Source organism: Bdellovibrionales bacterium, assembly GCA_019750295.1.
GTDB lineage: Bacteria > Bdellovibrionota > Bdellovibrionia > Bdellovibrionales > JAGQZY01 > JAIEOS01.
This window is the reverse complement of sequence record JAIEOS010000002.1, coordinates 1-56,224: the sequence shown is the minus strand read 5'-3', so window position 1 is coordinate 56,224 and position 56,224 is coordinate 1. Positions and strand designations below refer to the sequence as shown.

The 56,224-nt window shown below is 46.8% G+C and carries 60 protein-coding genes and 1 tRNA gene (1 of these 61 cut by a window edge); 15 read left to right on the top strand and 46 right to left on the bottom strand.

Annotation, left to right across the window (positions count from 1 at the left end; all coding sequences use genetic code 11):
* Nucleotides 1-62: the 5' portion of a hypothetical protein gene (locus K2Q26_00315; protein ID MBY0313935.1), read on the bottom strand. It extends 241 nt beyond the left edge of the window; 62 of the gene's 303 nt are visible here — the first part of the coding sequence; it begins with the start codon at nucleotides 60-62; its stop codon lies beyond the left edge, outside the window.
* 213 nt (nucleotides 63-275) lie between these two features.
* On the opposite strand from K2Q26_00315, the gene K2Q26_00310 reads away from it, so the two are divergent.
* Both K2Q26_00310 and K2Q26_00305 read left to right on the top strand, forming a co-directional pair.
* Nucleotides 276-1,520, top strand: a complete 1,245-nt coding sequence (locus K2Q26_00310; GenBank protein MBY0313934.1) for a TonB-dependent receptor plug domain-containing protein — start codon at nucleotides 276-278, stop codon at nucleotides 1,518-1,520.
* Complete coding sequence (locus K2Q26_00305; protein MBY0313933.1) at nucleotides 1,510-2,373, top strand: TonB-dependent receptor; 864 nt, start codon at nucleotides 1,510-1,512, stop codon at nucleotides 2,371-2,373. The genes K2Q26_00310 and K2Q26_00305 overlap by 11 nt, the downstream gene beginning before the upstream one ends.
* Here K2Q26_00305 and K2Q26_00300 read toward each other — a convergent pair.
* The 5 genes from K2Q26_00300 to nrdR are packed head-to-tail and all read right to left on the bottom strand — an operon-like array spanning nucleotide 2,370 to nucleotide 5,068.
* Complete coding sequence (locus tag K2Q26_00300; GenBank protein ID MBY0313932.1) at nucleotides 2,370-2,951, bottom strand: hypothetical protein; 582 nt, start codon at nucleotides 2,949-2,951, stop codon at nucleotides 2,370-2,372. The genes K2Q26_00305 and K2Q26_00300 overlap by 4 nt on opposite strands.
* 2 nt (nucleotides 2,952-2,953) lie before the next feature.
* Nucleotides 2,954-3,799, bottom strand: a complete 846-nt coding sequence (locus K2Q26_00295) for a kinase/pyrophosphorylase (protein ID MBY0313931.1) — start codon at nucleotides 3,797-3,799, stop codon at nucleotides 2,954-2,956.
* Nucleotides 3,789-4,193, bottom strand: coding sequence for a hypothetical protein (locus tag K2Q26_00290; GenBank protein ID MBY0313930.1), 405 nt, complete (start codon nucleotides 4,191-4,193; stop codon nucleotides 3,789-3,791). The genes K2Q26_00295 and K2Q26_00290 overlap by 11 nt, the downstream gene beginning before the upstream one ends.
* A complete protein-coding gene (gene nusB / locus K2Q26_00285) occupies nucleotides 4,190-4,612 on the bottom strand; it encodes a transcription antitermination factor NusB (protein MBY0313929.1) in 423 nt (140 codons plus the stop codon). The genes K2Q26_00290 and nusB overlap by 4 nt, the downstream gene beginning before the upstream one ends.
* Before the next feature lie 9 nt (nucleotides 4,613-4,621).
* A complete protein-coding gene (gene nrdR / locus K2Q26_00280) occupies nucleotides 4,622-5,068 on the bottom strand; it encodes a transcriptional regulator NrdR (protein MBY0313928.1) in 447 nt (148 codons plus the stop codon).
* Between the two features lie 69 nt (nucleotides 5,069-5,137).
* Between nrdR and K2Q26_00275 the strand changes: the two genes are divergently transcribed.
* Together K2Q26_00275 and K2Q26_00270 are read left to right on the top strand one after the other, a co-directional pair.
* Complete coding sequence (locus K2Q26_00275; GenBank protein MBY0313927.1) at nucleotides 5,138-5,773, top strand: hypothetical protein; 636 nt, start codon at nucleotides 5,138-5,140, stop codon at nucleotides 5,771-5,773.
* A complete protein-coding gene (locus tag K2Q26_00270) occupies nucleotides 5,757-6,977 on the top strand; it encodes a methyltransferase domain-containing protein (GenBank protein MBY0313926.1) in 1,221 nt (406 codons plus the stop codon). Before K2Q26_00275 ends, K2Q26_00270 begins: the two co-directional genes overlap by 17 nt.
* On the opposite strand, the gene K2Q26_00265 is transcribed toward K2Q26_00270, so the two are convergent.
* Nucleotides 6,974-7,921, bottom strand: coding sequence for a hypothetical protein (locus K2Q26_00265; protein ID MBY0313925.1), 948 nt, complete (start codon nucleotides 7,919-7,921; stop codon nucleotides 6,974-6,976). The genes K2Q26_00270 and K2Q26_00265 overlap by 4 nt on opposite strands.
* A gap of 8 nt (nucleotides 7,922-7,929) precedes the next feature.
* The gene (locus K2Q26_00260) at nucleotides 7,930-8,793 is read right to left on the bottom strand and encodes a LysR family transcriptional regulator (protein MBY0313924.1); all 864 of its coding nucleotides are present in this window, start codon (nucleotides 8,791-8,793) and stop codon (nucleotides 7,930-7,932) included.
* A gap of 190 nt (nucleotides 8,794-8,983) precedes the next feature.
* On the opposite strand from K2Q26_00260, the gene K2Q26_00255 reads away from it, so the two are divergent.
* Both K2Q26_00255 and K2Q26_00250 read left to right on the top strand, forming a co-directional pair.
* The gene (locus K2Q26_00255) at nucleotides 8,984-10,705 is read left to right on the top strand and encodes a S8 family serine peptidase (GenBank protein ID MBY0313923.1); all 1,722 of its coding nucleotides are present in this window, start codon (nucleotides 8,984-8,986) and stop codon (nucleotides 10,703-10,705) included.
* Between the two features lie 37 nt (nucleotides 10,706-10,742).
* Nucleotides 10,743-11,465, top strand: coding sequence for a hypothetical protein (locus tag K2Q26_00250; GenBank protein ID MBY0313922.1), 723 nt, complete (start codon nucleotides 10,743-10,745; stop codon nucleotides 11,463-11,465).
* Between the two features lie 220 nt (nucleotides 11,466-11,685).
* On the opposite strand, the gene K2Q26_00245 is transcribed toward K2Q26_00250, so the two are convergent.
* From K2Q26_00245 to tmk, 16 genes are all read right to left on the bottom strand, one after another.
* Nucleotides 11,686-12,156, bottom strand: coding sequence for a flagellar basal body-associated FliL family protein (locus K2Q26_00245; GenBank protein ID MBY0313921.1), 471 nt, complete (start codon nucleotides 12,154-12,156; stop codon nucleotides 11,686-11,688).
* Nucleotides 12,157-12,286: 130 nt separating this feature from the next.
* Nucleotides 12,287-13,048 carry a rhomboid family intramembrane serine protease gene (locus tag K2Q26_00240; protein ID MBY0313920.1) on the bottom strand — a complete coding sequence of 254 codons (762 nt, stop codon included), beginning with the start codon at nucleotides 13,046-13,048 and terminating at the stop codon, nucleotides 12,287-12,289.
* A gap of 15 nt (nucleotides 13,049-13,063) precedes the next feature.
* A complete protein-coding gene (gene mce, locus K2Q26_00235; GenBank protein MBY0313919.1) occupies nucleotides 13,064-13,489 on the bottom strand; it encodes a methylmalonyl-CoA epimerase in 426 nt (141 codons plus the stop codon).
* The gene (locus K2Q26_00230; GenBank protein ID MBY0313918.1) at nucleotides 13,486-13,992 is read right to left on the bottom strand and encodes an HIT domain-containing protein; all 507 of its coding nucleotides are present in this window, start codon (nucleotides 13,990-13,992) and stop codon (nucleotides 13,486-13,488) included. Before K2Q26_00230 ends, mce begins: the two co-directional genes overlap by 4 nt.
* A gap of 169 nt (nucleotides 13,993-14,161) precedes the next feature.
* Entirely contained in the window at nucleotides 14,162-14,635 is a 474-nt protein-coding gene (locus K2Q26_00225) for a hypothetical protein (GenBank protein MBY0313917.1), read from the bottom strand.
* A gap of 400 nt (nucleotides 14,636-15,035) precedes the next feature.
* On the bottom strand, nucleotides 15,036-16,790 hold the full coding sequence (locus K2Q26_00220; GenBank protein MBY0313916.1) for a 30S ribosomal protein S1: 1,755 nt from the start codon (nucleotides 16,788-16,790) through the stop codon (nucleotides 15,036-15,038).
* 478 nt (nucleotides 16,791-17,268) lie between these two features.
* Nucleotides 17,269-18,084: a hypothetical protein gene (locus K2Q26_00215; protein ID MBY0313915.1), complete on the bottom strand. Its 816-nt coding sequence runs from the start codon at nucleotides 18,082-18,084 to the stop codon at nucleotides 17,269-17,271.
* A gap of 229 nt (nucleotides 18,085-18,313) precedes the next feature.
* Complete coding sequence (gene cmk / locus K2Q26_00210) at nucleotides 18,314-19,006, bottom strand: (d)CMP kinase (GenBank protein ID MBY0313914.1); 693 nt, start codon at nucleotides 19,004-19,006, stop codon at nucleotides 18,314-18,316.
* Nucleotides 19,003-20,121, bottom strand: coding sequence for a histidinol-phosphate transaminase (hisC, locus tag K2Q26_00205; GenBank protein ID MBY0313913.1), 1,119 nt, complete (start codon nucleotides 20,119-20,121; stop codon nucleotides 19,003-19,005). The genes cmk and hisC overlap by 4 nt, the downstream gene beginning before the upstream one ends.
* Nucleotides 20,118-21,323, bottom strand: coding sequence for a threonine ammonia-lyase (gene ilvA, locus K2Q26_00200; GenBank protein ID MBY0313912.1), 1,206 nt, complete (start codon nucleotides 21,321-21,323; stop codon nucleotides 20,118-20,120). The genes hisC and ilvA overlap by 4 nt, the downstream gene beginning before the upstream one ends.
* An 18-nt stretch (nucleotides 21,324-21,341) precedes the next feature.
* Nucleotides 21,342-22,085, bottom strand: a complete 744-nt coding sequence (gene tpiA / locus K2Q26_00195) for a triose-phosphate isomerase (protein ID MBY0313911.1) — start codon at nucleotides 22,083-22,085, stop codon at nucleotides 21,342-21,344.
* A complete protein-coding gene (locus K2Q26_00190) occupies nucleotides 22,082-23,275 on the bottom strand; it encodes a phosphoglycerate kinase (GenBank protein ID MBY0313910.1) in 1,194 nt (397 codons plus the stop codon). The genes tpiA and K2Q26_00190 overlap by 4 nt, the downstream gene beginning before the upstream one ends.
* Nucleotides 23,275-24,291, bottom strand: a complete 1,017-nt coding sequence (gene gap, locus K2Q26_00185; GenBank protein ID MBY0313909.1) for a type I glyceraldehyde-3-phosphate dehydrogenase — start codon at nucleotides 24,289-24,291, stop codon at nucleotides 23,275-23,277. Before gap ends, K2Q26_00190 begins: the two co-directional genes overlap by 1 nt.
* Nucleotides 24,292-24,497: 206 nt before the next feature.
* Nucleotides 24,498-25,340, bottom strand: coding sequence for a TatD family hydrolase (locus tag K2Q26_00180; protein MBY0313908.1), 843 nt, complete (start codon nucleotides 25,338-25,340; stop codon nucleotides 24,498-24,500).
* A gap of 1 nt (nucleotide 25,341) precedes the next feature.
* Nucleotides 25,342-26,268 carry an AAA family ATPase gene (locus tag K2Q26_00175; GenBank protein ID MBY0313907.1) on the bottom strand — a complete coding sequence of 309 codons (927 nt, stop codon included), beginning with the start codon at nucleotides 26,266-26,268 and terminating at the stop codon, nucleotides 25,342-25,344.
* Nucleotides 26,256-26,888, bottom strand: a complete 633-nt coding sequence (gene tmk, locus K2Q26_00170; protein ID MBY0313906.1) for a dTMP kinase — start codon at nucleotides 26,886-26,888, stop codon at nucleotides 26,256-26,258. The genes K2Q26_00175 and tmk overlap by 13 nt, the downstream gene beginning before the upstream one ends.
* A gap of 81 nt (nucleotides 26,889-26,969) precedes the next feature.
* Between tmk and K2Q26_00165 the strand changes: the two genes are divergently transcribed.
* The 3 genes from K2Q26_00165 to K2Q26_00155 all read left to right on the top strand — a co-directional run bounded on the left by K2Q26_00165 (nucleotide 26,970) and on the right by K2Q26_00155 (nucleotide 29,179).
* A complete protein-coding gene (locus K2Q26_00165; protein ID MBY0313905.1) occupies nucleotides 26,970-27,917 on the top strand; it encodes a response regulator in 948 nt (315 codons plus the stop codon).
* An 80-nt stretch (nucleotides 27,918-27,997) separates the two neighbouring features.
* Nucleotides 27,998-28,369 carry a preprotein translocase subunit SecG gene (gene secG / locus K2Q26_00160; GenBank protein MBY0313904.1) on the top strand — a complete coding sequence of 124 codons (372 nt, stop codon included), beginning with the start codon at nucleotides 27,998-28,000 and terminating at the stop codon, nucleotides 28,367-28,369.
* 6 nt (nucleotides 28,370-28,375) lie between these two features.
* The gene (locus K2Q26_00155; protein MBY0313903.1) at nucleotides 28,376-29,179 is read left to right on the top strand and encodes a hypothetical protein; all 804 of its coding nucleotides are present in this window, start codon (nucleotides 28,376-28,378) and stop codon (nucleotides 29,177-29,179) included.
* 9 nt (nucleotides 29,180-29,188) lie between these two features.
* On the opposite strand, the gene K2Q26_00150 is transcribed toward K2Q26_00155, so the two are convergent.
* Nucleotides 29,189-30,262 (bottom strand): hypothetical protein, encoded by a 1,074-nt coding sequence (locus K2Q26_00150; protein ID MBY0313902.1) that lies wholly within the window; start codon nucleotides 30,260-30,262, stop codon nucleotides 29,189-29,191.
* Nucleotides 30,263-30,333: 71 nt separating this feature from the next.
* On the opposite strand from K2Q26_00150, the gene K2Q26_00145 reads away from it, so the two are divergent.
* From K2Q26_00145 to K2Q26_00135, 3 genes are all read left to right on the top strand, one after another.
* Nucleotides 30,334-31,131, top strand: a complete 798-nt coding sequence (locus tag K2Q26_00145) for a hypothetical protein (GenBank protein MBY0313901.1) — start codon at nucleotides 30,334-30,336, stop codon at nucleotides 31,129-31,131.
* Nucleotides 31,128-32,231, top strand: coding sequence for a radical SAM protein (locus K2Q26_00140; protein MBY0313900.1), 1,104 nt, complete (start codon nucleotides 31,128-31,130; stop codon nucleotides 32,229-32,231). The genes K2Q26_00145 and K2Q26_00140 overlap by 4 nt, the downstream gene beginning before the upstream one ends.
* 180 nt (nucleotides 32,232-32,411) lie before the next feature.
* Complete coding sequence (locus K2Q26_00135) at nucleotides 32,412-33,329, top strand: hypothetical protein (protein MBY0313899.1); 918 nt, start codon at nucleotides 32,412-32,414, stop codon at nucleotides 33,327-33,329.
* 26 nt (nucleotides 33,330-33,355) lie between these two features.
* On the opposite strand, the gene K2Q26_00130 is transcribed toward K2Q26_00135, so the two are convergent.
* From K2Q26_00130 to rpmB, 15 genes are all read right to left on the bottom strand, one after another.
* Nucleotides 33,356-34,498 carry a fatty acid desaturase gene (locus K2Q26_00130; protein MBY0313898.1) on the bottom strand — a complete coding sequence of 381 codons (1,143 nt, stop codon included), beginning with the start codon at nucleotides 34,496-34,498 and terminating at the stop codon, nucleotides 33,356-33,358.
* Nucleotides 34,499-34,646: 148 nt separating this feature from the next.
* On the bottom strand, nucleotides 34,647-36,464 hold the full coding sequence (locus tag K2Q26_00125; GenBank protein ID MBY0313897.1) for a ferrous iron transporter B: 1,818 nt from the start codon (nucleotides 36,462-36,464) through the stop codon (nucleotides 34,647-34,649).
* Nucleotides 36,461-36,709: a ferrous iron transport protein A gene (locus K2Q26_00120; GenBank protein ID MBY0313896.1), complete on the bottom strand. Its 249-nt coding sequence runs from the start codon at nucleotides 36,707-36,709 to the stop codon at nucleotides 36,461-36,463. The genes K2Q26_00125 and K2Q26_00120 overlap by 4 nt, the downstream gene beginning before the upstream one ends.
* A gap of 165 nt (nucleotides 36,710-36,874) precedes the next feature.
* A complete protein-coding gene (locus tag K2Q26_00115) occupies nucleotides 36,875-37,714 on the bottom strand; it encodes a DUF429 domain-containing protein (protein MBY0313895.1) in 840 nt (279 codons plus the stop codon).
* Nucleotides 37,711-38,685 carry a galactokinase gene (locus K2Q26_00110; GenBank protein MBY0313894.1) on the bottom strand — a complete coding sequence of 325 codons (975 nt, stop codon included), beginning with the start codon at nucleotides 38,683-38,685 and terminating at the stop codon, nucleotides 37,711-37,713. The genes K2Q26_00115 and K2Q26_00110 overlap by 4 nt, the downstream gene beginning before the upstream one ends.
* Before the next feature lie 8 nt (nucleotides 38,686-38,693).
* On the bottom strand, nucleotides 38,694-40,190 hold the full coding sequence (locus K2Q26_00105) for a GldG family protein (protein MBY0313893.1): 1,497 nt from the start codon (nucleotides 40,188-40,190) through the stop codon (nucleotides 38,694-38,696).
* A complete protein-coding gene (locus K2Q26_00100; protein ID MBY0313892.1) occupies nucleotides 40,190-40,954 on the bottom strand; it encodes an ABC transporter permease subunit in 765 nt (254 codons plus the stop codon). The genes K2Q26_00105 and K2Q26_00100 overlap by 1 nt, the downstream gene beginning before the upstream one ends.
* Complete coding sequence (locus tag K2Q26_00095) at nucleotides 40,951-41,883, bottom strand: ABC transporter ATP-binding protein (protein MBY0313891.1); 933 nt, start codon at nucleotides 41,881-41,883, stop codon at nucleotides 40,951-40,953. The genes K2Q26_00100 and K2Q26_00095 overlap by 4 nt, the downstream gene beginning before the upstream one ends.
* Before the next feature lie 76 nt (nucleotides 41,884-41,959).
* The gene (locus K2Q26_00090) at nucleotides 41,960-43,186 is read right to left on the bottom strand and encodes a hypothetical protein (protein MBY0313890.1); all 1,227 of its coding nucleotides are present in this window, start codon (nucleotides 43,184-43,186) and stop codon (nucleotides 41,960-41,962) included.
* A gap of 187 nt (nucleotides 43,187-43,373) precedes the next feature.
* Complete coding sequence (locus K2Q26_00085; protein ID MBY0313889.1) at nucleotides 43,374-44,510, bottom strand: N-6 DNA methylase; 1,137 nt, start codon at nucleotides 44,508-44,510, stop codon at nucleotides 43,374-43,376.
* An 8-nt stretch (nucleotides 44,511-44,518) separates the two neighbouring features.
* The gene (locus tag K2Q26_00080) at nucleotides 44,519-46,255 is read right to left on the bottom strand and encodes an electron transfer flavoprotein-ubiquinone oxidoreductase (protein MBY0313888.1); all 1,737 of its coding nucleotides are present in this window, start codon (nucleotides 46,253-46,255) and stop codon (nucleotides 44,519-44,521) included.
* Between the two features lie 81 nt (nucleotides 46,256-46,336).
* Complete coding sequence (locus K2Q26_00075) at nucleotides 46,337-46,636, bottom strand: hypothetical protein (protein MBY0313887.1); 300 nt, start codon at nucleotides 46,634-46,636, stop codon at nucleotides 46,337-46,339.
* 57 nt (nucleotides 46,637-46,693) lie between these two features.
* Nucleotides 46,694-47,554, bottom strand: coding sequence for a carbon-nitrogen hydrolase family protein (locus tag K2Q26_00070; GenBank protein MBY0313886.1), 861 nt, complete (start codon nucleotides 47,552-47,554; stop codon nucleotides 46,694-46,696).
* A 5-nt stretch (nucleotides 47,555-47,559) separates the two neighbouring features.
* Nucleotides 47,560-47,832 (bottom strand): KOW motif-containing protein, encoded by a 273-nt coding sequence (locus K2Q26_00065; GenBank protein MBY0313885.1) that lies wholly within the window; start codon nucleotides 47,830-47,832, stop codon nucleotides 47,560-47,562.
* A gap of 16 nt (nucleotides 47,833-47,848) precedes the next feature.
* Nucleotides 47,849-48,304 carry a 50S ribosomal protein L28 gene (gene rpmB, locus K2Q26_00060; GenBank protein MBY0313884.1) on the bottom strand — a complete coding sequence of 152 codons (456 nt, stop codon included), beginning with the start codon at nucleotides 48,302-48,304 and terminating at the stop codon, nucleotides 47,849-47,851.
* Nucleotides 48,305-48,530: 226 nt separating this feature from the next.
* Between rpmB and rpsR the strand changes: the two genes are divergently transcribed.
* Together rpsR and K2Q26_00050 are read left to right on the top strand one after the other, a co-directional pair.
* Nucleotides 48,531-48,905 carry a 30S ribosomal protein S18 gene (gene rpsR / locus K2Q26_00055; protein MBY0313883.1) on the top strand — a complete coding sequence of 125 codons (375 nt, stop codon included), beginning with the start codon at nucleotides 48,531-48,533 and terminating at the stop codon, nucleotides 48,903-48,905.
* A 214-nt stretch (nucleotides 48,906-49,119) separates the two neighbouring features.
* Entirely contained in the window at nucleotides 49,120-49,326 is a 207-nt protein-coding gene (locus K2Q26_00050) for a hypothetical protein (protein ID MBY0313882.1), read from the top strand.
* 18 nt (nucleotides 49,327-49,344) lie between these two features.
* Here K2Q26_00050 and K2Q26_00045 read toward each other — a convergent pair whose 3' ends face one another.
* The 6 genes from K2Q26_00045 to K2Q26_00020 form a co-directional block, all read right to left on the bottom strand.
* Nucleotides 49,345-50,721: a TolC family protein gene (locus tag K2Q26_00045; GenBank protein MBY0313881.1), complete on the bottom strand. Its 1,377-nt coding sequence runs from the start codon at nucleotides 50,719-50,721 to the stop codon at nucleotides 49,345-49,347.
* Nucleotides 50,718-51,800 (bottom strand): HlyD family efflux transporter periplasmic adaptor subunit, encoded by a 1,083-nt coding sequence (locus tag K2Q26_00040; protein ID MBY0313880.1) that lies wholly within the window; start codon nucleotides 51,798-51,800, stop codon nucleotides 50,718-50,720. The genes K2Q26_00045 and K2Q26_00040 overlap by 4 nt, the downstream gene beginning before the upstream one ends.
* A complete protein-coding gene (locus K2Q26_00035; GenBank protein MBY0313879.1) occupies nucleotides 51,797-53,464 on the bottom strand; it encodes an ATP-binding cassette domain-containing protein in 1,668 nt (555 codons plus the stop codon). The genes K2Q26_00040 and K2Q26_00035 overlap by 4 nt, the downstream gene beginning before the upstream one ends.
* A 153-nt stretch (nucleotides 53,465-53,617) precedes the next feature.
* Nucleotides 53,618-53,980: a CoA-binding protein gene (locus tag K2Q26_00030; protein ID MBY0313878.1), complete on the bottom strand. Its 363-nt coding sequence runs from the start codon at nucleotides 53,978-53,980 to the stop codon at nucleotides 53,618-53,620.
* 15 nt (nucleotides 53,981-53,995) lie between these two features.
* The gene (locus tag K2Q26_00025; protein MBY0313877.1) at nucleotides 53,996-54,610 is read right to left on the bottom strand and encodes a hypothetical protein; all 615 of its coding nucleotides are present in this window, start codon (nucleotides 54,608-54,610) and stop codon (nucleotides 53,996-53,998) included.
* Nucleotides 54,610-55,971: a hypothetical protein gene (locus K2Q26_00020; GenBank protein MBY0313876.1), complete on the bottom strand. Its 1,362-nt coding sequence runs from the start codon at nucleotides 55,969-55,971 to the stop codon at nucleotides 54,610-54,612. Before K2Q26_00020 ends, K2Q26_00025 begins: the two co-directional genes overlap by 1 nt.
* Nucleotides 55,972-56,147: 176 nt before the next feature.
* Between K2Q26_00020 and K2Q26_00015 the strand changes: the two genes are divergently transcribed.
* A tRNA-Pro gene (locus tag K2Q26_00015) sits at nucleotides 56,148-56,224 on the top strand.

Sequence of the window (56,224 nt, the reverse complement as noted above, 5' to 3'; positions counted from 1 at the left end):
CAGGATAGGCTCTGAAACTGTCGCTTACAGCTTTCGCAGTGGGCTTGAAAAAAGATCCACAAAGAGTTCCGTCCTCGAAGGCTCGAGGAATTGAAGCTGCTGAAATCATTAATGTTTTCGTAGCTTCCCTGATAGTAGGAAAAAGGCTCCTCAGCCCCGGACGGGGCACTCGCGAAGAGGGCTATGAAAAAAAGAAGTGGGGCGACTATCACGATTGACAATATAGACGAGAAAATTCTATTATTGCAACAGTTTTGCATTAACAAAAAGGGCCAATGAGCTTTCTCGTCACTTTAATTGTCTCAGGTTTGCTATCACACGCCCATGATCACGACCATGATCATTCCCAGCCCTTACATACAATTCTTGTGACCCCCGAAAATTTTTTTGATTCTCATCGGCATGACACCACCGATCGCGTCGAAGTGCTCAACAAAGCCCATATTGATCAGTCCAACGCGACCACGCTCAACGAAGCGGTGGATCGGATGCAGGGTGTGGACAGCCAAGACTACTGCGCCAACTGTGGCGCCAAACGAATCAGTATCAACGGACTCCGGGGAGATCACACATCGGTTTTGATTGACGGAATTCCTCTGTACTCCGCCGTGACGTCGGTTTATGGCTTCGACGCCATTCCTATGCAGTCCGTGGGCGAGATTGAAGTCATGCGCGGAACCGGGAGCGCGCTCCTCAATCCCGAGGCCATCGGCGGCACCATCAACATCATTACGTTAAGCCCCACCGAATCCGGAGCGAAAGCCACCGCCTCTTACGGAACTTACAATAGTCGTATCTTTGAGCTTCTGAATAATTATGTTTCGGAGTCGAAGAAATACAAACTTTCCGTGGGCGGAGAGTTGAGTCGGCAGAATCCATGGGACGTCGACAACAACGGAATGTCGGAAAGCCCCTGGAGAAATCGCTATTCTTTATTTTTAAAACAAAGCGTGAACGTGTCCGATACACTTCAGTGGGCCACCCGATTGAGTTTCGCGGATTTAGAAATTATAGGGGGCAACATGGCGCGCTTCCGTCTCCAATCACCCATTTCTCTCCAAGCCAGTGAAAATGATTTCGTTGATGGCGATGTCCGAAAACCTTATATCGGGGAGATCTCTAAGATCAGCGAACGAGTGCAAGTCCAAAGAACCGAACTGACTTCGAAGATGATCAAAATCCTAGACTCCACCTCCACACTCGAGTGGAACTTGGGAGGCGCCAATTACAATCAGGATTCGATTTACCTCCATGCCTTTGATTACAAAACCAAAGACCTAACACTTTATACTGATCTTCGATGGAGAACCCAACTGACCACGAACCAGACGTTGCTCCTCGGGACTTCGGCTCGTCAAGAAACGCTACGATCCCAATCCGTCGTTATGTACGACACCAATAATATCCCGAAAGACGATTTTGATTATACGGCCTATTCAATTTTTGCTCAGCATGAGTGGTCTCTCCCTTACAACTGGGAGCTTTCCAGCGCCCTTCGATTCGAAAAAAATGAAGAGTGAATGGAAATTTTTGAACACTCTCGAGCGAAGCGTTCTCTCGCCACGTCTCTTCGCCAAGTGGCAACCTACCGATCACTTTATGCAACAGCTCGCCTACGGCTATGGCTACCGAATGCCTCTCACATCCATCGAATCGGCTCACGGCGCCTACGATGGCTTCCTCGTTAATATTACCGAACTCGAAAAGTCCCACTCCTTTTTGTACTCCGTGAGTTACAATACCGAGTCCTATTACCTCACCCCGAGTGTCCACTTCACCCGACTAAAAAATATGTCCTATCCTCTCCAGCCGGCGATGGCTCATTCCGGGCCCCTTCAGTTTGTGAATGATCCGCAAAGCCACAATATTGTCATTTACGACATCCTTGGAGGTGTTAAACCCTTTCCGAACTGGCTATTGGAAGCCGGCTTTGAATATTACACGTATCCTGATGACTACAAAAGTAAGCTCCCTACGGCTGCCATCGAAAGACGCGTGAATCTTCGCTCAGAATTAGAGTGGGACAACTATACGTTTGTCGTCTCGGGGATGTGGGTCGGCGCCCGCGATCTTAGCAAATACTATATGTACCCAGATCATTACAATATCAGCCAAGGCCTCCTTGGAGTGGCCGACCAGAAGCTTCAACGCTCACCCCACTACTGGTTGTGGAACACGAGCCTCGGTAAAAAAGTGAGATCCTTCGAAGTGACCGCGGGCGTGGAAAACATTTTTAATTACACGCAAACCAAAAAAGGAGACAGTCCTGCCATGTGGCATTCTCACGATGGACACACTCACCTCGACAACCGGCATGTTTGGGGACCTAATCGTGGCCGCGAATTTTATTTAAGACTCACCTATAACTTTTAGATTTTAGAGACCGCGAAGGAAGAGAATATCCGGCGCAGTTTTTTACTTAAAATATCTTTTTCGGTGTCACGCTGGACTCCGCCAAAAATCGTAAACTGTCTGGAGTGATTCTTCACCATCCATGTGACGCAAGAGGCACTCTTCGTCGCCTCCTTCAGTAGGGGAATATCGGCAACTTCGATAAACCACATCCCATCTGCGGCGATGGCCTCCCGAGCTTTAAGACCGTTCTTTTGATGTTGGCTCAGAAGACGGCGAAGCCGGGCATTGGTATCGACCACCTTCGATTGAGAAATAATTAAAAAATATTGAAGCTTGGTTGGATCCAAAGACGACATGTAGCGAATCGTAAACAAAGAGCTGGCGTCGGCCTTTTCAAAAATAATCGCTCCTCCTTTTTCCACCTCGAAACTAAAACCATACTCTTTACTTCGGATCACGCTGTCGGACTTCAGCTCCTTGATCTCGAAATTTTCGTCCTGGAGCGACGACGAGGGAGGTAAATCGATCACCGACTTTTCGGCAAGGGCCGCAGAGCATAGAATAAAAAAGGTAAGAATAATGAGGAATAACTTCATATTTAAAACATTGTTGGATCGAATTTAATCCCCATCCGAGTGCAAATGATTTTCGTGATTTCCGTGGCGGTCTCTTCCAAAGCGCGCTCAGTCACATTAAAAACGGGCCAGCGTTTATTCTTTGCGAAAAGCTCCCTCGCCCAATCGATCTCTTCGTAAATCTTATCGAGGCGGGCGTACTCTCCGCCCGGATCTTGACCTATGCGCTCCAGACGATTTCTGCGAATGCGATGAAGCGAATCGGGCTCGATGATCAAGCCCACGATCTTTCGTTGATCGATTTTAAAAAGTTCCTCGGGAAGGGGCGTGTTGGGCACCAAGGGAATATTGGCGACCCTCCAGCCTCTGTGACTTAGAAAAAGACTCAGTGGAGTTTTACTGGTTCGACTAATGCCGACAAGCACGATGTCGGCCTTATCGAGATCACTTAAAACTTTGCCGTCATCATGTTTCACCGTAAACTCGATGGCCTCCACGCGCTTGTAATACTTCTCGTCCACAGAGTGAAGAATCCCCGCACGTCGGGCGTTATCGGTGACATGGAGGAAATCGTCCAACTCGTTAAGAATAGGGCCCAACAAATCCACCTGAGGCACACCCAAGGAGCCCGTCTTTTCCTGAAGATACTTTCGAAGCTGTCGGCTCACGATCGTGTGGATGATGATGGCTTTTTTCTCGAAGGCCTCTTCGATGGCCGAATCAATTTGCGGTTGAGTGCGGATATTTTTGTGTCGAACGATGTTCAGATCGTGGTCGGTGTAGTGCACGAGTGCCGCACGGGTCATGGTCATGGCGGTCTCGCCCGTCCCGTCAGAAATGACATAGATAAAAACTTTTTTATCGCTCATTGAATCCTTCGATCACATGCACTTGCGAAATATGGGACTCTTGCTTCTGCCATTCTTGAAGAAACTGATCTTTTGCAAACGTCTGCGGTAAAAACACAACTAAGTCGGGTCGACCCACCTGGATCCATTTCTGGTAAAGACACTTCGTCCACTCTTCGAGCGTTTTTTTATTCACCAACAAGGTCATCTTATGGGGAAAATGCTTTGGACTTGCATACAAGATGCACTCTTCCACTAAATTTTCCGTGGTGAACCGGGAGATTTCATACTGCGACTGCCAGTCGAGACGCTGAAACCAACGGTCGTCGCGATTCAAGTCCACCGCCCAAACTTCCCCAGGGAGATTGATAAGAAAATCTTTCATCTCGGTCATGGAGCCAACAGTAGACATCATTCAGGTGTGGGTTTTTCTTTATGAAAAATCTGGTCTAGAATACCGTTTATAAATGCCGGCGAATCTTGTGAGCTGTATTTTTTGGCAATCTCCAAAGACTCATTAATAATCACCTTCGGAGGGACCGGATCTAAATTCTCAAAGAGCATTTCGCAAACGGCAATTCGTAAAATATTAAGATCGATCAAGGATAAACGCTTGAGACTCCAATGGACACTGTACTTTTGGATGATGCCATCGATGGATTCCTTGTGGTGAAAAACCGCTTTGACTAAGGCTTCGCTGTAATCAAGCTGCTGATCATCTAACGTAAAATGATTTTTGAAAATCTTTAATAACTCTTGCTCATCCGCATTGGGCATGAATTCTTTTTGAAAAATAATCTGTAAAGCGAGCTCGCGCCCAGTTCTGCGGGTCATATGGTTATCCTAAAAGTTCTTTTCGAGATTGGAAACAAATTCTTCGATATCATTAAACGACTGATGAACACTGGCAAAACGAATCGAAGCCACTTTATCAATCGCTTTCAACTCGTTCATAACATAAATACCGATTTCACGAGAGCTCAAATCATCGACCTGGCGCTTAGAAACCCAACGGACCGTTTTATCAACAATTTGCTGAATTTGTGGAGCCGTCACCGGGCGCTTAAAGCAAGCGGCCCGCAAACCATTGGTAATTTTGGATGCATTAAACACTTCCCGGCTCCCACTCTTCTTGATCACCATGGGCAAAGAGAGAATCAGGTTCTCGGCGGTGGAAAAACGAAAACTACAGGCTTCGCATTCTCTCCGGCGTTTAATGCTCGTATTATCTTTGGTCGCGCGAGTTTCGATCACTTTGGTATTTAAAGAATTGCAGCTCGGGCATTTCATAATATAGGATATTTATTAAAGACTTAGGGATATGGTCAAGGGAATGATGCAAGAGGAGAAAAGTTGTTTTTGCTGATTCAATTACTGACATGTTGGACGTTAGTTTTTGGTGCGATCGAATCTGAGGATGAACGCTATAACGAGGCTGACGGCCCTCCTAGCACGGGCTGGGAGCAAGCGACGAAGTTTTTCACTCGAGATCGAAAATCCGTGTCGACCCAGGTGGGAGACAACGATATAGACACCGGCGGCAATCGCCTCATATTTATTGACAACGTCACCTTCGTCAACAACTCGTCTAATGATAAACACGGGAACGAGGGCCAATGGGGTCTGAGCGCTGGGCTAGAATGGGACCGCGAGTATGTGGCCCAGGGGTTTTATATCGACTATTCTCGCTTCGACAGCACAAAGAACGAAAAAGACGACCAAAAGTTTACCGTCCTTACCGGACTGATTTTCCCTCGGCTTGAGACCCAATTCCCCCTCTATCTGCGGGGCGCCTTGGGCCTAGGTTATTTTACAGGGGACTTTGCCAACGACACCCTCACAGTGGATTACAATCTCTACACTGGGTTTCGGGTGTTCACCCATTCCGGAATGTTATTCAATATCGAAATGGGCTCTAAAAATTACACGCGCATCTTCCAATCGAGCTATCTCAATAGTTTTGTGTTAAACTCCGGCCTTGCGTTCGTCTTCTGAAACCCGATATTTCAAGCATCTGTTTGATCGCTGTGCCGAGGCGCTGGCCTCTATTTTTAACGAGAATAAGCATGCCGATAAGGTCATTGAGTATTATTTCCGAAACAACAAAAAATGGGGTAAGCGCGACCGGCATTTTTTTGCAGAAACCATCTACGAGTGTGTCCGCTGGTGGAACCAGTTGGCCTTTCTAGCGCTGGGAAAGACGGAACCGCAGTCTCTTGAGGACATTCATCGCATCATTGCCGCCTTCTTCTTAAAAACGGAAAAGGACCTCCCAGAGTGGTACGAGAAGTACGACCGTGAAATACAAAATCGCCTCGCAATCCCTCTCGCCCGCCACCTTCAGTTTGCAGTTCCCGAATGGCTTTATCTCCGCGGCAAAGAGGAACTCGGTGAAGTCCAATGGCATGAGGCTCTCAACCATCTCAACACTCCGGCGAAAGTCGTGTTGCGGGTGAATACTTTAAAAATTTCACGTCGAGATTTTTTACGTGAGTGTGCCCGCGAGGAATTCCACGTTGACGAAAAACCTTTGCCTCAAGCTCCAGATGCCGTCGTCATGACTCAGCGGAAAAATATTTTTGCCTCACAGCTGTTTCAAAAGGGGCTTTGCGAAGTTCAAGACAGCTCCAGTCAGCAGGTGGCCCCCTTCCTCTCACCTCAACCAGGAGATCGAGTGATCGATGCTTGTGCGGGCGCGGGTGGAAAATCTCTGCATATTGCCGCCCTCATGGAAAATAAAGGGAAAATTATCTCGTTAGATATACACGAATGGAAACTCCAAGAATTACAAAAACGAGCCCGCCGCGACGGTGTTCACTGCATAGAAACTCGGGCGATCACATCCAGTAAGGTTATCAAACGCCTCAAACAAACAGCCGACTCCGTCCTGATGGATGTGCCCTGCTCAGGACTCGGTGTCCTCAAGAGAAATCCAGATACAAAATGGAAAATGTCGCCGCAACGGCTTGAAGATCTCCATCGATTGCAAAAAGAAATCATTCACGACTACAGCCAGATGGTAAAGCCCGGCGGCTATTTTGTGTATTCAACATGTAGTATTTTTCCGTCGGAGAATTCGGGAATTGTCCAAGATTTCCTCAAGAGCCAGCCACAGTGGAATCTCGTCGAGGATCGCAGCCTTCTCCCGTCCGACGACGGAGATGGTTTTTATATGGCTCGCTTACAACACAGAATTTAATGTAAAATGGCGTCGATTTCGTCTTTTTTGGCAACGTCGTGATCTGTGCTCGTCAAGATCGCATCATAATGACCGCGTGCGGATCCACCATAGCAGTTAGAATGAGTGCCGTGGATTCGAAACGCCACTTCTTTTTTAGTGTTCTGATAACTTGCTAAACTAAAATCTCCGCAGCGAAATGTATGACTTTCCCCTTCGGAATTTAAGCCCTGCACCGTCGAAATATGCAGGTCTTTCGAACGCTTCACTAATACAACAAAAGGGATTTCAACGATCTGGGAGGGAGTTTTGGACTGGTTCTTAAAGAGACTTTTCACGAGCGCCACGCAGTTTTTTCCGTCCCGCAAAAGATAAGAGGTGACGACTGAATTGATCTTGTGGTGCTTTTGATTTTCCCAGGCCAACCCTTTGATTTTATGAGGGCATGCTTTCTCTTTATATTCGGACCACCCCTGCAAACGCACCTCATCACAGTTTTTAAGATTCAATTTTATCGAATCAGTGATTTCTTTATCGTTGGCAATCTCTGGAAGATTATGCGGCTGCTGTTCGAGCAACTCCTTGGTGAGTTGCATGCACTTGGTGACCTGCCCGCTCTTCATATAAACATGAGCTAAATTATTCTGCGCTTTTAAATAAATTTTTAATTCTGGCGTCGATTTCTTTTCGCTGACCGAGGGCGATGCCAGAGAGGCATAGCATTCTGAGTCTTTCATAAAATCTTCAAGCTCTGCCGAGGCTTCGGTAAATTTATTGTCTTTGTACAATTGGTCAAAAATCTTCATATGACTTTCGAGCTCAGCGCGGGTGCAAGTCATCGCCTTCTTGTGACTCTCACTCTGTAAATGAGCCTCCCGGGCGTGACGACGCTCGGCCGATGGAGGGAGTATTCGATCGGCAGCGAACGAGTTCGAGATGAGACAACTAAGAACAACTGACAACATTAAAAATCCTAGCGGCTGGCCACTTGCTGAGAAAGCGCTCTAAAAAAAGCTTCATTCATTCGCTGAGCGTTTTCATCGAGTTTATTCTTTTTGTAATAGTAAAAAATATTTGTCGAGTAGGAGAAATCCAGAACCGGAACGGAATTCAGGCGGCCTGTGCGGACGTGTTTACGAATACTGTGAGCCGGTAAAAATCCCCAGCCTAAACCCGACTCTAAAACGCGCTTTAAAGTACCGACGTTGACCGTTTCGAAGACGGGAGTCAACTCCAGGCCCGCCTTTGACATGGCTTTATTCAGTTCCTTTTGAAAGTTCGGATATCTCTCCATGAGGCTGACATAAGGCTTAAGAGCAAGATCTTGCACCTCAATATCTTCTGGAAGTTGGGAATCTTTAGCTGAACCGATCAACCACATTTCATCCTGCATCAGAAATTTCTTTTCCGAACTTTTAGGTTCAATTCCATACTCCACTTGAGCATCCGGGAGAATGATGATGTCCAACTCTCCGTCCTCAAAGGCCTGAATCAGCGAAGGCCCATCGGTGTAAGTCATGTGCACGATCAGTTTAGAATTGTGCTTGAGGAAGAGCCCAATAATCGGGCTCACAATGTACAAACCTAAAGAATTTAAAGTGCCGATTTTAAAAGTGCCTTCAACTTCGACATTCATGGTTTGAATAGCGACCTGGGCCTGTTGGCTTAAAGAAAGTATTCGTCGCGCATATTCGTAAAGAATTTGCCCCTGGGAGGTGGCTTTGGCCTGCCGCGATCCACGCACTAGGAGCTCGACACTTAATTCCTCCTCGAGATTTCGAATCTGCTGACTCACCGCCGGCTGCGTGAGATAGAGCTTTTCCGCAGCGGCCGTCATACTTCCCTCGCTGATCACTGTGCAGAATGTGGTTAAATGTTGAAAGTTCACGCTAGCCTCCTGAGCTTTAAGAATTATTTATTATAAGATTTTGTTATGGTTTATGTAATAATTTTTTCATTGCTGTTGCGCCACCCCTTCGCTACTTTGGGCCCAGCTCTTGGGGGAGCTTTAAATTTTGGGGGGGAGAATGAAACTCATTCGTTCATTCATTATCGTTGGGGTATCGTTCAGCTTAATTCACTGCAGCAAAAAGTCGTCCCCATGGGAGACGATGCCAGCTCCGCAAAAAGAGTCGGATCTGGGTTATATCGTCACCGCCACTGAGAGCGAGATGACAAAGCTTCAAAGCCAAATCCCAGGTGCGAAAGTCCGTCGACTCAGTGTGAATATCTTCGAGGTGTCCAAGGTGGATCCCCGCACGCTCACGTCTTTTCTCACCAATAAAAGCATCACCAAGAACCAATTGATCGAGGGCACTCTTCACAAATTGGACATGCCTTCTTTTAAGGCCAAGGAGACTTCGCAGGATGCGTCCTTAGCCATCGAAACTTGCCAAGCGAGCGAGGTCGCTCCCGACATGGAGTTGGATATAAATATCAATCCCGACACGTTGACCGTAGAGCTGGGCCAAGAGGTTAAAATCACAGCGACCGCGACGGCCCATGAATCGGTGGGCGGTGACGTGCGAATTCTTTGGGATGTTGTCGCGGTCCCTAGCTTTTCCAGCTTTAAAATCGAAAAGGGCATCGCTGCGGAACAGACCTTCACTCCCGACAGTGTAGGCATGTACCGATTTGCGGTGATCGCGCAGGACAAAAATCTTTCGTGCAGTCTGGCGGTCGTTCCCGTCTTCGTGACAGCCAATCCGGCCGTCTCTCAAGACTTGCAATTGGCGCAAATCCCCACGGCGGATAAATTTGTACAGCTCACTTCCATTGAAGCGCCTCAAGCTTGGAATATGGCTCAAGGCGAAGGCATCGTGGTGGCAGTGATCGATACCGGTCTCAACTACAATCACCCTGGCATTCGCGAAAATATCGCCTTCAACACCAAAGATTTGAACTCTGATGATTCAGACAACGACGGCAATACTTTTAAGAACGATTTTATGGGTTGGGATTTTGTCAATGGTGACAACCTTCCTTTTGATGATGAAGGCCATGGTAGCCACGTTTCCGGATTGGTCGCCTCTCCGATTATGGGTGTAGCTCCGAAAGCGAAGATCTTACCGATCAAAGCTCTTAATGCCGGTGGGTCCTCCGATTTAGGAAGCATCGTTGCGGCGGTTCGTTACGCCGTGGACGCTGGAGCTCATGTGATCAATATGTCTTTGAGTTTCGAAGACGTAAATCAACAGGGCGAGCCTGCACAAATGAGAGAAGCGATCGAGTACGCTCGATCTAAGAATGTGGTGGTCCTTGCGGCTTCTGGAAATGGGAACGCTAAAAACGGAATCGGTTACGATATCGAAGAGATTCCGAATTACCCGGCTTCGTTCCAAATGGACAACGTGATCTCCGTCGCTGCGACGGCCAAAGGGAAAATCACCGGATACTCCAACTTTAATTCGAAGCGGGTGCATCTCGCAGCTCCGGGCGGCAGCTTTGTTCCTGGTCAAGCCATGGAAGAGCAAGAATTATTGTTCTCTTTAGCTACCCTGAACCCCGCCGACCGACCCTTCGCTCCCTCCATGGGAACTTCAATGGCGACTCCGGTGGCCGCTGGATTAGTGGCCCTTATGTTGAGCGCCAATCCGACTTTGAATCCCGTTGAAGTGCGAGACATCATGATGAACACCGGAGATCGTATCGAAACGCTGGTCGGTAAAACAGTGAGCGGAAATCAAATCAATGCAAAAAAAGCCCTCCTCAAGGCCCTAGACCTTAAGCTAGCTCAAGTATCGAAGTGATTCCCAACCGGAAAGAATCGGCTAGACTAAAAAAGTTATGAAAATAAAATACATAGCTTTTTTAGTCGGCCTTATTTTTTCCTTCAACGCTCACGCCAAATTATTCAGTAACTCGTACGTGAGCTTCCAGCTTCCTCCCAACTGGAGTTGCAAAGTGGCAGGAACCGAATGGGTCTGCCGCAGCTCCGTCGGAGAAGATGCCAAGCAAGCGATCATTGTTCTTACGGCCAAAGAAGTGGGACCGAATGACAATTTCGCGTACTACAATCAATATTTAAAGTCGTCTAAAACTCCAAAAAACCGCGACGGTACCGTTGCCACTCAGTCTAAAATTATGCACTTAAAAACCGTACAGATTGCCAACCACCCCTGGGTCGACGGATTGCATTTGGGAAGCTTACTCCCCAACTTCTATTCTCGTTATTTAGTAACGATCAAAGATAAAATTGCGGTGCTTGTCACATTTAACGCTAAAAAAGAATTCTACACCAAATACAGCAAACACTTCTTTGACGCGATCAACAGCTTGCGAGTGACAGCCACCTCGGGCACCGCCGGTAAAAACATCAAAAGCGCCAATGAATCCCTGGGTAATCTCGACATCGACGCCCACATGGAAGACGGCGACTGGGGAGACGAAGACCCCAACGCCATGGGCCTCGCCAACCAAAAGAAAACCTCCAACGTCTGGCTCTACGGCGTCTTCCTCATCCTCGTAGGCACCGCCGTCTTCTTCCTCATGTTCAAAAAGAAAAAATAGAACTCCACCAAAAAGCGAACAAACAAAAAAAGGCAGGCCCCACCTGCCTTTTTTTATTTTTGAACGAGTTTCTAATGAAGTGAACCAGGTTTCTCTTCTTAAAATTTAAAAAGCAAAAATTTTCCGGATGGAAAAAAGCGAGTTCCGCTTCCCGCGGCCTGTTTGAGCTTTTTTTCGTCCGGAAAATTTTTGCTTTTTAAATTTTAAGAAGAGCCGCAGCCTATTGCAGCATGAAGCGAGTGAAGTAGATGTCTTTTATAAACCCATAATCCAACTGCTTATTGATCGAAAGAGAGATATCGTCCTTCAAAAACAATTTCCCCTGAATCGAAGCGATATCTTGATACTTCTTTTCAGAAAGAATTCTGACCACGGTGTCGCGGACCATCGCGGACTTGCCAACGACCTCTTCGTAACTGCGCTCATCGAGCATCTCTAAATTGACCTCGAGTTGGACGATCTTTTCTTCATCCTGATTGGAAAGGTTTACGGTAAAAGGTTCGAGAGAATAAACTATAGGCTTATCTGCGAAGACTTTTTCTTTTTTAAGAAAATCCTCAAGAGTGACATGAACTTTATTTTCTTCGACCTTGGGGCGCGGAGAATCCATAATCGCCAGAAACGCTAAGGTACCGCCGCCGGCCAGACAAAGAAAGTTTACTACTGCGAGTATAATTAATGACAGTTTCATACAAGACTTTTATCGGTTGTGGATGAAAGTCCTGTAGCTCGAACGTATAAAGAATTGCGATTTTAGTTAACTTGGATTTGGGATCTCAAACTGAGACAGCCGATGGGGAACTGTCGACGAAACTGACGTTTTAGTTCCAATACTTGGGATCCTCGTTTTTATCACGATTCACCACCAGCTTGAGATTACGTCGCGCCACACTCTGTTTCCGCCACTTCCCCTGCTGATAGCGAGTCCAAAACCAAAGGAAAATAAAACCGGTGATTAGTCCACCGATGTGAGCGAGGTTCGCCACAGGACTTCCCGTTCCCGATCCCAGGAGCCCAAAGATCTCAACCACCCCGATGATCATCACAAAGTATTTGGCCTTGATCGGAAAGGCCCCAAAAAAATAAATCATACGATCACCAAACAGAATGCCGTAAGCCAAAAGTAGACCAAATATGGCTCCGGAGGCTCCGACCACAGGAACCGAGTAGCCCATGGGGATCGCACCTTTACTTAAACCGACAATCACCATTCCTGCTAAATAGATAAAACCTGCGCCAATCCCGCACACCATGTAATAAATAAAGAAGAATCGACTTCCCCAACGCTGCTCAAGCTCCGAACCAAAGAACCACAGGCTCAGCATATTAAAAAGAATGTGCATCGGGTTCTCAACCGCATGAAGAAAAATATACGTGATCGGTTGCCACATAAAAAACTTTTCGATGGTGAGCTGTGGAATCAATCCCAAATAATTTGTAATCAATGGAGGTTGATCCATCACCGAAACCAAAATAATTCGCTCAAGAAATATCTGAAGAAGTACCCAAATACCAATATTGGCAAAAATGAGTTTTTTTACAAATGGCGAGGGTGAGGTGAGTTGAAATTGTGGGCTTTGCATAGATATTACCCTAACCTACTTTGCGGGCTCGCTCAACTCGATCAAGACTCCGCCGGTCGACTTCGGGTGCACAAAGACCACTCGGCAGTTATGAGCTCCAGGTCGAGGCACGTCGTTGATCAGCTGAATATTATGTTCCTTGAGGCGTTGAACCACAGCCTCGATATTGCGAACTCGAATGCAGAGCTGTTGCAGGCCGGTCCCTTTTTTCTCGATGAACTTTTTAATCGTGCTGTCGTCGCTTAAGGGCTCGATCAATTCGATGGCACAGTCGTTCGACAGCGGAAAGAAAGCCACATTGACCTTCTCGCTCGCGACGGTTTCTCGACCGCTTTCGGTGAGACCCAGGGCCTTAAAAAACGCGCCACCTTCATCGAGGGAGTTGACGGCGATTCCAACATGATCAATGGCAAAATCTTGGGAGGGAGTGAATGTACTCATTTCAATTCCTTTTCTAATTTTAGAAACGCCGCTTTCAATCGCGAGTACGTTTGCTCAGGAGTTTCCACGGTCAATTTTGTTTCGGCGATGAGGGGAAAGAAATTGGTGTCCCCGAACCAGCGCGGGATAATATGATAATGAAGGTGCTCCGGGATCCCGGCTCCCGCCGCCGCCCCTAAATTAAGGCCTACGTTTAATCCTTCGCAATGATACTCCGCTTTTAAAAGGCGTACGCTTTCACGCACTAGGAGATTTAATTCTTGAAACTCTTGATCTTCGAGATTGGGCAATTCACCTTCGTGGCGTAGAGGTAGCACCAAAAGATGCCCGCTATTGTAAGGATACTTATTGAGGATCACCATAGCGTTTCGGGATCTCAGAAGCACGTGCCTCTCGTCGCGATCCTGAGTGATCGCAGCTTCGCAAAAAACGCAGCCCTTCGTTTTAATCATGCGGCGAACGTAGCGCATACGCTCGGGGCGAACCACGATGTCCCGCTCGATCGGCCAGATATCACTCAAGAGTAAGTCCCTTTTTGCTTTACGAGAGGGCACTTTTTTAGCTTTTGATGATCTTTTTGGAGCTGTTTTTTGCGCTTTTTTCATGAGGGAAATTCTACCCTCACCTGACCGCCCCAGAAAGGGGCGGCGTCCTAGGTTGCATCAGTTGATTCTATTTACAATCTTCCAGATCGTGAACCAGGTGATTGCGAAGCTCTCCGTCCACGTCGTAGGCTTTAATCTCAAATTTCCCAGTGCCTTTAGCGAGATCAATGTTCAAAAACCACTGTGAGGAGCGAGCGTCCCACACATCCGGGGCGCGATAACGATATCCCACAAGGGACGTCCCATCGTTCTCAAACGTCTGGTGTGTACAAGCCTTAAACACAGCCAACTTACACTGAGCCGGAGCCGGATTTTCAAAGATCATATGATCAAATGCACCACTCTTATCGCCAGTGCTAAAAAGATAAACCCCATCGCGCATCACAGCAGTATGATGCCCCGTCGCCACACAAACCTCAGCCCCCTTCGCCGTCTTACAAGAATAAGACGGTCCACCTTCAAACAAAGAATTACTACAATCCGTCTTCGCCAACGCAACCGCAGTCCCAAAAACCAAAGATAAAAAAACAAAAACCTTCATACACTCTCCTTTAATAATTTATAATCGAGCACAAGCGACTCACATAACAAATCAAACACCAGAACAAAAGCATTCCCCCAAAAAAGAAACCCTTTGCACAAATTTCACCACCCCCAAAAGAAAAATCTAGCGCCCCGAAATCCTTTTTTATTTTTACTCTCAATTTTAATATTGAATTCAAAGACGCTTCCCGAACGTCCCGTACGAGCAGTGCGTATCCGGGTTGCGCTCACGCAGTGACGCAATCCGAAGACGCTCTGCACCCGCTGAGGGTCAGGAAGGGAAGCGTCTTTGAATTCAATATTAAAATTGAGAGTAAAAATAAAAAAGCCCGGGACACAACCCGAGCTTCCTAAAAGGTCCCTCACATTTCGCGAAGGACAACAGTTTGTAACAGGAACTATTCTTCAGTTCCGCGAAGACCTTTAAGTTGGTCACCAAAAACATCACCGAGTGAAGACTTCGAAGAAGAACGGTTCATATACTCACCGGTATCTCCTTTTTCTTCACGAAGCTTTGCAAGGCGAACACTTAAGCCCACTTTACGAGCGTCTTGATCGATGCTGATCACTTCAGCCTTAACAGCATCACCGACGTTCACCACGTCAGCTGGACTGTTAATACGCTGAGACGACAATTCACTGATGTGGATCAAACCTTCAACGTCTGGCATAAGCTCAACGAAAGCACCGAAATCTGCGATACGTACGACTTTAACTTCGTGCATAGAGCCGATTTGGAAACGCTTTTCAACATCTTGCCAAGGATCGGCTTCGAGTTGTTTAAGACCGAGTGAGAATCTTTCGTTCTCAACGTCAACGCCAAGAACAACGGCGCGAACTTTTTGTCCTTTGGCGAACATCTCCGAAGGATGATTCACACGCTTCGTCCATGAGAAGTCAGAAACGTGAATGAGTCCGTCGATGCCTTCTTCAACGCCAACAAACACACCGAAGTCAGTGATAGATTTAACTTCACCTTCGATGATGGTTCCCGGTTGATAAGTTTCTTTAAGTTCAATCCAAGGATTGGCTTCGAGTTGTTTAAGACCGAGAGAGATGCGGCGGTTTTCTTGATCGATATCAAGAACCATCGCGCGAACATCTTGGCCCACAGTAAGAATTTGAGAAGGATGTTTTACTTTTTTCGTCCAGCTCATTTCGCTCACGTGGATAAGGCCTTCAACGCCTTCGTCGATTTCTACGAATGCACCGTAGTCTACGAGGCTAGTAACTTTACCAGCAACTTGGCTGCCTTTAGAGTATTTCTCTGCAGTATCGAGCCATGGATCTCTCTGAAGCTGTTTAAGACCAAGAGAAACGCGGCCTTTTTCGCTGTCATACTTAAGAACCATGACGTCGATTTCATCACCCACATTGAGAACTTCAGATGGGTGCTTAATGCGTCCCCAGCTCATATCCGTAATGTGGAGTAATCCGTCCATTCCACCAAGATCTAAGAATGCACCGTACTCAGTGATATTCTTAACAAGACCTTTTACTGTAGATCCTTCTTTCATCTGATCCATAGTTTGAGTTTTGAGGCTCTCGCGCTCTTCTTCGAGGAGGGCACGGCGGGAAAGAACAATGTTTCCACGTTTTTTGTTAAACTTGATCACTTTAAATTTATATTTCTTGCCGATGTAAACATCCATATTGCGCACAGGACGTAAATCAATTTGGCTACCAGGTAAGAAAGCTTTAACGCCGATATCAACACTCAAGCCGCCTTTAACTTTGGCGATAACAGTACCCTCGATCAATTCTTGGTTTTCTGCGGCGCGAGTGATGTCGTTCCACGCTTTATACATATCTGCTTTATCTTTAGAAAGTACGATCATGCCGTTTTCGTTTTCGATGCGATCGATGAAAACTTCGACTTGATCACCAGCTTGTACGGAGGGCTTACCGTCAACATAACGGAATTCATTAATGGGGATGAGTCCCTCAGATTTGTAGTTAATATCAACAAGAACGTAGTCAGACTGAACTTCTACAACTTTACCTTGAACGATATCACCGACTTTGTAGTCTTTTTCTTTGAGAGATTGTTCGAACATTTGCGAAAACTCTGTGGCGGAGTCGCGCTTAATGGGTTCACCCATTCCAGAAAATAGATCTTCGATCTTTTTCTGTTCCATTTGTTTTTTAGTCATACTTTTTGTGGCTTGCATATATATAAAAATACCTCCTGGGTGGAAACAAAGACGCCAATCTCTGTTCCCTAGATTTCACAAAAAGGCCTGTCATGGACGTCCCTGAATTGGGGCGAACGCAGTGCTGCTTTAAGTGATCTGTTGGTTATAGATTGTGGCGGTTTAAAGTCAACTAAATGGGTTGGGCTCTAGGTTTTTCCTAGTAATTTAAGAACTTTAAAGGATGTCCTCAGGGACACGGGCTCCTGCCCTCGCCGTTTTCGCGGGTGGGAAGCCCCGCGATCGCGTCACGCTAAACGGAGGTCCCTTCGGACATCCTTTAAAGTTCTTAAATTACTAGGAAAAATCGTTTCGCTTTGGATTGTTGATAAACGGGGTTCGAGATGGGTGGAGGATAATACTTGGTCGGGGTTTTGGGATTTCAGTGATTATATTGGATTTGAGGTTTGGAATTTTACGGGGCTTGGGGGTAGCGGATTCAGGGAGATAGGAGCTGGGCGAGGGGCTCAGAGTCGCGGAGGTTGCAGCGGGCGGCGAAGACTCCCCCGGCGACGGCGGCAGCAAGGCCGATAAGGAAGGTCACGAATAATGTCCAACCTAAAACGGATAATGCTTTTGCGGCTTTATCGCCGGCCACTTTGGCGGCTTGCTCGAATTTAGCGTTAAGTTCGTTGATCTTGGCCTCGGCTTCGGCGGAGCTTATTCCGGTATTGAGTGCAAAGTACACTTTCGCCGATTCCACGTCGCCGCGAAGTAAACGCGAAGTGAGTCCGTTCACAAATTGCTTTTGATCGGTTTTCACATCCTGAGGAATCGCGTTCGACACTGTATCTTGGATCATCGGATTTTGCGACAGATCAGCGACACCGGCGCTCAGCCCTTTCGCTAATCCAGCTACTCCACTCGAAATTCCAACGACCGCGTTACCGCCCCCAGAAACTAAAAGAATAAAAAAGAGGGAAGCGACCACTAAACTTTGTGATCCCCCCACGCGCTGATCCGAAATTCTTGCGGCGCGAGCGGCGTAAAAACCACCAAAGAAAAGCGAAACAACAACAGACAAGAAAATCCAGATGCCTGTTCCTGTGGCTATAGTGCTGCCGTGAGATTCATTTTCAATCGCACTGCGAGTCACTCTGGCCGCAACTCCTAAACCCAAAGCCGTTGCGGCCATCATCGACATCATAGCGACAAATAGGCCTGCAAGAATCGACTTCCAGCAGATGAGAGGATGATCATGATTGTAGGCATGCGCGCGTGTCGTGTAAGTTTCGTTCGTTGTTGGAATAGCCATTGATTGCTCCTTTGCAATATTTTTTTAAAATAACAAGAGCTAGACAATGCAAACGGATAACCAATTTTTTTCGAACAGAATTTACTATTCCATCGGCTGTAATCGATTAATTTCGTCATTAGGATTTAAAAGAGATGGAGACGCCGACAAAATTGCCCCACCCATAGATCAATGTCCGAATTCGCCCGAACATCAGCGCAAGAGCCGCAAGCACTCATCCGTGTTTGAATTAAAGTGTTAAGCCTTCGTCTTGGAAAGTTTTTTCGATGATCTCTTTAATGAAGGAGACCACTTCCGGCAGGGTCATTTGACTCGAATCGATGACATGGGCTGAGGGCGGAATTTGCATGGGCGCGTGTTTGCGACCGGCATCGCTTTGATCGCGCTTTTCTTGGAGAGTTTTCAGTTGATCAAAACTTTCGGAATGCTCGATCGATCGTCTCATCACACGGCTATCTAGAGTCGCGGTGAGATAAATTTTAACAACGGCTTCGGGGAAAACGACGCTTCCGCAATCTCTGCCTTCGGCCACTAAAGTTTTTCCAGGTTTGGAACAATTTCTTTGCGCCTGTAACAGGGCTTTACGAACTTCGGAGTACTGACTGATTTTACTGGCGATCAATGCCACGCTCTCGCTATTGAGTTCGGCGTTAACAATTTGACCTTTATAGACCACGAGAGTCTCGGGTTCAGTCATTTGCACGGACCAAATGGGATTGGTGGCCAGTTTCGCGAGAGCGGCGCGATCCTCGAGATCGATATTCTCTTTTTGCGCCACGCAAGCCAAACCGCGATAGAATGCACCGGTAGAAACCCATTCCCAGCTCATGGCTTTTGCAAGCTCACGGCTCACAGAAGTCTTACCGGACGCAGAGGGACCATCCACCGTGACTACAGTTCTATCGCCAGCTCTATTGGTCATTGCCGGCCTTCTTGTAATGTATGTGTCAGTGCTTGTATCGCCCATTTGTTCTCGTCTTCAAGTCCTACGCTCATTCGCAGATGGGTCGGGAGACCATACTCCTTGACCGTTCGCAAAATGACCCCTTGGCGCAGGCATTCTTGGAAGACTTCCGTAGCATCCCTCTTTACATCTAACAAGACGAAATTGCCTTGTGATGGAATAAAAGGCACGCCCAGCGCCGAAAGCTCCTTATAAAAGTAATCAAGACCATCCCAAACCACTTGCTGAGATTTTTTGATGTACTCGGCGTCTTCCATCGACGCGATCACGGCCTTTTGCACCAAAGAGTTGACGTTAAACGGCATGCGCACGCGGTGAATCCAATTGAGAAGCTGAGGATCGCCAGAGATTAAAGCCCCAACCCGCAATCCCGCTAAGCCATAAGCTTTACTAAAAGTGCGCAAAACCAAAATATTTTTATATTTTTTCAAGCAGGTCGCCGTATCGACGTAATCTGAAGCCCGCACATAATCGTTGTAGGCTTCATCAACAACGACCAGAAGATCGTCGCGATCACCGACCACTTCGAGAATGCGATCGAAATCCTTTTGATTGAGATAGGTCCCGGTCGGATTGTTTGGATTCGCCAAAAATAAAATCTTAGCTTTGCCAAAAGTAGAAGATTTTAGATTTTCGACCAAGTGATCGACATCGATCTTAAGATTTGAGTCCACTCGCGTTCTTAAAACCTGAACTCGAGCCGCTTGGGAACAGATCGAATAGGCAATAAAAGACTTTTCGGGAACAATCACGTGATCACCCGGCTCGCAGTACACACGAATTAAAAGATCGATGAGCTCATTCGAACCATTCCCGATCAGAATATTATCGGCCGGCAAATTCCATTTTTGAGAGAGATAACCCCGCAACTCATAGGAGCTGGGATCTGGATAACGATTGAGATTCGCAAGTTCGGCCTGCATTGCCGCGATCGCCTTGGGACTTACACCCACAGGGTTTTCGTTACTCGCCAGTTTGCACACTTTGTCTAGGCCGAGTTCGCGACGAACCTCTTCGATCGGTTTTCCCGGTGTGTAAGGAACTAAACTTTGAATTTCGGGAGATACTTTCATGAATGCTCTCCTTTGAGAAGATGAACTCCAGCGTCTTTTAGCATGTCTTCAATCTGTTTGGCGTGCTCGATGCCCGAAGTTTCTAGTAGGAAATCAATTCGCGTTTCTCGCACTGAAAGCTCCGAAGAAACTCGGTCATGCATCACATCGAGAATGTTTGCACGCGCTTTGGCCATCATTTGGGTGATGCGAGCCAATTGTCCCGGTAAATCGCTCACAATAATTGAAATCCGAGTATGTCGGCCCTTGCGGCGGAGACCCGTCTCGATGACCGAGAACATCGTATTGAGATCAATATTCCCGCCACAGACAAGGACTACGGCATTGGGTTTTAATTTGAATTTGTTAGCAATCACCGCGGCCACTCCGGCGGCACCCGAACCCTCGGCAATCATCTTATCTTTTTCCATAAGATTCACGATGGCTTCAGCGATTTCGTTATCACTCACCGATACGATTTGATCGACGTAAGGGTGAATATAATTTTTAAACATCTCAGGGCTTGGTTTTTTAACGGCAATACCATCGGCGATCGTATTCACATAGGTGGGAGCACTGACGATATCTCCCTCCTTCAATTGGCGCATTCCTTGGGTCTGCTCGGAAACAACTCCGATCACTTCGATCTTGGGATTGATGGTCTTAAGAACAAATGAAATTCCACCAATGAGACCCCCTCCGCCGATGGGGACGACCACTTGATCGACCTGTGCGAAGTCTTCAAGAATTTCTAGTCCGATGGTTCCTTGACCAGCGATCACGTAAGGATCTTGATAAGGGTGAACAAAAACTAATCCTTCTTTTTTTGCAATTTCGCAGGCTTTTTCGTAGGCGTGATCGTAATAATCGCCGTGCAAAACAACTTCGGCCCCGTACTTCTGAGTCGCTAGAACTTTGATCATCGGTGCCGTCTCCGGCATGACAATGGTGGCTTTGATCCCGTAAAGCTTCGCCCCGAACGCCACGCCTTGAGCATGGTTTCCCGCAGATGCGGCAATCACACCTTTTTTCTTTTCGGCCTCGGAGAGAAAGCGCATGCGGTTGAGAGCTCCGCGAATTTTAAAACTTCCCGTTTTTTGCAAATTTTCGCACTTGATATGAACCGTATCAGGAAGGCAGCGCGATTTTCGCAACTGCGTGTGCTCGGTCTTATCTTTAAGAAAGGCCTGAGCTTCTTTCACCATGTCCATTGTAATTAACAGCTCCACCCCAAACTCCTTTTACAAGCTATTGTATATGTCGAGGTAAGAGGCGATTTTTAAACTCGCTCCACCAATCAAAAATCCGCCCACATCTTGAACCGTGGAAATGTCTTTCGAGTTTTGCGGAGTGACGCTGCCCCCATAAAGAATCGGCACCGTATTTCCGCGATCGCCCCACTTCTTAAAAAGTTCACTGCGAATAAATGAGTGAACCTCTTTGATGTCATCGAGCGAAGGCACGCGCCCGGTCCCTATCGCCCAAACCGGTTCGTAGGCGATGATCACATTGGCGGCGCTATCGACGAGACTGAGACCCATATCTAACTGGAGACGAATTCGTCCCAAAGTTTGTTGCGCCACCCGCTCGTCTTCTTTTTCTCCCACACAAAGCACAGGACAAATATTATGTTTCACCAAGGCGGCGACCTTTTTAGACATCATTGCGTCGGTTTCACCAAACACGTGACGTCGCTCACTGTGTCCCACAAGAGCATGAGTGGCACCGACGTCTTTGAGCATTAAAGGCGAAATCTCACCTGTAAACGCTCCGCTGTCCTCGAAGTGGCAATTTTGCGCCCCATAAGCAATGGCGCTCTCACCTAAAATTTTTTGACACGAAGACAAACTGATGGCCGATGGAAAAATCAAAGCCTTGGCATTCGACGATGATGACACTTTCTCTTTAAGTTCTTTGAGAAACGATTCAGCCTCGCTCAGCGTTTTGTTCATCTTCCAATTGGCAGCCACTAAAAATGATTTCATTTGCCTGCCAACACTTTAATGCCAGGAAGAGTTTTTCCTTCGATGTATTCAAGGCTCGCTCCTCCACCGGTGGAAATATGATCCATCTTATCGGCAAATCCGGAATCCATGGCGGCTGCCGCAGAGTCTCCACCGCCGACAACGGTATAACCTTCCGCCTTCGCCATGGCTTCGGCGATGGCAAACGAACCCTGATCAAAGGGCTTTGTTTCATAAACTCCCATAGGTCCATTCCAGAAAACTGTTTTTGCCTGAGAGATATGTTCTGCAAAAAGCTTTCGCGTTTTTGGTCCGATATCCACTCCCATCATATCTGCTGGAATGTTCTCGGACGTTGTAGCGATGGCTCCGTCGGAATCCGTCAAAGCACGAGTGGCGATATGGTCAATGGGAAGAATAAATTTTTTGTCACGCGCTTCAAAGCGAACGATGAGCTCTTTCGCTAAAGCGACTTTGTCCTTTTCGACGAGCGACTTACCGACCGATACGCCCATCGCCTGTAAGAAGGTGTAGGCCATGGCCCCGCCCACCAAAATCGACTGAGCCGAATCTAAAAATTTTTCTATAACGACGATTTTATCGCTCACTTTACTTCCCCCGAGAATCACCACAAAAGGCTCTTCAGGGGCGTTGCGAATCTTCGAAAGGGCGTTGAGTTCTTTTTCGATCAAAAAGCCCGCATACTTTTGCGGCATCACTTTCGGAAGAGCATCAATACTCGCATGGGCGCGATGGCAGGACCCAAAGGCATCGTTCACGTAAATGTCAGAATACTTGGCCCACTTTTGCGCGAGCTCGTTGGAGTTCTTCTCTTCCCCAGGGTGAAACCGGAGATTCTCTAAGAGAATGATTTTATCAAATCGTCCCTCCGCTAACAAACCGCGAGGAGCGTCGGAATCCGGTGATTCCATAAGAACCACTTCGCGATTGAGTTTTTGGGCGAGATCTTCCGCGACCGGCTCTAAGGAAAACTTTTTTCGATCCTCTTCGCCATCTCCCTTGGGACGCCCCAGATGAGATCCAATCACAATACGCGCCCCTTGCTCAATCAGAAACTGCACGGTCGGAAGCGCTTCGCGAATTCGCGTGTCATCAACGATTTCACCATTCTTTAAGGGCACATTGAGATCTAAACGCAAAAATACGTTTTTGTTTTTGAGATCCGGGATGTCTTTTAAAGTTTTCATCATTAGCGTTGGCCTATGCTTTTCACGTTGTCCATGTACAGGGCTAAATCGACCATCCGTTTAGAGAATCCAAACTCGTTGTCGTACCAAGCTAAGACTTTAAAGAAAGTTTTGTCTAAAGCCACCGTGCTCATGAGATCTACGGAGGCACTTGCAGAATTTCCATTAAAATCGATACTGACCAATGGACGCTTTTCACAAGCGAGAACACCTTTAAGATCACCTTGAGACGCAGCGATGAGTGCGGCATTGACAGCTTCCACCGTCGTCTCTTTTTCGAACTGCACGTTAAGATCGACAAGACTCACGTTAGGAGTTGGAACACGAACAGAGATCCCGTGGAATTTGCCTTTGAGTTCGGGAAGCACTTCACCCACCGCTTTTGCGGCTCCAGTGGTGGTAGGAATCATCGACATGGATGCGGTTCGCGCACGACGAAGATCATCATGGCTACTATCGAGGATCCGTTGGTCATTGGTAAACGCATGAATCGTCGTCATCAAGCAACGGGCAATTTTAAAATTATCATTGAGCACTTTCGCCACCGGCGCCAAACAGTTCGTCGTGCAAGAAGCGTTACTCACAACCACATGCTTTTCAGGATCATAGGATTTGTGGTTAATACCGTAAACAAACGTCGCGTCCGATTTTGCCGGAGAAGAAATCATTACTTTTTTTGCACCGGCTTTTAAATGACCTTGATTCTCGGCTGTGTCTTTGAATCTCCCCGTGCACTCGAGGACAAGATCTACACCCCAGTCTCCCCAAGGAATTTGGGAAGGATCTTTTTCTGCCGACATCTTAATCTTCTTACCATCGACGATGATATGCTTATCATCACTAGTGACTTCTTTAGAATAAACTCCATGAGTACTGTCATACTTCAACAAATGCGCATGCTCTTCCGGCTCGCCCGAAGAATTGTTAATACCAACGATCTCAAGGTCATCAAAACCTGCACGAAATAAAACTCGACCAATACGACCAAAACCATTAATACCAACTCTTAACTTCGCCATGTGTCTCCTCACCGAAAATATCTGCCGGGGTTTTTGGGTTTTATTTAAAGGTTTTTATCGGACACTCTCACCGCTCAAACAAGCCGCGGGAAGCGGAACTCGGGTTCGAGCGTCCGATAAAAACCTTTAAATAAAACCCAAAAATTCTCGTGCGTTAGAATATGGTTACGGTTGTAAAGGATGGGGTGGTCTGTGTCAATTCGGGGCTAGGAAATTGGCGGGAGCTTGGGGAACATTTTGTAGGCGTTTTCTAGAAGCTGCTGGGAGAGTTCTGGGAGTGGGATCTTTTTGAGCTCAGATATAAATTGAGCGGTAAAGACGACGTAGTGTGGTGAATTTTTTACGCCGCGGAACGGAGCTGGGGTCAGAAAGGGAGAATCGGTTTCGATATGCAGCCTGTCGATGGGGACGTAGTTGGCCACATCGCGAAGGGCTTGGGCGTTTTTGAAAGTGACGATCCCGCTCATCGAGATGTTAAAACCGAGGTCCAAGGCCTTTTCGGCCAACCACATGGTGCCTGTAAAACAATGAATCACACCCTTCACCTTTCCGCGAAATTTTTCGAGAATCTCGATGGTGTCGGCCTCGGCATCTCGAGTGTGAATTTCTACGGGAAGTCCTAATTTTTCTGCGAGCTCAAGTTGCTTATGAAAGGCGTCTCTTTGCACGTCGTGGGGTGAGTTGTTATAGTAATAATCCAGACCGATCTCGCCAACGGCGGCCACCTCTTTAGAGGGACCTTCTTTGAGAATGAGCTTTTCGATTTCGGGCGTAAAAAGTTGGGCTTCGTGCGGGTGAATTCCCAGAGTGCAGCAGACCGTTGGATAATGTTTACGAGCTAACCCAAGAACGATCGATAAATCATTGGGCTCAGTGCCGATGGTGATGATGCGTTGGACTCCGTACTTTTGCGCCGTGAGAATGCTTTCCTCAGGACTGGCCTCTAAAAAATTGAGATGAGCGTGAATATCAATCCAGGGGCCATTTCCTAATCCCAAGTATTTTGCGACTTCTCTATCTACTTTTTGAAAATCTGTCACTGCACTCATTCTACACCAGCTGGAACGATAGGTTCTCGAGAATTAAATTTTTATCCACATGACCCTGGGAATCGCGCCGTGCTTCATTCATACTATCATAGAGTTTAAAAAGCGCCGGATGTTTTGCGAATTTTTCGACAAAAGACTCGATATCGCTATTGTAAAGGGGAAGATCCATCCCCATGTTTTTAACCACCGCATCGCGCACATAACTTTGCCAACAGTGCACGACGAACTCCATTTTTTCCCCGGCAGAGAAAGCCTCGGACATCTGCTTTAAAACGTCGGAGTTTTGTGAAGCATGGAGGTAATTGATCGCTTGCTTTCGAAGATCGAGCCATTCCGGCGTCATAATTTTTTGCAACAGTGAGGCTCGGCCCGCACTCCATTGTCTTTGCCAAGGTAAGCTCTCTGGGAAAATAGTCTTAAGATCTTTATCCGCCAAAGGCTCAAAGGTGAGCACTTGGCAGCGAGAACGTATCGTTGGAAGGATTTGCGAAATCTGTGAGGTCACAAAAATAAAGTGAACACCAAAGGGCATCTCTTCCAGAGTTTTTAACAGAACATTCGCCGCTGATAGGGTTAACCTTTCGGCGCTATCGACCACGACCACACGATGAGGAATCCAAGAGGTATGAGTCACGAAATCTAACACTTCATGAATCTGTTCGATTTTAATTTTTTCGGTTTCGCATTCAATAAGGCGCATCACCTCTAGTGGAACCGTCGCCACTCGCAAACACATCGGACAATGACCGCAAGCGGGTGTATGCTCGCAGTTCAACTCCTGGGTGATCGCCATCGCTCGCTTCTTTTTTCCAATGCCATCTGGACCGGAAAAAATGCTCGAGTTAAAAAACTTTTTTTGTAAAAGAAGATTATGAATCCCGAGCTTTACTTTTTCGTGGCCAAAAATCTCGCTTGCTAGCTGAGCCATTGTCTGCCCTTAAAATCATTCTGCACAATTTTAAAAAGTTGCTCGGGTGTTTGCATGCCATCAAGAACCAACCAGCCTTTTGGATTTTCCTCGGCTTGCAGGAGATAGCCTTTTCGGACTCGTTCATGGAATTGTTTGTTTTCATTTTCCATACGATCGTGTTTCGTATTCGTCGCCGCAGTTCTTTGCTGGAGGCGACGCTGGCTCTCTTCCACCGGAATATCAATAAAGATCACTAGGTCTGGCACAATTCCGTTGCAGGCGTAATGATTGAGCCAATCGATATCCTTGCGCTCAAGCCCGCGAGCTTGGCTCTGAAAAGCAATCGTACTGGAGTAAAAGCGATCGCTTAAAACCCATTTTTTTTGAGCGAGAGACGGCTGAATGATCTCGTGCACGAGCTGAGTGCGAGACGCTTCATACATCAGAAGTTCGGCCTTAGGCACAGGCCTTCCGTCGGGGTCCAATATGAGGTGACGGAGTTTTTCACTCAGAACAGTTCCTCCTGGATCGCGCACGAACACGCAGGACATCTGAGAGGTTTCCAGATACGTCTTCACCTGGTTGATCAATGTTGTTTTGCCGGCTCCGTCGAGCCCTTCGAACACAATAAATTTCATAGTTTTAAGGCGCCTTTGACCCGCCCTAGACTAGACCACAGGGCCCTTCATTATCAAGCATATTGCTCCGATAAGATTGCGATGGGAAATAATAACGAAGTCCGTATTTTAATTGTCGATCAAGAGGTCACTTCGGCAAAAAAATTAATGACTTACCTCAATGACAGCGGCTTTAAAGCCAGTGCGATTTACGATGGCGAAAACGCCGGTCAAAAAATTATGGAGACCCGTCCCCACTTTATTCTCGTCGATCTCACCATGCCCAATTTTACTGCCTTTGATTGTCTCAAATTTCTCAACAGCAAACAGATGATTGAAAATAATGAAGTCCGCGTGATTGTTCTCTCTCATCATAATGCACAGCAAAATGTTGAGGCCTGTTTATCTCAAGGCGCTCACGACTACGTGGTTAAACCGGCAAAACCCATCGATGTTTTAACTCGAATTGCCCTTCACCTCCAGGCGCGCAAACGTGTACTGAAAGTAGAGGAGACCGAAGACAAAAATTCTCGGGATGCAAATTACTATTTAAGATTAGTAGAACTCTTGGCGAAGACCATCACCCTCCCCACCCCCGCAGAACAAGTTCATTATCAGTTGATCCGCATGTTGGCTTTTGCTCTCAACGCTGTGAGAATTTCCCTGATCACCTTCGATGACACCAAACCCACGGTGATTGCCTCGAGCGATAAAGAGGACTTTGCTCGGTTCGAACTCCAAATCGAAAAATACCCAGAGATTGACTATGTGCTTCGCACCCAAAAGCCGCTATTTATCGAGAGTCTAAAAGATGATGCCATGCTGTCTTTCGTCAAAGACAATCTCAAGGCCATTCATTTCAACACCATGATCGTCTTGCCCATTATCAGTAACGGATTCCTCCGTGGAATTATTTCGGCCCGCTTCGAAGTGTCGTCAAATCTCAACGATGCTGAAATTCGCCTTTGCCAAATAGTTCCGCAATTGATCGCCGCCTACTGGCGCACGATGGACGTGATTCCCGCGAAATCCAAAACCAAAGCCAGTTAACATAACGCATTAGGCTCCGCTTTTAGTCATTGCCGCCGGGAACGGATAAACACTATATTGACTCCTTTCCGGAGGAATTAATGGTTACTACACTCGCCATTTTACACATCGTGGTCGCAATCTTTTTGATCTTATTGATTATGATTCAAGATCCTAAAGGCGGTGGCGCAGGTCTATTTGGTGGAGGAGGATCCAATTCAGTTCTCGGCTCCTCGGGCGCCACGGATTTTATTACTAAACTCACTCGTGGAACTGCAGTGGTCTTTGGCGTTCTTTGCATTGCGATCACTTTAGCCATTAAGCCGCCAAAAACCGGTGTCTTCTCAAAAATCCCAGTCCCGGCGAACGAGGCGCCCACTGCGACTCAGCCCACAGATATGGTTCCGGTCACTCCGCAGCCTGGCGATGTGGCACCCGCTCAAGAGCCCGCCGCAAAACCCGAGGCTAAATAATTTTCCATGAAGAAACGCACGTCTCTTTTGATACTCACCGCTCTCCTTGCGGGAGTTTTTTGCATTGTGTTTCTTCCCCCGCAGTTTTTTGAATCTTTTTTTAAAAAATCGTCTAAAAAAGAAAATCTCCTGGGGATTAAAGAAGTGATCGGAACTGTTCAAAAAATCTCCCCACTTCCCTTTGAAACAGTCACTAAAGAGTCAAACCTCCATCATCAAGATCTCATCATCACCCATGCCGATAGTAAAATTTTGTTCTTTCTGCCCACGCAGGGGGAAGTTTGGGTGATGCCGTTCTCTAAGGTCGAAATCTATCAGGATGGCGAAGTGAATGAGCTTCGCCTCATCTTTGGCGAAATTAAAAAACCCGCAGGCAGCTCCTTTCGCGTCAGTTATCGCGGCGCCATCATTCAAAATGACGAATTTTCCACGGTGCGAGAGGCTTTAGTCAGCGAAGTGCCGATGCTGAGCGAGACGACATTCAAAGACATTTCTCTCAAAGACTCCACCCCTCAAAACATGATCGAAAAGCAAATCTTTCAAACGTTACTGCTGAACAAAAAGTTTTTCCAGGCCTGCCTGGTAAAATACTACAAAAAAGAAGGTGGAAAAATCTCCGGGGGCGAAACTGTATTTGATCTCTTGATTTCACCGAACGGTGTCATCGAGAAGTCGACCATCATTCGTTCGGAAATGAAGTCCGCCGACTATCACGCCTGTCTTGAGCAGGTGCTGACTCGAGTTCGCTTTAAAGGACTGACGTTGAAAGAGTCCGTCCACGCTGTATTTCCATTAAATATAGAGCTTTAACGCCTAAAATTAGCGATAGTCGTGAAAGTAATCAATGCGCTCAGGAACCCAGGGCTCGTGCACACCAGATATATCAAAAACTCTTTCGCCCACGTCCGAAGTGATCTTGTAGGGTTGAATCGAAGGCGAAAAATCTCGGCTCAAAAGTTTTTGATCGATCATTTCGGGAATTAATCTCTGCAACGTTTGATCACCAATAATTTGTCGGCGGATCATATCGTCAAAAGACGTTTGCAGTTCATCCAAAGAAAAACCGTAATTTGTAGAAAGATCTTTTCCGACCCGAACCACATGATCCAAAGACAGTCGATTGTCCTGAAAAAGATCGAGAGCAATCTGAAACGAATTATAGCTAGGGATCATTCGACGCCCAAATTTCCCGTAATACTCAGGGTCGGTGTCCACCGCGAGGTTGATGTAGATCTTCTCGACGGGATCGAGTTCGGCCGCCTGCTGCTGCATGGAAGATATGCGCTGGATCTGCTCTGATGTGCATTGAAATGCCTTGAGAACCTTTTCCTCGTCCCCGCGCAGTCGCCGCGAACATATATCCGAATACAGCGAATAAATGATCGCATCCGTTTCGCTGTCATCGCCCCAAAGGACTTGAGTGACTTCCTCTTTGAGCAAACCGCGCAAATACATCAGGGCGGTCACCTTATAGCCCACATGCTGGCGGAGTTTCCAGAATCGTCCCGGCCAAAGATTTTTAAGATTATCTTTAAAGAAAATTCCGAGGGGAAGGATCTCATCGCTCTCTAATTTCTCGCGAATCTTTTTTTCCATTTGTGGAGGAGAGGCGGTAATAAAGAAAATGGGAAAGACATCCTGTCCTCGCTTCTGCTGCCAGTTTTGCTTGAGGCATCTTACCAGGGTAGAGGTCCCAGGAACATTGTTACGATGGTAGTTGTCTGCGAAGGACGCGCGAAAGATGTCTTTCACAGACTGCCAGTGGGTATCTAAGTAGGTTTTATCGAGATCCCAAACGTAGACCTCATCGAACTGAGCGAATTCTGAAATATTTTTGTAACTGAAGAAAATGACATCCCCAATCACTTGAACTTGACGTTTTTTATCGCTCACACCCACTCCTCGCGTCCTAGTATATATGCAATTGGACTTAAAAAACAGTCCGTGTTAGTGAAAATGTCCAAATGATCAATGTCAATTTCGGCCTCGACTTTAAACCCTCGCAAAGCACCCCGGAGATCTTCCCTGTCTTCGTGTGGAGATCGTGGGCACTCAATCACTTTGAGACGGGTTCCAAAAGCGCCCCTGTGGATTTATTGTCACAAGACATTAGCCATAAAGATTTCCCCGAGGCCCTCAAGCAAATATATCCTCATTTAACTTTCATGGAACTCTCGCGATTGTTCTCCTGCAGCCGGTCCGCAGGACTCGCAAATCAACTGGCCTGGGATCAGATCTTTAGAGCCTATTCCTACAATTGGAATACTCGCATGGAAAAGACCGTAGAACTGGCCCTCACCCTGCCTCCGCATTTCCAGAATTGGATGCAAGAGCATGAGATTTCCCCACGAGAGATCTCGCCGTTGTTGAGTCTTAAAGAACAATCATCGTTTATACCTTTTTTAGAACACTTCACCCGCAAATCCCTGTCGCGAAATCAGGGGGCCCAGCTCTTAGAGCTTGCGGTGGAATTGCATTTGATGAAAACGCCGATCTCGGATCTATTCTCTCTTCCAGAAGAGATGGTTGAAGAATGGATCGCACGACTGCGTAAAATTCGTTACCCGCAGACGGAGACTCTGGACAGATCTATCGAAGAACGACTGATGTCTTTGCCGTGGACGAAGTCGTTTTCAAAACGCTGGACGCGAATCGGAGATCGCAGCGGACTTGAGGTGAAGTTTTTGGTGCAGTCGCCTGAAGATTTAAAAAATAAGATTAAAGCTCTCGAGGAAATCTCTCAAAAGGAGACGCCTTTATGAAAAGCCTAGAGCGTTTCGAAAACGTGTTTATCCATAAAGACAGCATCGAGAGCGAGGTGGCCCAGCGGGCTTACCAAATGTTTCCCCGCGAAAAAATCCAAGTGGTGGCAGACCGTCCCTCCTTACCCGACCGAGGGGAGCTCTCCGTCGAGAGCTTCGAACGCAGTAAGAAGAATTTATTTATCACTCGACATCAGGGGCATTTTTTTAAACGATGCCCGGGCGCCAAAAAAGGCCTCGCCTGCTGTAACTACTTTGTTCTCAATCTGGGTCTTCAGTGCAACATGGACTGTTCCTACTGCTACCTGCAATCATTCATTAATACCCCCTACTCGATCATTTACTCCAACTTGGATCAGGCCTTGGCGGAGCTCGAGGACATCTACCAGAACAATCAGCACGACGCGGTTCGCGTGGGCACGGGAGAGGTCATTGATAGTTTAAGCCTTGACCCACTCACTTTATACTCTCGAAAGCTGATTGAGTTTTTTAAGAACAAACCCAAGTGGCGCCTCGAATTTAAAACTAAGTCTGATTTTGTGGATCAGTTTCTCGACTGCGAGCACGGAAATAACGTCATTGCCAGTTGGTCCATCAATCCTCAGCCAGTGATCAGCGCCGAAGAATATCTGACGGCAAGTCTTGAAGAACGCCTGACTGCGGCCGAGAAATGCTTAAGTAAAGGCTTTAACATCGCTTTCCATATGGATCCGGTGATATGGCATGAGGACTGGAAGCAAAACTATTCGGACCTCGTGATGGAGATCACGCGACGATTTCATCCCAAAGATCTTCCCTATATTTCTTTGGGAGCCCTTCGCTTTCAGCCGGAGCAGAAGGACTTTATGCGCGAGCGTTTTGGAATGGACAGCATGGTCAATCGAGCGGAAGTCTTTAAAAGTGCGGGTGGAAAAATGCGCTACGATCAACGCCTCCGCGAAGACATGTTTCGTTTTATTATCGATACGTTTAAAGCCCAAGACCCGGCTTGGAAAATTTTCCTCTGCATGGAGACTCCAGAAACATGGGTGAACACCACGGAATCCTTACCTTACAAACAGCAGGACATTTCGGGCTTATTTAAACCCATTCACGCCTAAGAAAAACCTATTAATTCAGCAACTCTGAACACCTCTAGGCATTCTCTTCCTAGTTTCTGTTAAGTTTTGAGAATTTCTTACAAACTCCTTGAGAACAGATGTCCTTTTTTAAGGGTCAAAGGTACCGTCGCGGTGTCTTCAAAAAAGGGAAAATAAACTGGCTATCTGGGGAGGCCTTTTATGGTGAGAAGACTATTTATTTTTGGGGTTGCACTCGTCTCAATCGCTTTGCCCGTCTCGGCTTCGGCGCGCATCTGCACGGATATTTTTCTTAAAAAATCGGACCCACTGGTCTATCAAAGCAGCACGAGTTCTCAAGTCCAAAGGGACTTTCAATTTTTAGTCTCGGTCATGAAGATTCTCAAAACCGACCGTTTTGAAATCTTTCGTGAGCATCAAGATTTATCGGTAGCGCAATTCCTGAAATTTGTCGCTCAAACCCATCAGTATCAGCTGCAACAGATCTTGAACTACCGCTTTTCGAATGTCCCGCGAGAATTCCTCGAAGGTTATCTGCAACAGATTACGAAAACCGTTAAAGTGAGTCGATCCCGAATCGAATACTTTCAAGAGCATCAAACATTAGACATACATAAGGTAAAAATGAGAGCTCTTCTTGATCCTCGCAGTGACGACTTTCAAAAACTGAGTGACATGGTCGTAAGCACCATGGTGAGCCCCACCACGATCATGGCGGAGATGCTCGCGGCGATTAAATTTGGTTATCAACGTTCAATGGAACAACATATGGAAGACATCGTTCCCAACTGGGACCGAGAGGTGGAAAGTAATGGCCACCTTTTAAGTGAGGCTGACTTGACTCATCTTAAAACTCGCCGGATGGATGTGCTTTCGATTCGACCCGACAATAAAATCTATCTGATTGAAGTCAAATATCTAGGAAGAAATAAAGACTACAATAAAGCTTCGGGCTCCGACGTTCTCCGCAAGATGAAATTACTTCGACAAATCACCCAAAGTAATTCCAACATTCAGATTATTCTAGCGGTGGCAGGCCCCGGAAAACTCACCGAGGACATGTACGAAAAGTACGCAGAGCACGGGGTGAAGGTTGTTCATCTCACCCCGAATTGGTAACTCGTTGAAAGCTATTCAAGAGTAAACTAATAACTCAAACACAAGCGCCACTGCTGGCAGCAGTAATTAAACTCGCGTTTAGCGAGAGCCATCTCTTTTTTGATGTTCGCTAATTTTTCGGCGTAAGAGTTATCGAAGCTCTCGCGCAACTGTTGGTATTCGGCTCGGAGTTTGTCGAGACGCAGATGAGCCTCGTCGGCTTTGACTTTAAAATGCGCCAAAGTCGATTCGACAAACGTGAGATGGTTTTGTGCCTTTGCCGCTAAACGCTTTTCTTTCATAATCATTTTGGCGCGAAAGATTTCGTAGTCGGGAACTTTCTTTAGATTCTTCGCAAGCGTCAACAGAGCAAAAGCCTTGATCATCCACTTGGTGGGATCAAAGTGATACCAACGAATTCCATTACGATAATCGGCGTGAAACAAGTGGTGAAAGTTATGGTAACCCTCGCCGTAGGTAAAAACCGCGAGCAAACCATTATCACGAGCCGTATTCGTATCGGTATAAGGTTGAAATCCCCAGAAGTGGCAAAGAGAGTTAATAAAGAAAGTGAAGTGATGCACGATCACCATTCGCAAAAGTCCACCAAAGAAAAGTCCACCCACCCAAGAGCCCATGGCGGCTCCGATCAAAGCCGGTAGAACAAAACCCATCCCGATGGCGAGGGGCACGTAGTATTTGTGCTGCCAAGCAATCAGAGGATCTTTGTCTAAATCTCTGGAGTAGGTTTTACGTAACCCTTCCTTCGACTGATCTTCCTCCTTCAAAAACATCCAAAAGAGATGCGCGTACCAGAATCCTTTATTGATCGAGTAAGGATCATCATTGGTATCGACATAACGGTGATGAATGCGATGATCGCTAGCCCACTTTTTAACAGAGTTTTGAAAAGCGGCTCCTCCAAAAAGGAGATAAAACATTTTGACCGCGGTGTTGGCCTCGTAGCTCTTGTGCGCAAACAAGCGATGGTATCCGCCGGTGATGGACATTCCCGTCGCGTAGTAAAAAAACGTAAAGAGAAGTATAAACCAGGGATTAAAGGTTTCTGTTCTAAAGTAATAAATACCGAAACCGACCGTGGCGATGGGGGTCAACGTCAGGAACAGTGTCGAAACCCAATCTAGTTTTTTGATTGAATGGCTGAGTGATTGAAAAACTGAGGAATTCATTTCCCCTCCCATATTTGTATATGAACCTCTATTATGCCACGGTTGGATTCCACTCGCAATTCTGTTGAAATGTGTCTCAAAAACGGAGTCCTAGGATCTCACTGAGCCCTACTGAACAGCCCCTCGACTAGACTGGTTATAATTTCATTTAATTTAAGATTTGGTACGTGATGAGAGCGAGAATATACGCGAGCACAGTGTAACCGATAAATAAAAGGGACGGCATTTTCCAACTTCCCGTCTCCCGACGAAGCGTCGCTAACGTGGAAACGCATTGCAGTGCTACGACGTAAAAGACCAAGAGTGCCATGCCCGATGCCAAAGTGACACCATCTTGCTTGATACTCTCAGATAAACTCGAGACGCTATCCTCCGCCTTTTCGATGCCATAAAAAGTCCCCAGGGTTCCTACAAAAACTTCGCGCGCGAGAAACGACGCTAAAATCGCTACCGCATACTTCCAATCTAAACCGAGGGGCGCCACGAGAGGTTCAATCCAGTGACCGAGCTGCGCGAGCCAGGAGGAGTCCAAATGCCCGCTGCCGTTCGGGAAATAAGAAAAAAACCAAACGACAACAGAAACCATAAAAATCACAGGACCGGCATCTCTCGAAAAACGCCATACCGTTCTTAGTGATCGCAACAGTAACGGGGAAAGCACTGGCCAACGGTATTGGGGAAGCTCAATAATGAATGGCGCATCCGACTTGTTCTTGAAGAGAAAGCGAGCGCTTAAGGCACTCACTAAAAGAGCCACGATGTAACCCAAGATAAAAAGGAAGAAAAAAGTAAGTCCTTGGAGGGAAATCAATCCTCCAAAAACAAAAACCGCCGGGATGAGTGCCGTGATAAAAAGCGCGTAAACCGGTAAACGCGCCGAACATGCGATCAGTGGTAATGTAATTAACGTAATCCATCGGCGCCGGGGAGATTCAATAATTCGTGTCGCATAAATCGCCGGGATCGCGCACGCATGGCCCGAAAGATAGGGAATAAAACTTTTTCCCGAAAGTCCAAAAAACTGCAGCGGCCGATGACAAATGATAGCCACGCGAGCCAGATATCCCGAATCCTCAAGGAGACCAATGATGAATGTGAGAACAAAAATCTGTGGAACAAAGACTAAAAAAGCTCCAAGGCCCCCAAAAATAGCATCGTTAATAAAATCCTTAATCACACCGTCGGGCAAAAGACCGCTCACCTGCTCACCAAGAAATCCAATCACTCCCTCGACGGCATCCATCATCGGCACCGACCACGCAAACACCGACTGAAAAACCAAAAGCATGATGATTAAAAACAAAACTCCACCCCAGAACGACGATAAAAAGATCTGATCCAGTCGATTCATCCTTTTGATCAACACGTCACCTTTGGGACCAAAACTTTGCGTCAGCCGCTTTGCTGTTCCCGCAATGTCCTTTTCGTTGTACGACCGAATCGGTTTTTTATCAGACACCGCTGTCTCGCACATAGCTTTCTCAACGACAGCGAGCAATTCTGGAAAGCCTTTCTGTAAACGCGCCGAAACTCCCACCATCGGCACACCTAAGCTTGCCGAGAGTCCGTACAAGTCCATCTTTAACCCATTGGACTCAAGATCATCCATCATGTTGACGGCAAAGACGAGCGCCGCCGACTTATCACTGAGATAGTCCATCACTCGCAGTGCAAAGTTAAGACTCACTTCCAGTCGAGTGGCATCCAATACGCAGATGACAACCTGAGCTTCGCTCCCCTCCACGGCTTTTTTAAATTGGGTGATGGCCAGCTCTTCGTCACTCGTCAATGGAGTCAAAGAGTAAGTTCCCGGAAAATCGGTCAGTGAGTAGTTGTTCCAAACGCCCCGCTTAATCTCTACGGTGGCTCCCGGAAAATTAGCCGCGCGATTGTTGGAGTTGGTGAGTCGATTAAAAAGCAGTGTCTTCCCTGAATTCGGTTTTCCAATCAAAAGGATTTGGCTCATTGAGCCTCCAAAAGAATCATTTCTGCAATTTTCTTTTCGAAAGAAATGGCCAGATCGCCAATTTGGTACACGCGTGGACCACCCCAAACGGATTGACGAAGGCAGAAGATTTCCGCTCCGGGAGAAATTCCAAAATCGAGAAGTCTCTGTCGATAGGACGACTCCAAATCCTGGCTGATAAATTTAACAATCCCTGTGGTTCCCTTGGGCAGGCTCCATAAAGATCGCTGGGCGAAGGTGCTCATAGGGGGATATAGCTATCACACGCCTTCAAAAATGAGTAACTGTTCCCCCCAATGAAAACGAATTGAAACTGTAAAAGGCCCAAGGCTGAATTCCCAGACGCAAAAGGTCTCAAACCAGCACCTGGTTTTAGACCTTTTGCGTCTGGGAATTGAACGGCGTACCTTTTACAGGGCCTGGGTGAAGTTTTCTGTGGGAAATTGAATCCAGCCTTCGCCTTTGGGGAAGTTTTTGGGAGGAGTTTCGCACTGTTTTTTAAAGTGAAGGTAACCAGTAAAAGCAGCGAAGACGGCATCAAAAAGAGAGGCGTCCTTAACCATATTTTTGGCGTCTTGGGCGTAGATAAACAGCCACTCTTCATCCATAAAACGATTGAGAATCACGGCTCGATGGTCCGCTCCCTCCACCGCGTTTTTATAAAACTGGAGCGGAGTTTTATTCACTTTCAAGGCTCGACCGATACGCCAAATGTTTAATCGAGGGAAAACTTCGATCCATTTCAATTTATTTAATCGCTTTTTAAGGTAACCCACCCTTGCCCAGAGCGGCGCTCGATTACTTCCGAGAGCGTGATCCATCGGAAAGTAGGGATCAACCTCCGAGCTAAGATACTGCTCCACGCACCTCTCGGTGTAAGGAGTAAAAATCTTATTGGGTCTCTTCTCTTTGTGATTTTTTTTATGCAAGTCCCACATCCAACGGATGGCTTTGTTCTCGCTCTTTTCAACTCCGGGGCAATTGGTCGGCGACTTCAGGCCCGGAGGATCCGACAAGGGAGCGTCCACCGCTATGGATTCCAAATTCCCTTTGTGGGCATTGATCAAATTCACAAGATGCGTGTCTGCGGAAACATCGTGCTCCTCGCCAATGTCACGAAACGTGTGCGTGAGAAAGGCTTTCTTCTCCAGCGGATAAAAGTCGATGATCGCCATTTGCGTTTTCGACGTCTTCCCTCCGGCGAGAGATATTCCAATAAAACGATGAAAGGGGATCTTTTTGGGTTTCATACGGCTTTGGCTTTTAATACCTGAAAGCCATTTTGGGTAACCATTTCTTCCATGTGATTTCGAATTTTAGGGTCACACCATATCACCACGCATCCACCGCCTCCAGCCCCACAGATCTTAAAACCTAAAGCTCCGTGTTTCTCCGAGAGGGACTTCAACTTTTCAATCTCCGGGGACATGAACGATTCCGCCAAATGCAGTCGGGCTTTGAATTCTCGATCGAAGAGAGCCGGGATCTTTCCCCAAGCGGAATCGAGACACAATGTTTTCATCTCGTGCCCGATCTCTCGAATAGCCTCGAGAGCGCGAATAGTGATTTTATCTCCATCGATAAATTTTTTAAGAACCTGCCAATTATTGATCCCGGAATGATGGCTTTTTCCGGTATACACCAACATGCAGTGATCATTAAAGTGCGACTGATGAGTCTGAAGCACGGTCGATTGGACGCCCGTCAATGCATAGTCAATAATGTGTAAGCCCGCGGTCACGGCAGGAAAATAATCTTGAGTTCCCGTCGGAGTTTTAAGAATAAAGGCTTCAATATTCGAACAGTGGGTGACGATTTCGAGATCCGAGTACTTCTTCTGCTCTTGCGCCATAAAAGATTTAAAAACGGAAACGGACAAACTCGAGCTTCCGCCGAGACCTCCACCCACAGGGCTTTCGGACTTGGTTTTGAGGCGAAAGCCATAACGAGGCTTCCAAAACATGAGATGCGCCTGATAAAACAACAGGTGAGGATCTTCGCTCGATAAAAGTTCATCGAGATTTTGAAACGTCCAACTCTTATTGAGGTCTGGCGATTCAATATGGATCTGTGAAGTTTTTAGAACTTCCAACGTACTGTAGGTCTGAATATCAATGGAGACATTGATCGTCACCCCACCACCCATCATCGCCCAGAGTGGCCACATATCGACGGTCCCACCGGCCAAATCAAAGCGAGTGGGTGAAATAATCTGACTCATTGTTTACCTCACAACCAACGGCGACGGAGCGCTAGGAAGCTGGCCATCGCAAAAAAGAAAATCGGAATCGGTATGATAAAAAAAGCGAGATAGAGTTTATACATTGTCTCTGTCACTAAAAACTTTTCGTTGGTCTTTTTGGGAGGAGCGATTAAAAACTGCTCTTCGTTCGACAGGTAATTAAAGACCATAAACATTATGCTCGGATTGAGATGTTGATATAAAAACTGATTGCTAAACAGGTCCGCGTCTCCGCTGACAAGTAATCGCCCCGGCTTCTCACCCTCTTGAACCATATTTAAAAGAGCAAAGGCACCTTTTTCCAATTCCTTATCTTTATTCGTAAAGCCCGAACGTAAAACTGCGCTCTCTGGGCTTACAATCAGAGGTGTGATGGTAAAGCGATCGGTCTTAATGATTTGGAGTGCCGATGTAATGTAGAAAAGAGCCACGGACTCATTATCTACGTGCTGCAAGAAAGACAGTTTGTCTCGCACCAATATCCCGGAAACGAGATGTGATCCCGATCCTGTGAGCTCATTCTCGTCCATATGAACGACACCTTTTTTGACCGCGAGATCAAAGCGCTTGAGCAACTGCTCCTGCGGATCGACCATAGGATCTAGCGCTAGTAAAACTCTCCCGCCCTTTTCAAAAAAGTCGACAATCTTATTTTGAACTTTTTCAGTAAACGGACGCTCAGCCCCGGTGGTGACCAAAGCCGCCGCATCCTCGGGAAGGACTTCGGTATCGAGCTGAATCGTGTCCACTCTAAAAAACAAGCGATCGAGTTCTTTGGCGAGATCCGAGTATCCTCGACCCTTCTTTTCCTCCAGCGATCCCTCGCCAAAGCCTTGAGAAAAATAAATGGTTTTCCGCCCCTTGGTCAAACGGATTAAAGCCTGAGTCATACTGGACTCATCACTCTTAAAGAAGCGCTCTCGACGCTCTTTATAAGTGACAAAAAATCCTTCTTCCTGATTGAGCAAACCGAAGGCTTGGGCCTCCGCCGGATTCTTAAGGACATTGATTTTCTTCAAACGAATTTTAGGATTTTCATCCTGGTACTTGTGAACAATCAGGGACACCTGATCCTCTAAGTCCTTTTTTTCGGAACTGGGAACGTAGAAGTAACTGAATTCCACCGTGTCGTTAAATTCCTTGGCCACTTTCTTACTCAATGCCGAAAGTGTGTGAACACGATGAGGACTCACATCCCACTTGATCGGATATTTAGCGGCAAGCCCATTCAGCGAAAGAACGACCCCTACCAGCACCAGGGCCTTGAGAACTTCGAGCCCACTCCACCGAGCTGTGCGATTCTTAAACTTCCCCATGAGATGTTTAAAGTCTAAGAGAACAAATAAAATAAAGAATATGGCGCTCGCGACAAAGAAGAAAATGGTCGTAACGTCTAAGGTTGAAAAAACCAAAAGCGTAAACAAGCCCATAAGGACAAAGGCGAGAGAAATAAAAAAGAACATGCGGCTGATAATTCTTTGCATTAGCGCCACCTCACCGCTTCGATTAAACGGTACGCAATGAAGGTTAAAAACGCCGAAACACTCACAAAAAACATCACGCTGGATGAGCGAATCACTCCGTAGACTAAGGCTTTAAACTGAAGCTCTAGATTCATCGCTTCAAATAAAAACTTAAGCGTCTCGTTTTCCGTGAGCTCGTAACCAATACTGCCGACAAACCAAAGCGACAGGTTCAACATTAAGCCGATGATAAAGGAGATCAATGGTGATTCCGTCAATGAGGAGGCCACTAATCCTGAACCCACGTAAAGACCGGTGAGCAGCAGCAAACCCAAATAGCCCGACATCATGGAATACATATCGTATTCTCCTAAAAACGACGTCGTGAGGGGATACAAAAAAGAGATGAAAACCAAAAAAGCCAAAACAATATAACCGGATATAAATTTGGACGCGACGATCTGCCAAGAGGTCACCGGACTCGTCATTAAAAGATCGAACGTTTTATTTTTCTTTTCTTCGGCTACGAGCTTCATGGTGACCGCACTGCTAAATAGTAAAAGCATAAAGTTCACCAAATAAAAGAACTCGATAAGTACTCGGTCATGGAAGGAAAGAAGATTTTCATGACCGACATTCACCGAGGACACCATCTGGGTCAAAAAAACCCCAAACGAATAGACGTAGATGGGCGACCAAATCAACGTACAAAGGCCCGCCAGAAAATAAATTAATGGACGATGAAAAAAATGGGCCAGATCTTTTTTGACTAAAGTTCCTATCACGGCGCACTTTCTTTGTTTTTGGTTAAATCCAAGAAAAGCTCTTCTAAATTCTGAGCTTGATTATCCACATTGAGAATACGTAGCCCGTGCTGCATGGCGAGCTGCAGGACTTCGTTAGTGACATCGTCTTTTGTATGCTCAATCACAACACTTGTTCCATCTTCGGAAACACGTACGCCCGTCACACCATCGATGCTCTGTAAGGCTTTATCCCAATCCGGAGCGGGGCGATCGACCTGCACACGAACCTGATGCCTTTGTTTCCACTTCTTTTGAATGTCGGTATAACTCCCTTGGGCGATCACGTGTCCTTTATTGAGAACAATAATTTCGCTACAAATGGATTCCACATCGGCCAGAATGTGACTCGAAAGAAAAACGGTGCACTGACCCGCCAAAGATTTGATTAAACTTTTAAACTCACTGACCTGCTGAGGATCAAAGCCCGATGTCGGTTCGTCGAGAATCACAAACTTAGGCTTCGAAACGATGGCCTGGGCTAATCCCACTCTTTGCCTATAACCTTTAGAAAGTTTTGCGATCAATCGATGAGCCACCTCGCCCAGCTTCACTTTTGATATGGTGTCTTCGACGTACTCTTTAATTTTAGACTTTTCGACCTGTTTTAATTCACAAACAAATTTAAGATATTCTCTCACTGTCATGTCGTCATACAGCGGAGGAATTTCTGGAAGATAGCCGATGCGCTTTTGAACCTCTAAGGGGTTCTCGGAGATATCGTGACCATCTAATAAAACGGAACCCGTAGTGGGCTTCATTAGACCTGTAAGGATTTTCATCGTCGTCGATTTGCCTGCTCCGTTGGGTCCTAAAAAACCAACGACTTTTCCGTCGGGAATTGTAAACTCCACGTTTTCAAGAGCGGTGTGCGGACCATATTTTTTAGAAAGGTTTTGGACTTTAATCACTCTTATATCGTGGCGCGAGTTCCAGACGAGGTCAACCGCACGGACCTCTGTGAGGGTGCATCAAAGGTGTGCAGCGCTAAGTGACGATAAATCGAAACGTGGTTTCGTTTTTAAATGTCACTTTGCCCTTTTTATCACCTTTTATAGGAGTGACGTGACGAACGGGACAGACGACAAAGTCGCATTTCACCCCTTTCCAATCATTAAGGACTTTTTCACTTAAGGTTTGCTCTAAAATCCATTGACCCACCTGTCGCAAGATCTCGGGAGCGACCTCGGCATTTTTGGAAATACGAATGACGCCGTGACTGCTCGGAAAATCTTTGGCATGCACCCAAAGATGCCAGGGCCGCGCATTCCTCAATAACTGGAGATTGTCTTCGGCGGACTTGCCTATATAGGCGACAACATCTTCGGAAATCTTAAAAGTTCTCCCCTTGGCGTCCTTGAGAAGACTCTCTTCCGGCTTTTGCGAGCCCTGTCGTTTGGGTGATATCGCAAGGGGTTCTTTTAAGAGATCCATGCGACGCTTCTCTAAACCCTGGAGTTTCACTTTATTTTTTTTGGCCCGCGCATAGAGCTCTTCGATGTTTTCATTCACTGATCTCTTCCGATCGACAAAGGCCTCCCAATCTTTGGGAAGCTCCTCGAGCAATCGCCGCTCACTGAGCCCATCAGCAATCTCGCGAGCGGGATCCTGATTTATTTTTTTTATGCTTTCGTCTAAAGATCTCAAAATCTTTGCCTGGCGTTCTTCGGCGGAGGTGCTCGAAAAATATTGTTCTGTTTTAATCGAAGGCGCGCGCCAATCCAGCCACTGCGCAAAGATTTGATCGGGAGTTCTCACCTCTTGTGGCATGGCTTTCTCTTCCACAGGAACAATGTCTCGCGGTTTATGAAGACTGATTCCAGCGGTTTTAGTTTTCGCGGTGATGTTGCCATCCGGAGGAATCAGGATCGCTTCTATGGAAATCGACTCTCCGTCGCGGTCCTCAAAGCTGAAATCGACGATGCGACCAAATCCCTTGCGGCGCTCGAGGGACACCAAACTCTTTCCCATCAAATGGGACTTTAAAAAAAGATAGAGCGGTTTAATCTGCTTTTTAAGACCCAGGGGATTCCGATCACTTAAAATCAAAATGGGAACTTTCCCTCCAGGAACGAGAGTCATCCACCGTGAAGACCCCGAAAACCCAATCATCAACTTGTCTTCACTCAAAATAATATCGGAAACCTTATCCCCAATAAATTCCTGCCCCCGCTCGACAATAAGATCCAACTCCGCATAACTAATCAGCCTCATCCCCCAATCCTAATCCAAATCCGGCAGGTACGCCGATACTTTTTGAGAACCACCGCAGCAAAAAAAACCTCGAAAAGGATCGGCGTACCCAAAAAAGAGAAATGCCGCACCAGTTCTCAAAAAGTATCGGCGCACCCTCCGGACATTTCCTGGATGAATCTAAAAGTTCCGATGCTTTAATTCTAACCTAAGGCTTAACTTTATAGTGAATCCAGCGGCAGTCGATCCCGCCATTGACTACGGGGAATTTTCTTTCGGCCCGCATGCCGAGATGCTGAGTCAGTTCGCTATTTCCCGAGAGGATCCAGGCTTCCCAACCCTTAAAGTGGTTCTTTAGAGCGTACGAAAAGTTTTTGTAAGTTTCTTGGAGGAAGAACTCATCACCCACGCGAACTCCATAGGGAGGATTCGTCATGATGATGCCTTTCTCCACGGGAGGCTTAAGATCGGCGATATCTCGGCATTCGAACTTGATCAGGTGATCTACACCGGCTTCGCGGGCGTTCACCTTCGCTACGGAAATCGCTTTGCGATCCACATCGTAGCCATAGAACATGATCTTTTCCCCGTCTTCCGGGAGCTCGATCTCCTGGTCCATGATCTCGTCGACGACTTTATCCCAAGTTTCTTTTTGGAAAGTATTTAAACCACGAACTGCAAAGTGACGGCGCAATGTTCCCGGAGCGCGCTTGAGATACTTTAGAGCTGCTTCGATCAAAAGAGTTCCCGAACCGCACATGGGATCGATCACAGGAAGCTCACCGTTCCAGCCGGTGATCTCGATAAGACCTGCTGCTACGTTTTCTTTGATAGGAGCTTCGGTGGCCTCTTTACGATAACCACGCTTGTTTAACGTGGGGGCCGAGGTATCGATCGATACCACGAAATTATTTTTAAAACCACGAAGATACAGAATAAGGCCACGGTCTTTTTCCACCGTGGGACGAACTTCGTACTTTTCGCGGAACTGATCGACGACAGCATCTTTGACTTTCATCGCCAGAAGACGCTGATCTTTGATCGCACACATATCTAATTTAGCATCGACCCACATAAATCCATCAGGATTAATGTATTTGGTAAAATCGTGTTTGCGAATATTGTGATAAATATCGTCAGGATTGTATGCAGGAAATTCTAAAATCGGGAGAAGGATGCGTGTTGCAGTTCGCGAGGAAAGATTGGCACGGTAGCAACCTTCCCAGTTCGATTCAAACTCCACACTGCTTTGATTTCCACGGAGAACTTTGAGCCCCATGTTCTTGAGCTCTTCAAACAACACTTCGGTAAGGCCAGGAGACGTTACCGCAACAAATTTTGGCATAATTTAACCTATAGATCCTTATACTGTGGGCCCCCACCCCCTTCGGGTAAAGACCAATCGATATTATCGAAAGGACAGTTGATATCACAGGACTGACAATGAACACAATTGGTGTAGTTAATTTGTAATTTTTTGCGATCCGAATCAGGCGATTCAGGCACCATCTCGTATACGTTCGCCGGGCAGAAATGATTGCACGGCGAATTGTAGTTGGGATGACAGATATCCGCACAGATATTCCCATCTTGGAGCTTTAAATGGTTGGGAGAGTGCTCATCGTGAAGGGAGCCCGACATATAAACGCTACTCAGTTTATCAAAGAAGAGTTTGCCGTCCGGTGGAGGCAGCGTGTTTTGAGCTTTCGCTTTCTCCATATCGCCATAGATTTCCGCAACCTTCTTCGTCGTTTGATAATCTTTGTGATGGTTTTCGCGACGGGCGACAAGGCCTCGTCCCCCAGTGATCTCTTGGAGGAGGATCTCGGGCAAAGAGGCAAAAACTCCTTTGCTTAATGCTTGGTGAAAATTTCGTGTCTTCCACAGTTCACTCTTAATGTAACTGTTGTTCACCCGATCTTCATAGGCCTTAAGAGTTGCGGAAGAAAAATCATTCTTCGCCAACGCCTCCACCGCAGTATCGGCCGCCAACATTCCCGCCTTCATCGCTAAGTGAATTCCTTTTAATTTTTTAACATCCACCATAGCTGCCGAGTCACCGGCAACCATCATTCCATCATGATAAAGCTTAGGCATAGAGAACCACCCGCCCGCAGGAAGAGTTTTTCCACCGTAGCTGATCACCTGCCCGTTCTTAAGAAGCTTTTGCATAAAGGGATGAGTTTTTAGTTTTTGAAGTTCTCGATGCACATCGAGCATCGGATCCGGCGTATCCAAGTACACACAAATTCCAACAACGATCTGATCATTAGTGAGAGTGTATATGAACGTACCTCCCACGCTGTTTTTGAGAGGGAAACCCAGTGTGTGGATCACCTGACCGGGCTTTACAGTTCCCGCCGGCATTTGAATAATTTCTTTAACTCCGAGCTCGAAGGATTCTGCGTTTCGGCCTTCACGTAAATTTAATTTCTCAGCAATGCGCTTAAAGATTGGACTGCGAGTGCCATCGGCAAAAATAGTCAGCTTCGATTTAATAAGCATTCCGGGCTCAAAATTCTCTTTGGGCTTCCCGTCTTTTCCAACGCCGCGATCGCCTGTGCGAACGCCCACCACTTTATCGCCATCAAATAGAACTTCCACCGCAGGAAATCCTGCGAAGACGTTGATCCCGCGCTGTTCAGCCTGTTGTCCCAACCAACGGTTAAATTGAGCGATGGAGATGAGGTAATTTCCTTTATTGTGAAAAGGAGGAGGAACAATTGGACTTTTCAAGGTCATCGTCTCGCCTAAATAATAAAAGGCTTCTTGAGTGACTTCGGTATTGATCGGACAGCCCAGCTCTTTGTAATTGGGAAGAAGTTCCTTCAACGACATCGGATTAAGGACTGCGCCCGAAAGCGAATGAGCGCCGACCTCTGCCGCTTTTTCCAAAACAACGATCATCGGATCTGCAAGGGGTTCACCCTGCTTTTTACCTTCCGCAATGGCTTGATTGTGCTCTGCCACCTGCTGATGCAAACGAATGGCACAGGAGAGCCCCGCCGAACCGCCACCGACGATGACGACATCAACTTCCATTTCTTCTCTTGTAACTTCTGGTAATGAATCTGGCTGAATCTCCGACATTAAAACTCCTCGAAATGATGGCCGTATTTAACGATAAATAGAGCCAAAATTCAATTCGTTTTCAGTGAGAGATCCGAGAGACTATTCGCCTCGATCGTTGAGGATACGATGTTCGACCCAGCTGCGCGGCAGAGACGGCTCAGAGGCTGGAATTTCTTTGCGCACTTCGAGATATTGCGTGGGGCCGATCTCCACAGCTTCTGGTTTTTCCTGACTGGCCACTTCCCTTGGAACTTCGGCCGCCATCGCAAACACCGGCTCCGCCCATGTGTCGATCTTCATCATTTCGGGATTAATAATGCTTTCCACCTTCGCTTCTGAAGCCAAAACCCACGAAGTCAAAAGATTCAAACCAACGATAACGACAAAAATATGTTTCATAGTCTTTAAGTTTAACAAATCGGGAAAGAATAGAAATCCGACCTAAATCGGTATTCGTTAGAATCGCAATTTTCGGTGAGAGAGCAGAGGAATTTGTTGCCTAGCACGCTCGATCAAGGTCCGATCTAACTCGGCCGTAAAAGGAGGCCGACGAACTCCTGCAGAGGTTTGATCGAAAGTTTCACTGGCGGCCAGTCTCTGGCCCCACGGCTCAAAAACAACGGATTCACCCCAGGTTTCTTTCGAGGGCGCCTCGGGGACAAGAAGGCTTGAATGAGTTCCAACTTGCGCGCAGGCGATAATGAAAGACTGTGTTTCGATGGCTCGAGCCTTTAATAACGTCGACCAATGCGCCCTCCCGGTGGGAACCAGAAAAGACGACGGAACCAAAATTCCATCCACCTGCTGCCGGTGATAACCCACAAAAAGTTCTGCAAACCGCAGATCATAACAAATCGTAAGCCCCAGCTTCCAACCATTGATGTCGATGATCGCCAACTCTTCGCCCGGCTCAAACGAATCCGACTCCGAAACTCGACGCCCTTCGACATTCACATCAAACAAATGAATTTTTTTATAAACCACTTGCGAAGTCATTCCGGGAAAAATAAGCACCGAAACATTATAAACAACGCCGTCGATGGACAGCGGAGTGCCACCCACATGAATCGAGGTCTTATAATTTTTAGACCACGCCTCTAAAGTTTTAAAAGCCTCGTGCTCGAGGGTCATCACGTCCCGGGGTTCTATTTTACTTTTAAAATTAAAATAGAACGTGTTTTCTGGAAGACAGACGAGATCCACACGCTGATCTGGCATTTCGAAATTTTCGAGAGCTTCAAGGATTTTCGATAAATTGACATCCACGCGATCGGTGGATGTCATTGGAATGAGGCCAACTTTTAGTTTTTGGCTCACAGAGATTACTTAGACTTAGAGGCTGCTTTTTTAGTTTTTGCTTTGGTCTTTGTCGACTTAGCTGCGGCTTCCATCAATTGAACATTTGAATAATCAATATACCCTTCAGTTTTCACCAAAGTGTTTTCTTTTTTATCCAAGTTTGTTTGCATGCGAACACCCGAAACTTTAACGCGCATTTTTGCCGCGTCAACTTCAATCACAGAACCGGTTTTACCTTTGTCGCTTCCTGTGATGACCTTAACTGTAGAGCCTTTTTTAATTTTCAACTTTTTCATATTCCAACCCGTTTAATTAAGCTTTTGCTTTTTTAGTCGCTGTTTTTTTCGCAGCTGTTTTTTTACCTTTAGTCGCCGCAGAACTTGCAGCCATTGCAACTCCAGCCGCCGCCGCTACCACTGCCGCACCGGCTGCTGCCGCTACTGCAACTTTAGCTCCCGTCGACATGCCTTTCGCCGCTTTCTTTGCGCCACCAGCGATTTTGCGGATGATTCGAGTTTTCGCCGTCATCGCACGAGGTGATAATTTTTTGTTGTCTTGATTTAAAATAAACTTATCAAAACCACCAAAATGCTCGAGAGATTTAATCGCGCTCGTCGCTACTTTAAGAGTTACAAACTCACCTAAAGCGTTACTAAAGAACTTCTTCTTTTGAACGTTAGGGAAAGCCTTAAACTTCGTTTTAATGTTAGAATGGCTCACTAGGTTTTTTACTACTGGGCCTTTGCCAGTCAGTTCACAACGTGCCACGATATCCTCCAGCCGTTAAAATGCGGTAAAAAGAAGTATATAGGCCAAAAAGATGCTTGATGGCAACCCCCTTTTTGCGTATAAAGTTACCCTTCTCACGGTTATTAACTGGTAATCGCTTATTTTTAATAAAACTATTAAAAATGAGTCCAATGAGATGGTAATTGAAACCACAGTGAACTTGGGGTTAGTTTAGCCTCTCAAGTAGAAAATGGAGCCTTTAATGATGAATAGAGACAACAGAGACTCACGGGATTCTAAAGATTCAAGAGATTCTCGGGACTCACGGGATTCGAGAGATTCTAAAGACGGCGGCGTCGACAATAGCTCTTTACGTAAGACGATTCGTAGCAAATACCGCACGGACCTTAAAGGTGACCATGTCTTTGATTATAAAGATCCAGGCAGCCTTAGCCGCTACGTATCTGAGGGCGGAAAAATCACTCCGGCTCGCATCAGCAAGCTCAGCCTCAACCAGCAGAAAAAACTCGCTGCGGCAGTTAAAAAAGCTCGCAATTTGGCTCTCCTTCCGATGGGAACTCGTTCTTATGACGACTTCGGAATGCCAGAATCCATCTCTCCAAAGCCTTTTACGTTTTAATCCGACGTACATACGCTGAAAGATCTAAAAAGCCTTGAGACACCCTCAAGGCTTTTTTATTGCCCAATACGTTCGGATTCCAGATTTTTAGTCCAATCTTTCGAACATTTATCCGGATTTCGCAGCTCTAATCCTCTTATTTTGTCCGGAGAGTTGGTCTCCTCATTGCTATATCCGACACCATCAGCGCAAAGAGCGCGAGATGGAGGAAACGATGGGTGCAGCTCAAAAACTAAAAACAGGTCCACTTTTAGAAAAACTTTCAATTTTCGGTCTTAATCCCCAAGAGTGGGATTTTGCAGATAACGGCGAAGGGTTCTTTTCTACGCTTTTAATCATTAATAAGAAAGATCCACAGTTTCGCCTCATAGGACATGTGAATCCTAAAGGCTGGCAAAAGATCGAAGTGCTTTCGCTCTAACTTAGAAAAATCCCAGGACTACCGGAGGGGGATCTCTCCAATTGAGGTTTGCAGGGTGATTTTATTTTTAATCGCCTCGATCGAGCTTTCGATCCAGCGAATTTCGGCTTCGGCACTGGCCTGCTCTCGAAGGTTCACAATAAGGATACTGGTTTCGCCTTGGCGAAACCGTAAGCGCTCTCCCTCTTCCAAACGGTGAGCGAGTTCGCGCTCCTGTTGCGCGAGCTTTCGTCTTTGATTGGAAACTTCCAGCTGCTTCTTTTGCGCTTTCAGATCGGCAATAATTCTTTGTTGAAGGAGCTGCTGTTGAAAGCGCAAGCGTTGTCCCTGGCTTTCTACAGCTTTCACGCGACCAGCGATAGCTCGGTATTGTAAAGGAACTTCAAACGTAAGTGTGGCTTCGAGATTTTCACCATCTAAATTTGCCGGACCCACGCCGCGATCTTTTGAATACTGCGCTGAAATGTCCAACTGCGGCCAGTAGCGGTTACTCTGTAAGTCCACATCCACCTGATTCTGCTCCAACTGCGCATCCAAGACTTTAAAATCCGGGCGATTGGCTTTGGCCATACTCAGGAGTTCCTCACCACTTTTTCGCATCAACAGGCCTTCGGTATCCTCGTTGATCTGAACGGGCTCGTGAGTTCGTAATACTTGAGACTTTAACTCTTCGCTTGTGATAAAATAAAGAAACTCGGCAGTGGCCACTTCCAGTTGCTGTTCCGCCAAAAGGAGCGTCGATTGGCGCGCTAAAATCGTTCGCATGTTGTCGTCTTGTTCGAAGCGAGGGATATCACCGTGCTTCACTCTTTTGGCGAGCCAGTTGTCTCTTGCTTGGGCGACCTCTAATAAATTCTTTTGCACTCGAAATCGATGAAGTGAGAACACCCAGTCCCAGTAGCGGTGGAGAGACTGGCGGAACTGTTCAAGCTCGGTTTGCCTTAATTGAAACTTACGAGCTTCGACACCGATGCGAGCTCGACGCTCCGTCGCTCGCCGCGTATCAATCATAAAATTTCGCAAGAGAGGCAAACGCGCGCCCACGCTCCACTCCCCTTCGTCTAAAGTTTTGTATTTGCCGTCGTAAACTGCAAAATCACCGACACCTCGGCGAAAGCCACCGAAGAGATCTAAGCCGAAGAGGGGTGTGGGCTTTACGATCTTGGCATTGAAATAATCGTTATTATAATCCCCCTGCTCGTCCGTGTAAGAACCTTGGATATAAATATCGAAGGCCCCTCGAGCCGCCGTGTAATCGCCTTCTGCGGCCTCGATGTCCATCTTGGACATTTGAAGCTGAGGAAACTGTGTGGCCACATCTTCGATCACTTGCTGAGACGTGATCGCATTCGCGGAGTGTGTCGTTAAAAAGAAAAATAAAAATGGATAGATCATTTGCCTTCGTCTTTATCCCCGGAGGAACTTTTTCCCTTTTTAGGAGCACTGTAATCCTCTCCATCTAAATACCCGGGCTGATACACCGGGAGATTCGATGGCGGGAAGCCGTTAAATTTCCGCCAAACTTCAAAACCTAAACTCACTTCACCTAACATGATCCAGCCCAACGTTCTTACGCCCTGTTTTAAAAAATGGGGTGGTGGCCACTGGGTGCCTTTTTCGGGGGTGACGAGGACGCGGAAATTTCCTTGGCCGTCATCAAGTGCGTCGATCAGATTCACCTCACCAAAAAATGTTCCCACAGAAAGTCCTGGCAAACCGGAAAACTGCAGTGCCGGCCAACCGTCAAACTGCAAAGCCACTCGACGCCCCAGCACGACCCAAGGCATGTCCGTCCCGCGCACCCAAAGCTCCACGGCGCGCGACGACGTCTCCGGAACGAGGATCGCAAGCTTTTCGCCCGCGGTGACAAACTGCACTCCGCCGTTCGCATTTTTAAGGATGCGCACCAATGTTCCATCGGCAGGTGCCGTCACGAGCAGCTGTTCTTGGCGGGAGAACTTCACATCCATACGAGACATTTCTGCGAGAGAGGCGGCTTCGTCCGATTCGAGTTTTGCGAGCTCGATCTTCGCCAGTTCGTACTGACGACGAGAGCTTAGGCCTTGCTCAAACAATGTCTTTTGCCGTTGAACATTGATCGCCGACGTTTTTCTTGAGATTTCGATAGATTCGAATTTCTTTTGGAGAGCATCTCGCTCACGTTCTAAGCGATCGAGAATCTGCGGATCGTTATCCACGAGCTCGACGATTTTGTCGCCTTTTTTAACCTGCCCGCCTTCATTCACGTACCATTTAAGAATTCGGCCTTCGACCGGAGCTGAAAGATCCTGACGCCGCTCTCCGGCGGCCAGCGCGATCACTCGTCCTTCACTTGTCGCCGTCTGCATCCACGGGATAAAGAGGAGCGAAAAAAGGATCGCGAGAATGATGTAACCCACGCGACGGGCCCATCGTAACCAAATGGGATGATCTTGCGTCCAATGTTCAATTTTTTTGTTCATGGAGTAATTCATGATTTTACCCCCAAATCAATGGTCTGATCGAGCAGTCGAGCCAAGTGTGGCTTGTTGGTCGCTACAATGAGCGTCCAAGTGTTACTCTTATCCATAAGCCGTTTCAGCAACGGAGTCGAAACTTCTTCCTCCATCGCATCAAACAGTCCATCAATAATGAGTGTGGAAGGACGCGTGACCAATGCCCGAGCGATCATAAGTAAACGCGACTGCGTGGTGGATAACGGTCTTCCATCGATAAAAAGCACGGTATTGATGCCATCTTCAAGCATATCCACGGTGGATTTTAGTCCAACGATATCTAAGACTTTGTAAATTTCTTCGGGCGTGAGGGGATTTCCAAAACTGATGTTGTCCTCGATCGTACCCGAAATGATTTCAACCCGACGAACAATCATCACTTGGTCGCGCAGATGAGCCAAGTTTTGGTGGCTCACTTCGACTCCGTTCACTTGAATTACGCCTTCATCTTTATCCAAAAGAGAAACCATCATATTGATCAACGCGGATTTGCCGGTGCCATCCGGCGCTAGAATGGCGGTGCGACTGCCAGCAGGAATATCCATGGAGACACTTTCGAAAAATTTATTTTTCAGTGCTAAATCTTTACGTTGCACCTTTTGGAAAGACCAGTGGTGACTGTCCACGCGCTGTAACGGAGTGGGCGAGGTGGATTCCAGAGGGACGCTCAACGCTTCCTCGATCTTTTGAATCGCCACAATGGTGTCATACCAGTAGTCTAAAACATCCATAAACTTAAATAGGGACTGCAATATTCCGGTCACGATGAGTTCGGCCGCCACGAGTTGCCCTAAAGTCATCTTTTCACTGACAACCAGGTAACCCCCGATAGCCAGAACCACTAAACTCGCAACCACCTGAATGACCAAAAGACCGGCGGCCTGTCTTAACTGAATTTTAAATCGCTTTTCGCGATAGCCTAAATATTTACTGATGTTTTCGATATTTTTTTCACCAGCAAAAACACGGGTCGCACGGGAGCGAAAAGTTTCGGGGAGATCGGCAATCTCCTCGAGCCATGAGGCCACATTGTACTTTTCCTTCGATTCCTTGAGAGAGGCCTCGATGATCCCTTTCCCCATGATGAAAAACACGAAATAAAAACTCGCGACAAGGAGCACCGAGTACACGATAAAAACGGGATGGTAAATACTAATCAGAAGTACGCCGAAGGTGATTTGAAGGATGAAGGAGGTTCCATGGAGAAGAGCGGCCGACATTGTCTTCTGCAATGTGACGACCTCAAAGAAGCGATTGACCAATTCTGCGGGTCGCGTCTTTTTATAATGCTCTGGGGAGATCCGAGGAACCACCTCTGCAAACTGTGCCGCCGTATCGACAAACAGACGACGCTGCAAGCGCTCGAAAAAGTAAAACTGAAGGAGTCTCATCATCGCCGCGCCCGCGAGGAAGATCGCAATAAAGATCAGAATAAACACCGTCGGTTGTTGGTAGATCATCATTGTGAAATGATTCACTAAAATTTGAATCCCAATCGGAATGGCGAGCAGAAAAAAGTTAATGCCGATCGCAAGATAGAGAATCGATTTGAGGCTCTCTTTTTCGGTAAAAATAATTCGAAAAAAAGAGCGTACAGGGGATGGGGCTTCGCCGGGGCCGAAACTCTGGAATAATGTCTTCATAACTTAAAAATAATCCTTAATTTGAATAGGGTCATTCTAAACAGAGACCACTCGGCTTTTATGCGGCATATAACTAAACTTTTCTACAGGGATCCACTCAGTGGCAGACTTTGCCCAGTGAGTGACGCCTTATGTGTCTCGATGGGGTGCATATTAAAACTGCCCCAAACGGAGCATGACTAAGGTGCATGCCTCGACAAACTCAATCTTTGCCGCTTCTAAAGCTCTCGCGACTTCTGGATTCTCACTGCCCGGATTAAAGATCACTCTGCTGGGCTTAAGTGCTACGATTTGATCTTTGAGTTTTGAGGAGAGGGCCGGACCAACATAGAGCGTGAGCGTATCTATGGGACTCGCCAGGTCTTTGAGCTCTGGGTAAACCTCAACACCCTCGAGCTCTTTCAATTTAGGACTGACCGGAAATACTTTGTGGCCATAGGACTGCAAATCACGAAAAGCGCGGTAGGAGTAACGGCCCGGATCGTTGGATGCTCCAAGAATTGCGACATTTTTCATTTCCTCACTCCAAGGTTAAGGACATTTATGAGACAGAATCGTTCGTGGCCAGGCCGCTTTTTGATCCATCTTTTTTTCGGTGGTCAGATTGGTGAGCAGGCCCGCTTGAAGAGCAGTCCACTTTTCAGTCCCAATCAATCTTAAATACTGATGGCGAAGACGACAAAAGTTAGCAATGTCATCGGTGTCGAGCCAATTATAAAGTCCAGCGCGAGCGATGGCGGCCTCATTCCATGAGATCTGACTATAAAGCCATGCCGACTTTTCTAACAGAGCCCGAATAGTGACTCCCCCGAGAGTTGATCCGTCCAACTTATGACCACACTCACTGGGAAGATTGCGGAGGGAGTGAAGGCTCAGTTTAAGTCCTTCGCTCCAGTCATAGCAGCCGCCCGGGGAATTTGCCTCCATACACTTATCAATGTCTGTGAGAATCACTGGCTTGTGGGTGACACCCTTTCTCTTAACGCCAAAAAGGTACTTTTCGTTTTCTTTTTTAAAAATATCGTATTGAATTTCACAAATAGTCACAGGTTTTTCTTGCAGGACAAAGTAACCGATCCCAATAATCACGACGATGGGTCCGAGCCACATCTTGGGAATGGATTCGATAAACTCTTTTACCCCCATTAGAAGAACATACCTAACTGGAAATAAAGGTTATAGATGGTGTCATCCATCGGTTGCAAGGTGTTGCTGGCAACGATGTAGGCGGTGTCCATGGCTTTTCCGGGAATCAACGTCGTAAAGCACAATTCCATGTGAACTCCGCTGGGGTATTTTTTTCCAAACCAAACATCTAACTCTTGTCCCAGATCTTTGCTGGCACCAAAGTTTAAAGTTTTACTATCAAACTGTGCCTTCGCCACTCCCCGCTCGAGATAATTTTGGCCGGCGGTATCGGTTTTTTGAAATAAAAAGAATTCACTTCCGACGAAATAATCGGTTCCAAAATTAAACGAAAAACCGCTGCGCAAATACGAAAGGTTTCCAAACTTAAAGAAGTCCAAGCGGCCGGCATTGTTGTGAAGATTGTAATTGAGCGGCTCGTATTGCGTGTTGGTGTCGTCAGCACCGTTATCATCACCTGTGTCGTAGTGATACCCCGCCCACAACTGAAACTGATTCCAATCGGGGTAGATGAATTTAAATTCTCCATCCAGCATAATTTGCTTCACCTTCACTTCACCCGTACCAGTGCCTGCATCCTGAGACCCGGTGATGTAATGGAGCGTGTTGCCGATCTCGAAGTAAACTCCGGTCACGACCACGTCAAAACCAAAGCGTTGCACTCTTTGTTTTTGAGTGAGAAGTGTGGTTCCAGGGATTTGCCCTACGTCACTCATCACTTGGACAAAACTCAGATCGGCCATGCTGATCATATCGGAGAGTTCTTTAAAATTCACATCGACCATGTAATGGATCTCTTCGGGATCGGAGGCGACGGAATTGGGAGCCTTATCTAATTCTTTTTGCTTCAAAGCATAGAGGGATAGTTCCATCACGTCCCAATCAAAGAGCGTGGCGAAGCCATCGTAATAGGTGGGGACGTCTTCCCATTCATTGGCGCCAAACGAGAGACCTCGCCCAGTTTCAAAGGCGATCCGACCGAATTTTAAATTTAAAAAATCCGTGACATGCCATTGCCCCCACGCCTGTTGGAGGAGAAATTGATTGCGCTCATCGGAGTTATCTCCCCAAAGACCGGCATTGATGGCTCGAAAGTAAGTTTGAAAGTATTCGCCCTTGTCCAAGCGCAAATCGAGCTGCAAGCGATGGGTGACTTCGGAAGTGTCTTCCTCGTTAGGAAGTGCACCTGCAGATCCATTATCGTACCACCAATAACGCATTCGAGCGCCGCCACCCAATTGATACAAAATATCAGTATTGGCATTCTTATCTGTCAGCTGCAGCGGCTGCGGCCCCGGAGCCTGTTGTGCGAATGTCGAACTTGAAAACCCCACGAGAGTCATGAATAAGTATTTGAACATACTGATTATTTTAGAGTTTTATTGAGACTAAGTAAAAAGGCTTTTTAAGAAACCAAGACCTTTTGGAACCCCACGTTGCCGACAAACAAAGCAAAGATCTTTCTCAGCTATATTATTGATTTTTAAGCCGAAAGCTTCTATGGTCTTGGTTCGTTTAAATCAGTTATTTCCGCCGTCGGGGAGTAGCGCAGTCTGGTAGCGCACTTGATTTGGGTTCAAGTGGTCGCAGGTTCGAATCCTGTCTCCCCGACCA

Excerpts from the sequence above, each read along its gene's own strand:
- hisC (MBY0313913.1), bottom strand. The coding sequence starts at position 20,121 with ATGAAAGTATCTCCCGAAATTCAAAGTTTAGTTCCTTACACACCGGGA.
- K2Q26_00165 (MBY0313905.1), top strand. The coding sequence starts at position 26,970 with ATGGGAAATAATAACGAAGTCCGTATTTTAATTGTCGATCAAGAGGTC.
- K2Q26_00125 (MBY0313897.1), bottom strand. The coding sequence starts at position 36,464 with ATGAGCCAAATCCTTTTGATTGGAAAACCGAATTCAGGGAAGACACTG.
- K2Q26_00245 (MBY0313921.1), bottom strand. The coding sequence starts at position 12,156 with ATGAAACTGTCATTAATTATACTCGCAGTAGTAAACTTTCTTTGTCTG.
- K2Q26_00105 (MBY0313893.1), bottom strand. The coding sequence starts at position 40,190 with ATGCAAAGAATTATCAGCCGCATGTTCTTTTTTATTTCTCTCGCCTTT.
- K2Q26_00130 (MBY0313898.1), bottom strand. The coding sequence starts at position 34,498 with ATGAATTCCTCAGTTTTTCAATCACTCAGCCATTCAATCAAAAAACTA.
- K2Q26_00250 (MBY0313922.1), top strand. The coding sequence starts at position 10,743 with ATGAAAATAAAATACATAGCTTTTTTAGTCGGCCTTATTTTTTCCTTC.
- K2Q26_00300 (MBY0313932.1), bottom strand. The coding sequence starts at position 2,951 with ATGAAGTTATTCCTCATTATTCTTACCTTTTTTATTCTATGCTCTGCG.
- K2Q26_00090 (MBY0313890.1), bottom strand. The coding sequence starts at position 43,186 with ATGAGGCTGATTAGTTATGCGGAGTTGGATCTTATTGTCGAGCGGGGG.
- K2Q26_00135 (MBY0313899.1), top strand. The coding sequence starts at position 32,412 with ATGGTGAGAAGACTATTTATTTTTGGGGTTGCACTCGTCTCAATCGCT.
- nusB (MBY0313929.1), bottom strand. The coding sequence starts at position 4,612 with ATGACCCGCAGAACTGGGCGCGAGCTCGCTTTACAGATTATTTTTCAA.
- K2Q26_00085 (MBY0313889.1), bottom strand. The coding sequence starts at position 44,510 with ATGCCAAAATTTGTTGCGGTAACGTCTCCTGGCCTTACCGAAGTGTTG.
- K2Q26_00255 (MBY0313923.1), top strand. The coding sequence starts at position 8,984 with ATGAAACTCATTCGTTCATTCATTATCGTTGGGGTATCGTTCAGCTTA.
- K2Q26_00045 (MBY0313881.1), bottom strand. The coding sequence starts at position 50,721 with ATGATCTATCCATTTTTATTTTTCTTTTTAACGACACACTCCGCGAAT.
- K2Q26_00175 (MBY0313907.1), bottom strand. The coding sequence starts at position 26,268 with ATGGCTCAGCTAGCAAGCGAGATTTTTGGCCACGAAAAAGTAAAGCTC.
- K2Q26_00310 (MBY0313934.1), top strand. The coding sequence starts at position 276 with ATGAGCTTTCTCGTCACTTTAATTGTCTCAGGTTTGCTATCACACGCC.
- gap (MBY0313909.1), bottom strand. The coding sequence starts at position 24,291 with ATGGCGAAGTTAAGAGTTGGTATTAATGGTTTTGGTCGTATTGGTCGA.
- K2Q26_00035 (MBY0313879.1), bottom strand. The coding sequence starts at position 53,464 with ATGAAGACATTATTCCAGAGTTTCGGCCCCGGCGAAGCCCCATCCCCT.
- K2Q26_00080 (MBY0313888.1), bottom strand. The coding sequence starts at position 46,255 with ATGTCGGAGATTCAGCCAGATTCATTACCAGAAGTTACAAGAGAAGAA.
- K2Q26_00065 (MBY0313885.1), bottom strand. The coding sequence starts at position 47,832 with ATGAAAAAGTTGAAAATTAAAAAAGGCTCTACAGTTAAGGTCATCACA.
- rpsR (MBY0313883.1), top strand. The coding sequence starts at position 48,531 with ATGAATAGAGACAACAGAGACTCACGGGATTCTAAAGATTCAAGAGAT.
- K2Q26_00295 (MBY0313931.1), bottom strand. The coding sequence starts at position 3,799 with ATGAGCGATAAAAAAGTTTTTATCTATGTCATTTCTGACGGGACGGGC.
- K2Q26_00025 (MBY0313877.1), bottom strand. The coding sequence starts at position 54,610 with ATGGGGGTAAAAGAGTTTATCGAATCCATTCCCAAGATGTGGCTCGGA.
- K2Q26_00040 (MBY0313880.1), bottom strand. The coding sequence starts at position 51,800 with ATGAATTACTCCATGAACAAAAAAATTGAACATTGGACGCAAGATCAT.
- K2Q26_00050 (MBY0313882.1), top strand. The coding sequence starts at position 49,120 with ATGGGTGCAGCTCAAAAACTAAAAACAGGTCCACTTTTAGAAAAACTT.
- K2Q26_00075 (MBY0313887.1), bottom strand. The coding sequence starts at position 46,636 with ATGAAACATATTTTTGTCGTTATCGTTGGTTTGAATCTTTTGACTTCG.
- mce (MBY0313919.1), bottom strand. The coding sequence starts at position 13,489 with ATGAGTACATTCACTCCCTCCCAAGATTTTGCCATTGATCATGTTGGA.
- K2Q26_00190 (MBY0313910.1), bottom strand. The coding sequence starts at position 23,275 with ATGATGAAAACTTTAAAAGACATCCCGGATCTCAAAAACAAAAACGTA.
- tmk (MBY0313906.1), bottom strand. The coding sequence starts at position 26,888 with ATGAAATTTATTGTGTTCGAAGGGCTCGACGGAGCCGGCAAAACAACA.
- K2Q26_00145 (MBY0313901.1), top strand. The coding sequence starts at position 30,334 with ATGATCAATGTCAATTTCGGCCTCGACTTTAAACCCTCGCAAAGCACC.
- K2Q26_00030 (MBY0313878.1), bottom strand. The coding sequence starts at position 53,980 with ATGAAAAATGTCGCAATTCTTGGAGCATCCAACGATCCGGGCCGTTAC.
- K2Q26_00155 (MBY0313903.1), top strand. The coding sequence starts at position 28,376 with ATGAAGAAACGCACGTCTCTTTTGATACTCACCGCTCTCCTTGCGGGA.
- cmk (MBY0313914.1), bottom strand. The coding sequence starts at position 19,006 with ATGACCAATAGAGCTGGCGATAGAACTGTAGTCACGGTGGATGGTCCC.
- secG (MBY0313904.1), top strand. The coding sequence starts at position 27,998 with ATGGTTACTACACTCGCCATTTTACACATCGTGGTCGCAATCTTTTTG.
- K2Q26_00220 (MBY0313916.1), bottom strand. The coding sequence starts at position 16,790 with ATGACTAAAAAACAAATGGAACAGAAAAAGATCGAAGATCTATTTTCT.
- K2Q26_00120 (MBY0313896.1), bottom strand. The coding sequence starts at position 36,709 with ATGAGCACCTTCGCCCAGCGATCTTTATGGAGCCTGCCCAAGGGAACC.
- K2Q26_00240 (MBY0313920.1), bottom strand. The coding sequence starts at position 13,048 with ATGCAAAGCCCACAATTTCAACTCACCTCACCCTCGCCATTTGTAAAA.
- K2Q26_00180 (MBY0313908.1), bottom strand. The coding sequence starts at position 25,340 with ATGAGTGCAGTGACAGATTTTCAAAAAGTAGATAGAGAAGTCGCAAAA.
- K2Q26_00215 (MBY0313915.1), bottom strand. The coding sequence starts at position 18,084 with ATGGCTATTCCAACAACGAACGAAACTTACACGACACGCGCGCATGCC.
- nrdR (MBY0313928.1), bottom strand. The coding sequence starts at position 5,068 with ATGAAATGCCCGAGCTGCAATTCTTTAAATACCAAAGTGATCGAAACT.
- K2Q26_00225 (MBY0313917.1), bottom strand. The coding sequence starts at position 14,635 with ATGAAGGTTTTTGTTTTTTTATCTTTGGTTTTTGGGACTGCGGTTGCG.
- K2Q26_00265 (MBY0313925.1), bottom strand. The coding sequence starts at position 7,921 with ATGTTGTCAGTTGTTCTTAGTTGTCTCATCTCGAACTCGTTCGCTGCC.
- K2Q26_00115 (MBY0313895.1), bottom strand. The coding sequence starts at position 37,714 with ATGAAACCCAAAAAGATCCCCTTTCATCGTTTTATTGGAATATCTCTC.
- K2Q26_00020 (MBY0313876.1), bottom strand. The coding sequence starts at position 55,971 with ATGTTCAAATACTTATTCATGACTCTCGTGGGGTTTTCAAGTTCGACA.
- K2Q26_00305 (MBY0313933.1), top strand. The coding sequence starts at position 1,510 with ATGAAGAGTGAATGGAAATTTTTGAACACTCTCGAGCGAAGCGTTCTC.
- K2Q26_00140 (MBY0313900.1), top strand. The coding sequence starts at position 31,128 with ATGAAAAGCCTAGAGCGTTTCGAAAACGTGTTTATCCATAAAGACAGC.
- K2Q26_00110 (MBY0313894.1), bottom strand. The coding sequence starts at position 38,685 with ATGAGTCAGATTATTTCACCCACTCGCTTTGATTTGGCCGGTGGGACC.
- K2Q26_00290 (MBY0313930.1), bottom strand. The coding sequence starts at position 4,193 with ATGATGTCTACTGTTGGCTCCATGACCGAGATGAAAGATTTTCTTATC.
- K2Q26_00260 (MBY0313924.1), bottom strand. The coding sequence starts at position 8,793 with ATGACGGCCGCTGCGGAAAAGCTCTATCTCACGCAGCCGGCGGTGAGT.
- tpiA (MBY0313911.1), bottom strand. The coding sequence starts at position 22,085 with ATGAAATCATTTTTAGTGGCTGCCAATTGGAAGATGAACAAAACGCTG.